This is a genomic window from Nocardia sp. NPDC004151 (assembly GCF_042874235.1).
Classification (GTDB): domain Bacteria; phylum Actinomycetota; class Actinomycetes; order Mycobacteriales; family Mycobacteriaceae; genus Nocardia.
The window spans coordinates 620,056-675,405 of sequence record NZ_JBIAMR010000003.1; the positions used below are offsets into that span (position 1 = coordinate 620,056).

Below are 55,350 nucleotides of genomic sequence, written 5' to 3' on the forward strand. Positions count from 1 at the left end.
GACCTGCAGGGCAACGACGCCACGCTCGCAACGGCTTTCGCCATCCACGGCGTCACCTGGGCCAAGAACCTCATCTCCATCGGCGCGCTGGCCGGTCTGACCACCGTCGTCATGGTGCTGTTCCTGGGCCAGACCCGCGTGCTGTTCGCCATGGCCCGCGACGGCCTGATGCCGCGCAAGCTCGCCCACACCGGCTCCAAGGGCACCCCGGTCCGGATCACCGCCATCGTCGGCGTCGTCTGCGCCGTGCTGGCCGGTTTCGTCGACTTCGGCACGCTCGAGGAAATGGTCAATATCGGCACACTGTTCGCGTTCGTGCTGGTGTCGGTCGGCGTGGTCGTGCTGCGCCGTTCCCGCCCCGACCTGCCGCGCGGGTTCCGGGTGCCGCTGGTGCCGCTCATCCCGATCCTGTCGGTGCTGGCCTGTGCGTGGCTGATGTTCAACCTGTCGGTGGAGACCTGGCTGCGGTTCGTCATCTGGATGGCGATCGGCATGGTCGTGTACTTCGCCTACGGGCGCCGGCACTCGCTGCTGAACGGCCGGGAAGCCAAAACCGGTAGCTGATCGGGCGCTCAGGTTCGGTGCTGGTGGTGTGTCGTCCCGGATTCACCTCCCGGAATGCGGTTCAATTGCTCTCGAATAGTGAGAGTTGTGCCACAAGTTCCGCCCATCAGCACCGCTTCAGCATCCCGAGAGGAACCGATCGTGAGCATGCTCCTCGCCGTGCATGACGCTTACACCTCGGTTGTCGCGCAGATCGGCAACCCCACCCCGGAGACGCCGCCGGTGGCGGACAAGCTGATGAAGCTGGTCCGCTACTTCACCTGGTTCACCATGCTGTCCGGCGTCACCGCCATCACCTACGGCGGCGGCCGGTTCGCCTGGGAGAAGTGGAGCGGCGGTGGGCTCGAGTCACCGAAGATGGTGGCCGGGGCCATGATCGGCGGCGCGACCGCCACCAGTGCCGGCACGATCATGAACGCCGTGATCGGCAGCTGACGGAAAACCACCGAACGGGTGCGCCGGAAACCCGGCGCACCCGTTCGTGTTTCGAGAACTAGCCCTGCGCCAGCATCTTGTTCATCTTATCGATCTCCTGCTGCTGGGCGGAGACGATCGCCTGCGCCATGGCCTTGGAGTCCGCGTTGGAGCCCTGCGCCAGTTCGGTGTTCGCCATGGTGATCGCGCCCTTGTGGTGCTCGATCATCATCTGCATCCACAGCTTGTCGAACTCGGGGCCGGACAGGCTCTCCAGCTTCGCCATCTGATCCTTCGTCATCATGCCGTCCATGCCCGCGTGGCCGCCCATATCGGCGGACGGGGCGGGCTTGCCGAAACTCCGCAGCAGCGTGGTGATCTGCTGCATCTCCGGGGTCTGCGCCGCCTCCACCGCCTTGGCCAGGGTCAGTAGCTCCTGGTTCTGCGAGCGGGTCGGCACCAGCTTCGCCATCTCCACGGCCTGCGCGTGATGCGGGTACATCATCTGCAGGAAGGTCACATCGGCGTCGTTGAAGTCACTGCGGGTCGCCGCCTGCGCCGAGGTGCTGGTCTGGCCGTGATCCATGCCGGGCATGGTCCCGTGATCCATGGCCGCGGTCGTGGTGGTGGCCTTCGAGCCGTCGCTGTCATTGCTGCCGCAGCCCGCCGCGACGAGCGCGGTGGCGGCGGTGGCGGCGATCAGGACGAACTTGATACGGGTGCTGAACATGGTTGAACTCCTTGGGGTTTGGTGAATGATCCGGATCCGGGCATGCCGAAGTCCGCGTCCGCGCGAGGTAACGCGGCGCGGCGGGCCCATCAGATCCGCAGAATCGCCAGGTCGGCCAGGGAGAGAACCGTCCACGGAGGTGGACGGGCGGGGAATCCGCGCGGGTGGCGCGGGGTCGAGACGAGCGTGTCGCGGCGGCCGGGACCGGCCCAGGCCAGCAGTGCCAGCCCCAGGCCGAGCAGCAAGGCCGTCAGGACGAACAGGCAGCCGTGCATACCGGCGTGACCATCACCGCAGTCGCCGCCGCAGCCCGGTGCGGACATGGACTGATCCATGGCCGCCAGCACGGCGATCGGTGCGGCTTCCAGCAGCGCGTCGGGCAGGGAAATCGGCTGGTCGTGCGAATCGGCCATCGCTGCCGGTGCGCTCATGGCGGGATCGGAGTCGTGGCGCATGCCGTCGTGGCTCATGCCGAACACGAGGGCGTGCATGGCCACCAATCCGGCCAGCAGTGCGAGCAGCCCGAAGGCCCGGATGAACCGGGTGCCGGGGGACCGTTGCGCGACCACCCGGACATTCTACGCACGCGGGTCATACCCCCTCGCGGTATCTCCGCCGGGACGCGCCGGTCTCGCCGCCGCGAGGATCGGCGGGCCGGCCGGTAGCCTGGCGGCCGTGTCACAGCGCGAACTGGTCATTCTCGGAACGGCCAGCCAAGTACCGACCAAACAGCGCAACCACAACGGCTACCTGCTGCGCTGGGACCGCGAGGGGCTGCTGTTCGACCCGGGGGAGGGCACCCAGCGGCAGATGAGCTTCGCGGGCGTGGCCGCCAGCGGCATCACCCGCATCTGCGTCACCCACTTCCACGGCGACCACTGCTTCGGTCTACCCGGCGTACTCGGCCGCATCAGCCTCGACGGGGCGCTGCACCCGGTGGACGTCTACTTCCCCGCCTCGGGCGAGGTCTTCTACGAGCGGCTCGTCGACTCCTCCGCCCACAACCGCCAGGTCGAACTGCATCCGCACCCGATCGCCGACAACGGCGCACTCCCCCCACCGGGAGCCGATTTCACCCTGCGAGCCGCCCGGCTCTCGCACCCGGTGGAGGCGTTCGGCTACCGCCTCGACGAGCCCGACAGCCTCCGCTTCATCCCCGAACGACTGCGCGAACTAGGCCTGTCAGGTCCGGTGGTCGGCGAACTACAGCGGCGCGGTGCGGTCGAGATCGGCGGCCGCACCGTCACTCTCGACGAGGTGAGCGAGGCCCGCCCGGGCCAGAGCTTCGCCTTCATCATGGACACCCGCCTGTGCGACGGTGTGTACGACCTGGCCCAGGGCGTCGACATGCTCGTCATCGAGGCCACCTTCATCGACGCCGACGAGAAGCTCGCCGTCGAATACGGCCACCTCACCGCGGGCCAAGCCGCCCGGGTCGCCGCCCGTGCCGGCGTCCGCACCCTCGTTCTCACCCACTACTCCCAGCGCTACCGCACCCTCGACCAGCATCTCGCCGACGCCCGAGCCCATTTCGACGGCGAGATCGTGGTGGCCGAGGACCTCATGCGCATCCCGGTGCCGCCCCGCCGCTGAGGGTGCGAAGTTTCGCGGCGCCCCCGCCGCCGGGGCGGGCGCGGGCATGATGGTCGGCATGGACGCGCACAAGGAGCTCATCGCACTCGCCGACCGGTACTGGGACGCCATGCTGGAGTCCGCGCCCAGTGAGGCGACCCTGTTGGGGGACAGGCGATTCGATGATCGGATCGAGGATCTGTCGGCAGGGGCGGAGGAGCGGTTGCTCGGCACCTGGCGGGGGCTGCTGGCCGATGTGGACGCGTTGGACGCGGCGGGGATGAGTGCGGAGGACCGCACCACGCGGAGTCTGCTGCGGACCGAATTGGCGTCGGCGGTCTCGTATCTGGAGTGGCGGCCGGTGGAGATGGCCTCGGATCAGATGACCGGGGTGCACTCGGCCATGTTGACCATGGCGCCGCAGGTGAACGCGCCCGCGCCGGAGAATGCGCGCAATCTGGTGTTGCGGTATCGGCAGTTCGGCACGCTGATGGGGCAGGCCGTGGAGCGGTTCCGGGCCGGGCTCGCCGCGGGGCGGACGCCCGCGCAGATCACCATCGAGCGTTCGATCAATCAGCTCGACGGGTACCTGTCCGCCGATCTGGCCGATGATCCGTTCGTCACCCTCGCGGGTCCGGCGGACTGGGATGGTGAAAGTGCTTGGCGCGCAGAGCTGACCGAGGTCGCGCGCGATGTCATCCGTCCCGCGTTCGCCGCCTACCGGGAGGCGCTCGACACCGAACTCCGGCCGGTCGCCCGCCCCGACGAGCGGCCCGGCCTGTGCTGGCTCGGCGACGACGGCGCGGACATCTACCGCCGCCTGCTGCAACGGCACACCACGCTGCCCGACCTCGGTGCGGACGAGATCCACCAGCTGGGCCTGGACGAATTGGCCGGGCTGCGGGCGGAATACGAGGAGATCGGCGGGCGCGAACTCGGTCTCACCGACCAGACCGCCATCTTCGCCCGCCTGCGCGAGGACACGGCGTTGCGCTACACCGACGCCGCGGACATCATGTCCGACGCCCGCGCCTGCCTGGCCGCCGCCGAGGCCGAGATGCCCCGCTGGTTCGGCCGCCTGCCGCGCCAATCCTGCGATATCCTGCCCGTTCCCGACTTCCTCGCCGCCGACGCGCCCGCGGCCTACTACTTCCCCCCGGCCGCCGACGGTTCCCGCCCCGGCGCGTACTACGTCAACCTGCGCGAGCCCGGCACCCGCAATCGCTACGAGACCGCGGCCGTCGCCTACCACGAGGCCATTCCGGGCCACCACCTCCAGCTCACCATCGCCAACGAGCTCGACCACCTCCCGGCTTTCCAGCGAATGTCGTTCTCCAACACCGCCTTCGTCGAAGGCTGGGCGCTCTACACCGAACGCCTCGCCGACGAAATGGGCCTCTACCCCGACGATCTCGCCCGTATCGGCATGCTGGCCGCCGACTCCTGGCGCTCCTGCCGCCTGGTGGTGGACACCGGCCTGCACGCCAAGGGCTGGACCCGCCAGCAGGCCATCGACTTCATGGTCGCCAACGCCCCCGTCGGCGTCGAGGAGATCCGCGTCGAGATCGACCGCTACATCGCCATGCCCGGCCAGGCGGTCGCCTACAAGGTCGGTCAGCTCGAGATCCGCCGCCAGCGCGCGCAGGTCGCCGAGCGCCTGGGAACCGCCTTCGACATCAAGGCCTTCCACGACAAGGTTCTCGGCGCGGGCTCGGTCAGCCTGCCGGTCCTGCGAGATCTGGCGGCCGAGCTCTAGCCGAGCCGGGTGACCGGCTGGAGACCCCAGAAACAGGGGCGTGTAGAGACCTGTACTTCAGATCAGGATTCGCGGTGGGAACGGAGCGTCGTCGAAGAGAAAGGGTTCCCACTGTGGGTTCTCCCAGTGCGCACCGAGGCCGCCGAATCGGCTGGGGTACGGCGGGATTCACCGCCGCGATGGCCATGATCACGGCGGGTGCGCCCACCGCATCGGCCGAGATCCTGGCGTTTCGCATCATCGGCGCCGAAAACTATTACACCGGAACCGCGTACACCGTCACCGCAAGCCTGAACTACAGCGACGCGGACAAATGGGTGAGCTTCTACGACAACGGCCGGTGCGTTACGGGCACGGAATCGGCGCACGTCGGCGACAGCGAGATGCGGCCATGGGCCAGCATCACGTGGGTCCCGGCGACGGCCGGACATCACGTCCTGTCCGTCGAGTACGCCGGGCAGAAGATGACGGTCGCTGTCGACGTCCAATCCGCACCCGCGGGCAGCACCCCGGCCACGCCGCCCGCGACATCCCCGTGCGGACTGGCAGGTCAGCTCACCTCGGGCAGCGCTGGATGGTCGTGGGGCAGCGCCAGACTGTTCTGACCCCGCGGGAATAGCGGCCCGGGCGCTGCGTTCGACTCGTTGGTGAGTCGGGTCGTGGAGAAGGGGTTGCCGGTGACGGCTACGGATGTGAAGTCGTCGATCGGATTGCGGTCGGAGCGGGGGCCGATCCTGGCCGCGTTGATGTTGTCGACGTCGCTGGTGGCGCTGGACTCCACGGTGATCGCGACCGCGGTGCTCACCATCACCGACCAGCTCGGCGGATTCGCGCAGTTCCCTTGGCTGTTCAGCATCTATCTGCTGGCGCAGGCGGTGACCGTGCCGATCTACGGCAAGCTCGCCGACATGGTGGGGCGGAAACCGGTGATGCTGTTCGGAATCGGGGTGTTCGCGCTCGGGTCGCTGCTGTGCGGGCTCGCCACCAGCATGCTCGGGCTCATTGTCTTCCGTGCGGTGCAGGGCATCGGGGCGGGCGCGGTCAGCCCGATCGCGATGACCATCGCCGGTGACGTCTACACCGTGCAGGAACGCGCCAAGGTGCAGGCGTACCTGGCCAGCGTGTGGGCGACCTCCTCGGTGGTGGGTCCGCTGCTGGGCGGGGTGTTCTCCGAATACGTCAGCTGGCGGTGGATCTTCCTCGTCAACCTGCCGCTGGCCGCGCTGGCCGGCTGGATGATCCAGCGCAAGTTCACCGAAAGCGCTCCGCGGCAGAGCCATCGGATCGACTACCTGGGAGCGGGGCTGCTGACCGTCGGTGCGGGCGCGCTGATTCTGGCGCTGCTCGAGGGCGGGCAGGCATGGGCCTGGGATTCGGCCGCCAGCCTGGCGCTGTTCGGCGGCGGCGCGGTGACGCTGGTGGCGTTCGCGCTGGTGGAGCGGCGGGCCGCGAATCCGATTCTGCCGCTGTGGATTTTCACCCGCCGCGTGGTGGTGGCCAGCAGCCTGGTCTCGCTGCTGGTCGGCGCGATCCTGCTGGGGCTCACCTCGTATGTGCCGACCTTCGCGCAGGGCGTGCTGGGAAGTGGCGCGATGATCGCCGGACTCACCGTGGGCGCGCTCACGCTCGGCTGGCCGCTGGCGGCGTCCCAGGCCGGGAAGGTCTACCTGCGCATAGGGTTCCGATCGACCGCCATGATCGGCACCGTCCTCGCCACCGTGGGCGCGGCGTCACTGCTGCTGGTGGGCACAGGCTCGAGCCTGGCCCAGGTGGCGATCGGCTGCTTCATCGTCGGGATGGGCATGGGCCTGGTCGCCACCCCGACCCTGATCGCGGCGCAGTCGCAGAGCGAATGGTCCGAGCGCGGCGTGGTGACCGCCACCAATATGTTCGCCCGCTCGCTGGGCAGCGCGGTCGGGGTGGCCGTGTTCGGCGCGGTGGTCAACGCGCGCCTGGGGAACGCCGATCATCCGGCCGCGGCCGATCTCGCGCCCGCGGTGCATCTGGTCTTCGTCGGCGTGGCCCTGATGGCGGCGGTCATGATCGCGGCGGCCGCGTTCATGCCGCGGGGTGAGGGGAGCGCGGCGGAAATCCATTCGGCGTGAACGGGAATTGCGCGCCGCTCATTCCATTTCGGAAAAAGACCACCGGTGGTGCCGAATGGAATGGTCCGGCAATGATCTAGCACACTGTAGGTGTGGTTGAGGTCGAGGACGTATTGCGCCGGTTGCGCCGGTATCCGGATGTCGAAGCGGTGAACCTGTACGCGGTCGATGCCGCTGACCGGCTCATGCTGGATGTCGCCGCCGATTCGCTGGCCGCCGTCGGCGACCAGCGGGTGGCGGTGATCGACGACGGCTACGGCGCGTTGACGCTCGGCGCGATCGCCGCGCACGACCTGCGTGGTGTGCGCGTGCATCAGGATTTGCTGACCGGAGAATTGGCGCTCGCCAACAATGCCCGAATTGTCGGACTATCCGATCGCTATTCCACCGAGGAATTGGGCCCGGACCTCCTCACGGATGTACGCGTTGTGCTGTGGCGGTTGCCGCGGGCCCTGTCCGGCCTGGCCGAGACCGCCGACGCCATCGCGCGTTTCGCGCTGCCCGAGGTGGAGGTCTTCGCCGGCGGCCGCGACAAGTACCTGACCCCGGCCATGAACGAGGTGCTCGCCGAATCCTTCGGCTCGGTGCGCGCCAGCCGCGGCCGCCAGAAGTCCCGCATCCTGCTCGCGGCCGAGCCCAAACCCGTTGGCGAACCCCGTTTTCCGGTGCGCAACCGCCTCGACGAACAGGACTTGGAGGTGGTCGCGCACGGCGCGGCCTTCTCCGGCCCGCGCCTGGACATCGGCACCCGCTTCCTGCTCGACCACCTGCGCCGGATGAAGCCCGACGCCCGCGACGCCATCGACCTGGGTTGTGGCACCGGCATTCTCGCGGTCGCCCTGGCCAAGGCCCGCCCCGGCATCCGGGTAACAGCGACCGACCAGTCCGCCGCCGCCATCGCCTCCACCCGCGCCACCGTCGCCGCCAACGATGTCGCCGACCGGGTCACCGTGCTGCGCGACGACGCCATGTCCAGCGCCCCCGACAACAGCGCCGACCTGGTGCTGTGCAATCCGCCGTTCCACATCGGCGCGGCCGTGCACACCGGTTCGGCCATCAAGATGTTCCAGCAGACCGGCCGCGTCCTGCGGCCCGGCGGCGAACTCTGGACCGTCTACAACACGCACCTGAACTACCGCAGCGTCATGGAGCGCATGGTCGGCAGAACCGATGTGATGGGCCGCAATCGCAAGTTCACTGTGACCCGGTCGGTGTGCGGTCTGCGCGACGCCGAACAATAGGGTTCATGGGACGAATCGATCTTCGAATCTTCACCGAACCCCAGCAGGGCGCGTCCTACGACACCCTGCGCACGGTCGCCAAGGCCGCCGAGGACCTCGGCTACGACGCCTTCTTCCGCTCCGACCACTATCTGAAGATGGGCGACGCGGACGGCCTGCCCGGCCCCACCGACGCCTGGATCACCCTGGCCGGGCTGGCCCGCGAGACCAGCCGCATCCGGCTGGGCACCCTGGTCACCTCGGCGACCTTCCGGCACCCGGGCGTGCTGGCCATCGAGGTGGCCCAGGTCGACGCCATGTCCGGCGGCCGCGTCGAATTCGGTTTCGGCGCGGGCTGGTTCGAGGCCGAACACGCCGCCTACGGCATCCCGTTCCCGGCCGAGAAGTTCCCGCGCTTCGAGGAGCAGCTGGCCATCGTCACCGGCCTGTGGTCGACGCCGGTGGGGGAGACCTTCTCCTTCGCGGGCGAGCACTACACGCTCACCGATTCCCCAGCGTTGCCCAAGCCCGCGCAGGACCGCGTCCCGGTCATCATCGGCGGTATGGGCGCCAAGCGGACCCCGCGCCTGGCCGCGCGGTACGCGACCGAGTTCAATGTGCCGTTCCAGTCCGCCGAGGCCAGCGCCGAGCAGTTCGATCGGGTCCGCATAGCGGCCAAGGACATCGGCCGCGATCCCGCGGACATCACCTTCTCCAACGCCCTGGTCGCCTGTGTCGGCGCGACCGATGCGGAGGTGGCGCGGCGCGCGGCCGCCATCGGGCGCGAGGTGGACGAGCTGCGGGCCAACGGCCTGGCGGGCAGCCCGGACGAAGTGGTCGACAAGCTCGGCCGCTACGCGGAGATCGCCGGGACGCGCCGGGTCTACCTGCAGCTGCTGGACCTGTCGGATCTGGACCACCTGGAGCTGATCGCCACTCGTGTGATGGGTCAACTGACCTGATCCTTCGGTAAAGCTGAGGTAAAGTCCGTTCAGTCCGATCTGTGGGGTTCGGGAACTCCGGGCCCCCATCACGCGTTGGACGAGTAGCTTCACTGGCCACGACCGACGTGAGCCGCGACTCCAGAAAGGGACGCACGGAAATGCGCTCCACATCCAACCCGGTCTTCCGGAACTTGCAGCCGCAGCAGGGCGGCTATGCCGGCTTCGGCTCGGCGCCTGGAGCCGGACAGTTCCCCAGCAACCCCTACGGTCAGCAGCCGCCGCAGTACCCGGGCGGGTACCAGCAGCCCTACCAGCCGGCCGTGCCCACCACCCGTCCGATGACCATCGACGATGTCGTCCAGAAGACCGGCATCACCCTCGGCGTGGTCACCCTGACGGCGATCCTGTCCTACGCGCTCACTTCGGCCAACCACGGCCTCGCCATGCTGTTCCTGCTGGTCGGCGGTCTCGGCGGCTTCGCGCTCGCCATGATCATGACCTTCGGCCGCAAGCAGGACAACCCGGCGCTGGTGCTCAGCTACGCGGCGCTGGAAGGCCTGCTGCTGGGCTCGTTCTCGTTCCTGTTCACCAATGTCGAGATCGGCGGCGTCGGCGGCTCGGGCCTGATCGCGCAGGCGGTGCTCGGCACCTTCGGCGTGTTCTTCGGCATGCTCGTGGTCTACAAGACCGGCGCGATCCGCGTCACCCCGCGCTTCACCCGCATGATCGTCGGCGCCATGATCGGCATCCTGGTGCTCATGCTCGGCAACCTGGTCGCCGGTTTCTTCACCTCGGGCGGCTTCGGCCTGCGTGACGGCGGCCCGCTGGCCATCGTCTTCAGCCTCGTGGTCATCGGTGTCGCGGCCTTCAGCTTCCTGCTGGACTTCGACGCCGCCGACCAGCTCATCCGGGCCCAGGCTCCGGAGAAGGCGGCCTGGGGCGTGGCGTTCGGCCTGACCGTCACCCTGGTCTGGCTGTACCTCGAGATCCTGCGCCTGCTGAGCTACTTCCAGGACCGGTAATCCGGAAGGGCTGACGGACAGCTGAATACGCGAGTGGGCGGGCATCGGGAATCCGGTGCCCGCCCACTGCTGTGTAGCCAAGCCTGAGAACAGCTTCACTCGTTGGTCACCACCTCCTTCAGCACGTCGGTGGCGACGTGATCCGCGCCGCAGTAGTCGGCCAGGATCGCGATGCTGGAGCAGTTCCGCACGCGCAGCGGCAGGATCGCCTGATAGGCGTCCGACTCGTACCAGGCGAGAACGGACTGGTGGTCAGGGAATTCGATGACGATGGCGATCGCGGTGGCCGGGCCCTCGATGACCCGCTGGGTGCCGCCGTGGACGATGAACTTGCCGCCGAACGGTTCCAGCGTGGAGTCGATGCGCTCCAGGTATTCCACGATCTCGGCGTTGAGGTCCACGTCCCACAGATTGGCGATGGCGTAACCGGGCATTTCGAGCTCCTCGATCGGATTGCTGTGCTGCCCTTGATGTTTCCGCCTACGCGGAACGAAGTCGATTACCTGCCAGGTAATACCGCGGGCCCGGCCCCGGGAAACGAAACGGGCCGCCCGACCGTGAGGTCGAGCGGCCCGCGTCAGTGCCGAGTTATCAGCTCAGGCGCTCGATGATCATCGCCATACCCTGGCCGCCACCGACGCACATGGTCTCCAGACCGAACTGCTTGTCGTGGGTCTGCAGGTTGTTGATGAGGGTCGCGGTGATGCGGGCGCCGGTCATACCGAACGGGTGGCCGAGGGCGATGGCGCCACCGGACACGTTCAGCTTGTCCTCGTCCATGTTCAGCTCGCGGGCCGAACCCAGGACCTGAACGGCGAAGGCCTCGTTGATCTCGTACAGGTCGAGGTCGTTGATGGTCATGTTCGCGTTCTTCAGGGTGTTGCGCACGGCCTCGATCGGGCCCAGACCCATGACCTCGGGCGACAGGCCGGAGACGCCGGTGGCCACGACGCGGGCCAGCGGGGTCAGGCCCAGCGCCTTGGCCTTGGTGTCGGACATGACGACCAGCGCCGCCGCACCGTCGTTCAGCGGACAGGCGTTACCGGCGGTGATGGTGCCGTTCTCGCGGAAGACCGGCTTCAGCTGCGAGATCTTCTCGTACGAGGTGCCGGCGCGCGGGCCGTCGTCGGTGGTGACGACGGTGCCGTCGGGCAGGGTCACCGGGGTGATCTCACGCTCGAAGAAGCCGGCCTTGATGGCCTCTTCGGCGCGGTTCTGCGAACGCACGCCCCAGTGGTCCTGGTCCTCGCGGGAGATGCCGGTGAAGGTGGCGACGTTCTCGGCGGTCTCACCCATGGCGATGTAGACGTCCGGGAGCAGGCCCTCGGCGCGCGGGTCGGTCCAGGTGGCGTTGGAGGCCTTGGTCGCCTGGGTGCGGGCCTCGGCGTCGGCGAAGCGCGGGTTGTGGCTGTCCGGCCAGCCGTCCGCGGTGCCCTTCGGGAAGTTGGAGACGGTCTCGACACCGGCCGAGATGAACACGTCGCCCTCGCCCGCCTTGATGGCGTGGAACGCCATGCGGGTGGTCATCAGCGAGGAGGAGCAGTAGCGGTTGACGGTGACGCCCGGCAGGGAGTCGTAGCCGAGCTGCACGGCGACCGAGCGCGCGATGTTGAAACCGGCGTAACCGGCGGGCTGGCCGCAGCCCAGCAGCAGGTCGTTGACATCGTTGACGTCGAGGCCCGGCACCTTGTCCAGGGCGGCCTGCACCATCTGCGCGGCCAGATCGTCCGGTCGCATGCTCACCAGAGAACCCTTGCCGGCGCGGCCGATCGGCGAGCGGGCGTACGAAACGATGACGGCCTCAGCCATGAGGACTCCTTTTTTGCTGGGGTGATCCTCTTCGAATTTACGACGGGTGTGTTTCGTGTCCTACATCCGGTATGCCGGTATCCCATCCACTGGTCTGTGGGAAATCGCACTCGCTCGGTTCTCGTGCCGCGCTGCCTGCGGCAGCGCGGCACGAGTCGAGAAGAGGTAGGGCACGTTCGCGTTCAGGAGGGGACATCAAAAGCGCTGTGGGACGGGATGTTCGCCATGTCGGTGTAGACGGTCACGACGATGTGGCCGGGTCCGGTGTCCTGGAACAACGCGTAGTGCTCGCTGCCGTAGAAGCCCGCGAGGACGGGAACTCGATATTCGCCGGCGGCGCCGGTGTTCATGTTGCGCCAGGCGACGGTGGCGGTGGTCTCACACATCGGAGCGAAGGAGAACTCGCCCGGATCGAACCCGGCGACCGGCAGCGCCTGCACGCTCAAGATCGCCCGGCCGGGCCACTGCGGGCTCGTGTCGGCCCAGGATCGGATCGGGCCGCCGCACAGCATCGCATCGTGGTACATGCTCGGGACCTGCGGAAACTCGATGGTTGCGGCGGTGGCGGGAGCGGCGGAGATGATCATGGTCGTGCTGCCGAGAACGGTCAGCAGGGAGGCGGCGGCCAAGCTCGTCGGCATCCTCATGGGGCGATGGTAATTTCCGGCAAGCGTGATATCGCCGACGTGCGCGAAGGCCCGCATCTCCTTTCTGCAACGATGATGGGTATGCGCATCGCTAACCATGTCGTCGATCTGATCGGAAACACCCCGCTCGTCCGGTTGAACTCCGTGGTGGGGCCGAACTCGGGACTGGTGGCGGCGAAGGTCGAGTACCTCAACCCGGGCGGCAGCTCGAAGGACCGCATCGCCGTCAAGATGATCGACGCCGCCGAGAAGGCCGGGCTGCTGAAGCCCGGCGGCACGATCGTCGAACCGACCTCCGGCAATACCGGTGTGGGCCTGGCCCTGGTCGCGCAGCAGCGCGGCTACAAGACCGTGTTCGTCTGCCCGGACAAGGTCAGCGAGGACAAGCGCAACGTGCTGCGCGCCTACGGCGCCGAGGTCGTGGTCTGCCCGACCGCGGTCGCGCCGGAGGACCCGGACAGCTACTACAACGTCTCCGACCGCCTGGTGCGGGAGATTCCGGGCGCCTGGAAGCCGGACCAGTACTCCAACCCGGGCGGCCCGGAATCGCACTACGAGACCACCGGTCCCGAGATCTGGCGCGACACCGAGGGCAAGATCACCCACTTCGTGGCGGGCGTCGGCACCGGCGGCACCATCACCGGCACCGGCCGCTACCTCAAGGAGATCTCCGGCGGCAAGGTCAAGATCGTCGGCGCGGACCCGGAGGGCTCGGTCTACTCCGGCGGCACGGGTCGCCCGTATCTGGTCGAGGGTGTCGGTGAGGACTTCTGGCCGACCGCCTACGACCCGGCCATCCCGGACGAGATCATCGCCGTCTCCGACGCCGACTCCTTCGAGATGACCCGTCGCCTCGCTCGCGAAGAGGGCCTGCTGGTCGGCGGCTCCTGCGGCATGGCGGTCGTCGCGGCGCTCAAGGTCGCCGAGCGCGACCCGGACGCCGTCGTGGTCGTGCTGCTGCCGGACGGCGGCCGCGGCTACCTGTCGAAGATCTTCAACGACCAGTGGATGAGCTCCTACGGCTTCCTGCGCTCGCGCCTGGACGGCACCACCGGCGGCGAGGTGCACGTGGGCGATGTGCTGCGCGGCAAGTCCGGCGAGCTGCCGGACCTGGTGCACACCCACCCGCAGGAGACGCTCCGCGACGCCATCGAGATCCTGCGCGAGTACGGCGTCTCGCAGATGCCGGTCGTCGGCGCGGAGCCGCCGGTGATGGCGGGTGAGGTGGCGGGCTCGGTCACCGAGCGCGATCTGCTCTCGGCCGTGTTCGAGGGCCGCGCCAAGCTCACCGACCCGGTCTCCATGCACATGAGCCCGGCCTTCCCGCTGATCGGTGCGGGCGAGCTGGTCTCGGCCGCGACCAAGCTGCTCGAGAGCACCGACGCCCTGATGGTGGTCGATGACGGCAAGCCGGTCGGCGTCATCACCCGCCACGACCTGCTGGGCTTCCTGAGCACCGACGCTCTCGTCTAGCCGACCGCGAAGTTCTCACCGCCCGCCGGAACCGTGAAAGTTCCGGCGGGCGGTTCGCTGTCCGGGCCCTCCCCGCCCATATCGGTCGATCGGCCTATCACCGGCGGCCGGCTCAGCCGGGCAGCAGCCCGTGGTTCCGTGGCGAAGACCGCGGCCCCGGTCCGCGTGCGGCGGCCTCGCTGGGTTCGGGTCGGCCGATGCGGGCGCGGTTCGGTCATGGCGGCGAACACGTCGGCGGCCGCCGGCAGCGCCGCGGTGGACAGGTCGTGGACGCGCACGCCGCGGTGGTAGGCCGCTGCCGTCGATCCGTTCGTGATGCCCGGCGGCGACCTCGGCCAGGTCGGTCGGGCAGAGGCGGCGGCGCAGCACCCGTTCGGTCCAATAGCTGTGCAGCCGAACTCTTTCCGGGCTGCCCGGGCCGAGCGGGCAGGGATGATCCCAGATCGAACTCGAGACGGCAGCGCGGCCGAGGTCGTGCAGCAGGGCGGCGGCGCCAAGGCCCGCCCGATCGACAGCGGTCAGGCCATCGAGTTCTCCTGCGGCGAAGGTGATTTCGGACATCTGAGCCGAATGTTTCAGCAGATAGCGGTCTTTCGGATCCACCACGATCGACATGGACCGGCACAGATGATCCCGGTTCGGCGACCGGATCGCGCCGGGCAGCCCGGGCTAGTCGCTCACCACCGCGTCAGCGGGGCCGGTTGGTCCGGCACGCCCCACGCGGCGTCCGGTTCGGCGGCGAACGCCGCCACCGGGACGGGATTCAGGTGCCCGCCCCGACGGCCCCCGAGCAGCGCGGCGTGGAAGGCCACCCGCCCGTCGGCCTCGTCCAGGCGTAGCCGGGCGGCGACCGTGTCGGCCAAGCAGGAGGGCCGCCAGACCCTTCTCGAACGGCATTCCGGTGGCCGGATCGGTGGGGCTGGACAGGGCTCGTCACCTCGGTGACCTGGATAAATGATGTGCTCCGACCTCATCCGCGCGGTGCATCGTTGCGGGGTCTTTATCGGCCGTGAGAGTTGTGACGTGTGTGATTTGAGGTAACTACTGTGATTTGCTGGACCGTTACCAAAGGCATCCGAAAAGCCGGTGAAACGCCGCGAAATATGCCAAATGTCGGTATATCGCGATCGGAGGGCGAAATTGTTCTGTGATCCGAAACACTTAATGGTTTTAATTGAATCACCAGGTCAGCGCTTGTATTGATGCAGGTCCAAGGCGTGCACCTGAACCTGATTCATCTCCTGTTCATCTTTGATTCAAGCTACGTTCACTATGCGCAATCAAGCTGTGACCTTGTCGGAAACAGACCGCAAGTCTGGATGGCGCAAGGAGATGTGAACACACATGCGGAACGTGATCACCACATCGGTGCGCTGAGGCTCACGGCCGGGAGGCCGTCACCCTCGCTGCCGCCCTCTAGGTAGGGCGCCAATTTCATTGACCCGTAACGGGTTTCACAACAGCATCCACAACAGCCCGCAGTGTGCAGGTGAGCGTCGGTAGACGCCCGCATGACCAAGCGCTGCCATTTCAGGCCCGCGAGCCCGAAACCGAACAGGAATCCAAATTCGCCATGCCCAAGAATGTTATGTCTGCTCTCAGTGACCCTGCCAAACGTAGCAAGGTAGTTGCCACCGCCCGGACGGCCGGTGCCGCCGCTCTCGCCCTCGGCGTGTTCGGCTCCATCTTCACCGCCGCCGGTGCCGCGAACGGCGACGTCGAGCCCGCTGCGCTGAAGCAGACCCTGGCCGCCGCCACCGCGCCCGCCGCCGCCGTCAAGTTCGCGTCGGCCGGCGAGCACCCGGCCGCGGCCGCGGCTCCGGCCCCGGCCCCCATGCCGGCCCCGGTGCCCGAGGTGGCCCCGGCGCCCGCTCCCGAGCCGGCTCCGGCCCCCGCGCCGCCGGTCTACGCCGACAACCTGGACGGCTGGATCCGCCAGGCGCTGGACATCATGGCCCAGCGCGGCATTCCGGGCAGCTACGACGGCATCTTCCGCAACATCATCCGGGAGTCCAGCGGCAACCCGCAGGCGATCAATCTGTACGACTCGAACGCCGCCATGGGCATCCCGTCCAAGGGCCTGCTGCAGGTGATCGACCCGACCTTCGCCGCCTACCACGTCGACGGCACCCCGTTCGACGTCTGGGATCCGGTCGCCAACATCGTGGCCGCCTGCAACTACGCGGCGCACCGCTACGGCTCGATGGACAACGTCAACAGCGCGTACTGATCCACCGCCCCGGCGCTCGACGACACCACGATGGCCCGCCCGATGAGGGGCGGGCCATTCGTCCTATTTGGGCGGCTGTCCGATCCGATTGGGCAACACTTTCGCAAACAGCCGGATCCGAGGATCGACTCGGCGTATAACGGCCCCGTGGAGCAGTTCCGGCACCCGGCCGGAACAGATAGCGAAGGGACGGGGTCATGCACACCTCGAGTTCGGCTATCGATATCCAGATCGGGCGAGGGCTCTCCGACGCGTGGAGTTCCATCGCCACCTGGGTGCCCAAATTCGTCGGGTTTCTGGTCATCCTGCTCATCGGCTGGTTCGTGGCGAAACTCGTGGCCCGGCTGGTGACCCGAATCCTGCATCGAGTCGGCTTCGATCGCCTGGTCGAACGCGGCGGCATCAAGCAGATGCTCGCCCGCGGCCGCTACGACGCCACCGGCATCATCGCCAAGCTGGCGTACTACGCGGTCCTGTTGATCACCCTGCAACTCGGCTTCGGCGTCTTCGGCCCGAATCCGGTGAGCACCATGCTGAACGCGGTCGTGGCCTGGCTGCCGCGACTTGCCGTGGGCATCATCATCGTCTGCGTCGCAGGCGCCATCGCCCGCGTCGTCCAGGACATGGTGTCGAACATGCTGAGCGGCCTCGACTACAGCCGCATGCTGGGACGTATTGCGGCCGTGTTCATCTGGGGCATCGGCATCATCGCCGCGCTCAATCAGATCGGTGTCGGCACCTCGGTCACCATGCCGATCCTCATCACCGTCCTGGCCACCGTGGGCGGCATCCTCGTCGTCGGCGTCGGCGGCGGTCTGATCCGGCCCATGCAGCAGCGCTGGTCGGGCTGGCTGGACGCCATCGAGGGCGAGATGCCCGAGGTGAAGGGCCACGCCCAGGCGTATCAGCGCGGCCGCGAGGACGCCGCGCGCCAGCGTCAGGCCCAGGAGGCCATGGCCGCGCAACGGGCCGCCATGGCGCAGCAGCCGACCATGGCGGGCCAGGGCATGGGCCAGATGCCTCCGGGCAAATGGGCCGAACCCGGCAGTGGTGCAACGGGTTACGGACAGCAGGGGTATCAGCAGGGCGGGTACGGGCAGGGCGGCGGTCAGATGCCTCCACAACAGCCTGGTCAGATGCCCCAGCAACAGCCCGGGCAGATGCCTCCGCCGCAGCCCGGGCAGATGCCTCAGCAACAGTCCGGTCAGATGCCGGCGCCCGGAACCGGCTGGATGCCGTCACCGCAGAGCGGTCAGATGCCGTCACCGCAGAGCGGTCAGATGCCATCGCAATCCGGCCGGACGCCCCAGAGCGATCAGCCGACGCCCCCGGCGCAGCGCCCCGATCGGAGCGAGCGGCTGCCGCGGAACGACGACCAGGATCGCGGCGACATGTAGCCGACGGTCTTCGGGATCAGGGAGCTCTCAGCGTGGAATCTCGTCGATTCCCCGCGCTGACGGCTCCCTGATCTCGTCTCGGGGTTCAGGAGGCCCGGGCGAGCGAGCAGACGGCGGCCAGGCGGAGATGCAGCCAGTCGGCGTCCTGCCAGTCCAGGGGAGAGCGCGGGAGGGCGGCCTGTTCGGCCTCACGGAGGTCCTCGAGGATGCCGCGGGCATATCCGGCGAGCAGCACGCTGACCGGGACCAGGCTGGAGTTGTCCACACCCAGGTCGAGGATGTCGCGGATGGCGGCGGCGTGCTGGTCGATGACCGCGCTGACGCCGGGGAAGACCGCGGAGGCTTCCAGGGCGGGGGCTCCGTGGGTGCGCTGCAGTCGATTCAGGGTCTTACGCGCCGAGACGACGAGCAAAGCGGAGCCGGGCACAAACACCCGGCGATGCTAGCAACCCACCCGCGGCGCGCGGATCGAGTGTGATATATCACGCATTCATCCGGAAGTCCCGCTCAGCGGAAGGCTTTCGAGCCGGTCAGCGCCTCGCCCAGCACCAGCTGGTGCACCTCCGCGGTGCCCTCGTAGGTGAGCACCGATTCCAGGTTGTTGGCGTGCCGCAGCACCGGGTACTCGAGGGTGATGCCGTTCGCACCCAGGATGGTCCGGCATTCGCGCGCGATCCCGATGGCCTCACGGGTGCTGTTCAGCTTGCCCGCGCTGATCTGCTCATTGGTGATCGCGTGCCGGTCCTTGAGCCGTCCGAGGTGCACGGCCAGCAGTTCGCCCTTGCCGAGTTCGAGCGCCATGTCGGCGAGCTTGGCCTGGGTGAGCTGGTAGGCGGCGAGGGGCTTGTCGAAAACCTCCCGGGTTCGTGAGTATTCGATCGCGGCGGACAGGCAGTCGCGGGCCGCGCCGAGCGCGCCGAAGATGATCCCGAACCGAGCCTCCGACAGGCAGCCCAGCGGCGCCGCCAGCCCCCGCGCCTCGGGCAGCTGGGCGTCGGCGGGCAGCCGGACGCCGTCGAGAGCGAGTTCCGCGGTGATCGAAGCCCGCAGGGACAGTTTGTGTTTCATCTCGCGGGCGCTGAATCCCGGTGTGTCCGTGGGCACCACGAACCCGCGGATCACATCCCGCTCGTCCTCGCGCGACTGCGCCCATACGATGGCGATATCGGCCACCGATCCGTTGGTGATCCACATCTTCGAGCCGTCGAGGATCCAGTCGTCCCCGTCGCGTCGCGCCCGCGTCCGCATGCCGCCCGGATTGGATCCGAAGTCGGGTTCGGTGAGCCCGAAGCAACCGATCACCCGCCCGGCCGCCATCTCCGGCAGCCACCGCAGCTTCTGCTCCTCGGACCCGTACTTGTGGATGGCGGTCATGGCCAGCGACCCCTGCACCGACACCATGCTGCGCACCCCGGAGTCGACGGCCTCCAACTCCAGGCAGGCCAGCCCGTACGCCGTCGCCGAGGTGCCCGCGCACCCGTACCCCTCCAGATGCATCCCCAGCAGCCCCAGCTTGCCCAGTTCCGGAGCCAGTTCCCGCGCCGGGAAGGTCCCCGCCTCGAACCATTCGGTCACCCGTGGCCGCAACCGTTCCGCCGCGAACGCGCGCACCGTCTCGCGGATGGCGCGTTCCTCGTCACTGAGCAGGGAGTCGATGGCGAACAGCTCGTCTACGGTGACCATGCGCCCACGATAGGACCGCCCGCGCGACGCCCACAACGCCGCGCCGATACCGACCCGGGGGCGGGGCGGACCGGCCGCGTCCTTAGGCTGTTCGCATGAGCGATCAGCTGGGTTTCTCCACACGGGCGGTGCACGCCGGGTTCGATCCGGACCCTCAGACCGGTGCGGTGAACGTGCCGATCTACGCGAGTTCGACCTTCGCCCAGGACGGGGTCGGCGGCATGCGCGGCGGCTACGAGTACGCGCGCACCGGCAACCCGACCCGGACCGCGCTGGAGGCCAATCTGGCCGCGCTCGAATCCGGCTCCTACGGGCGGGCTTTCGCCTCCGGTATGGCGGCCACCGACTGCGCGATCCGGGCCAACCTGCGCCCCGGCGACCACATGGTGATCCCGAACGACGCCTACGGCGGCACCTTCCGGCTCATCGACAAGGTCTTCACCCAGTGGGGCATCGAGTACTCGGTCGCACCGGTCTCGGATGTGGACGCGGTGGCCGCGGCGATGCGCCCCAATACCAAGCTGGTGTGGGTGGAGACGCCCACCAACCCGCTGCTGAACGTCGGTGACATCGCGGCGCTGGCCGAGGTCGCCCACGCGGGCGGCGCGAAGCTGGTCGTGGACAACACCTTCGCCTCCCCGTACCTGCAGCAGCCGCTGCTGCTGGGCGCGGACATCGTGCTGCACTCGACCACCAAGTACCTGGGCGGTCACTCCGACGTGGTCGGCGGCGCGCTCATCACCAACGACCAGGAGCTGGACACCAAGTTCGCGTTCCTGCAGAACGGCGCCGGCGCGGTCCCCGGCCCGATGGACGCCTTCCTCACCCTGCGCGGCATCAAGACCCTGGCCCTGCGCATGGACCGGCACTGCGACAACGCCGAGACCATCGCCGAGTTCCTGGCCAACCACCCCAAGATCGCCCAGGTCATCTACCCCGGCCTGCCCGAGCACCCGGGCCACACGGTGGCGCAGAAGCAGATGCGCCGCTTCGGCGGCATGATCTCGGTGCGCGTGCACGGCGGCAAGGAAGCGGCGCTGGACTTCTGCTCCAAGACCAAGGTCTTCACCCTGGCCGAGTCCCTCGGCGGCGTGGAATCGCTGATCGAGCACCCGGGCGCGATGACCCACGCCTCGACCGAGGGCTCCGCCCTCGAGGTCCCCGCCGACCTGGTCCGCCTCTCGGTCGGCATCGAGGACATCAGCGACCTCCTCTCCGACATCGAGCAGGCGCTGGCCTAACTCTCAGGGGCTCTCGGGGACTTCGCCTCCGAACCTCCAGGGACGCCGGGGGCCCAAGCCCCCGAACCCACCAGCACAAAGAAGCGCCGCACCGGATTCCGGTGCGGCGCTTCTCTTGCATTTCGGCCGATAACAGCATTTGTCAGCTGTGGTACGGCTCCGCGGAGACCAGGGTCACCTTCATGGTCTTGCCGTTGGGCAGGGTGTATTCGCGGGTGTCGCCGACCTTGGCGTCGATGAGGGCGCCGCCCAACGGGGAGTTGGGGGAGTAGGTCTCGAGGTCGGCGCTGCCGAGGCCCTCTTCGCGGGTGGCGATGAGGAACGTTTCGGTGTCGGACTCGTCGCCGTCGTAGTAGACCTTGACGACCGAGCCGGGCAGGGCGACGCCGGACTTGGTGGGCGCGACGCCGACCTTGGCGTTGTTCAGCAGTTCCTGCAGCTGGCGGATACGCGCCTCCTGCTGGCCCTGCTCTTCACGCGCCGCGTGGTAACCGCCGTTCTCCTTGAGGTCGCCCTCTTCACGGCGCTCGTTGATTTCGGCCGCGATGACGGGACGGTTGGCGATGAGCGCGCCGAGTTCGCTCGTGAGCCTCTCGTGCGACTCCGGGGTCAGCCAAGTCACGGTCTCAGTCATCTCGATCACTCCCTAGTAGTTGTCCCCGGCAAGCCGGGATTCCCTGATGCCCGCTACTGAAACCCATCCGGAGATGGGCACACAGCAGCCCTGGACAGCCAGAGCGATCCCTGGGGAGAGTCCCGACAGCGCCGGCCGTCAATGCAGCAAACACGGCTCCGAACGCCGGAACCGTGTATCGCGTCATTTTAGCACGATTTGAAAATGCGCAGGTAGAAGCGTCAATGCGGGTCGCATACCCGACTTTTCACCCGGCGCGCAGATAGGCCGGCACATGCTCGGTGCAGCCGTACACATTGGCCGCGCCGGCCCGGCGGGCGGTCTTGATCGTGGTGTCCATGCGGACGGTGCCGGCGTCGGAGCCGGGAACCAGGATCTCGCGGCGGCCGACCTCGTCGGTGTCGCCGTCCATGGCGCGCACGATGCAGGCGACCGCGGTGCCGGGATCCTTGCGGGTCACCTTGAACTCGATGGTGACGGTGGAGTCGTCGACGACGGTGTAGCCGAGGCGTTCCGGTTCGATGTCCTGCGGTCCGTAGGTGCGGAAGCCCAGGTAGGCGACCACGAGTCCGCCGACGAGGACGATCGGTCCGAGGGCCCAGGGCAGCCAGCGGCGGTTCTTCCGCGGCTTTATCCCGTACCTGTCGGCCGGTCTTTCGCTCATGTCGGGGACGCTCCCGGGGGGTAGGTCGGAACAAACAACGATCGGATGGAACTATAGGGAATGGATATCCGATGCCTGTGTCCGGACTCGGCACGTGCCGGTTGATGCAGCGCGACGCTACGAGGTGAAAACGTGATCGGTGAGGTGAACGAGAAGTGAGTGGTCTTCGCCTCATGGCGGTGCACGCCCATCCCGACGACGAATCCAGCAAGGGCGCGGCCACCACCGCGCGCTACGCTGCCGAAGGCAACGAGGTGCTGGTCGTCACCCTCACCGGCGGGGAGCGCGGCGACATTCTGAACCCCGCCATGGACACCCCCGGCGTCAAGGACCGCATCACCGAGGTCCGCCGCGAGGAGATGGCCGCCGCCGCCGAGGCGCTGGGCGTCCGCCAGACCTGGCTGGGTTTCGTGGATTCCGGTCTGCCGGAAGGTGATCCGCTGCCGCCGCTGCCCGAGGGTTGCTTCGCGCTGGTGCCGCTGGCGGAGGCCGCCGAGGCGCTGGTGCGGGTGGTGCGCGAGTTCCGGCCGCACGTCATCACCACCTATGACGAGATGGGCGGCTACCCGCACCCGGACCACATCATGTGCCACCAGGTGTCGGTCGCGGCCTTCGAGGCCGCCGGCGATCCGGAGCGGTTCCCCGACGCGGGTGAGCCCTGGACGCCGCTGAAGCTGTACTACGACCACGGCTTCAGCCTGGCCCGGCTCGAGGTCTTCGCCGCCGAGTACGAGCGCATCGGCGAACCGTTCCCCATGCAGGAGTGGATGGACCGGATGCGCAAGTACGCCGCCGAGCGCGGCGACATCATGGCCCGGGTGACCACCCAGGTCGAGTGCGCCAAGTACTTCCCGGCGCGGGACGACGCGCTGCGCGCCCACGCCACCCAGATCGACCCCAACGGCGCCTTCTTCGCGGTGCCGACGGAGATGCAGCAGCGGCTGTGGCCGACCGAGGAGTTCGAGCTGGCCAAGACCCGCGTCAAGACCGCGATCCCGGAGACCGACCTGTTCGCGGGCATCGACGACGCCGACACCGAGGACGACGCCCGATGATGCTCACCCTGCTCGCCCAGACCAACAATTCGCCCACCGGCCCGGAGTTCGGCAAGGCGTCCCCGCTGGGCCTGGTGATCGTGCTGGTGTTGCTGGCGGGCACCATCCTGCTCATCCGGAACATGAACAAGCACATCAAGAACCTGCCCTCCGAGTTCTCCCCGGAGCACCCGGAGGCGGATCAGGAAGCCGACGAGGGCACCGAGCACGGGATCGCGGCGCAGGAGGACGACGACGCGTCGCCGCGCAACGAGTCCAAGCCGGAAGCCACCAACGGCACGGCCTGATCCGACGATGTGCAGCGCCCCCGGTCGACGGACCGGGGGCGCTGTCGTTTCCCGGCGCCCGGAACAATTCCGGTCACGCTGCCGTTTTCGCTCCGGAGAGCGAAACAGCCGGAGTGGAAAGGGAAATCGCGATGCCGAGCCCGGAGATGCGCGAGTTCATCGAACAGTTCGAGCAGAGCCGGGCGGCCCGGCCCGATGCCCCGCTGTCCCTGGCGGAACTCCGGGCCGGTTTCCTGCCCGCGGGCCGGAAGTACGAGGTTCCCGATGATGTTCGGGTGAGCGCGGTGTCGGCGGCGGGCGTCCCCGCGTACTGGCTGGACGCGCCGGACACCTCGCCGGACCGGGTGTTGGTGTATGTGCACGGTGGCGGTTTCACGCTGGGCTCGCTCGACAGTCACGGCGAGCTGGCGGCGCGGCTGGGCCGGGCGGCCGGGGCGCGGGTGCTGTTCCCGGAGTACCGGCTGACGCCCGAGTATCCGTATCCGGCGCCGGTCGAGGACATCCGCGCGCTGTGGCGCTGGGTGCGCGAGGACCAGGGCGTCGCCGCGAGTTCCATTGTGCTGGCGGGTGATTCGTCGGGCGGCAATCTGGTGGCGGCGCTGCTGCTGGAGTTGCGCGATGCCGGGGCGGAGCTGCCCGCGGCGGCGGTGCTGCTCTCGCCCGCGTTGGACATGAGCGGATCCGGGGTCTCCATGACCGAGCGTGACGGGCAGGACGCGATCTTCACGCCGGGCATGCTGCGCGGGATCTTCGCGACCTATCTGGACGGCGCGGATCCGCGGATTCCTTCGGCCTCACCGCTTTTCGGGGATCTGACCGGGTTGCCTCCGGTGCTGATCCAGGCCGGGACGGCCGAACTGCTGCTCAGCGATGCCGAGGGCTTCGCGGCCGCCGCGCGTGAGGCGGGCGTGGAGGTGGCGTTGACACTGGGGGAGGGTCTGCCGCACGTCTACGTGATCATGCGGGATACCCCGGAAGCGGCCGCGGCCACCGAAGAGATCGCGGCCTTCGTGCGCAAGCGCCTGGGCTGAGCCGGTCCCGGTCCGAAGTCGCGCGATTACTCCAGGGTCGGCTGGTCGTAGCGGGTGAATCCGCCCTTGCCGTCGGTGTCCACGCCGAGGAATCGCCCGGCGTGGAAGGGATTGTTGGCGAGCAGCTGGACCACCGTGTTGTCGGGATCGAAGAGGTCGAGGACCGCGCCGTACTCGCCGCGGTCGAAGACCTCGCCGCGGGTGTAGTCGAGTTCGTCGGCGCGGGCGGCGAACGCGTGCAGGTCGTCGACGGAGTCGACTTCCAGCGCGAAGACGTCGAAGCCGCCGAGATCCGGTTGCCCGGCGCAGTATTCGCGTTCGCGCAGCGCGATGCCGAATCCGCTGGGATGCATGAGCTGCGCGCCGCGCAGTTCGCCCTCTTCGCGGAATTCCCCGGCCAGGCGCAGGTCGAGTAGGTCGGTGTACCAGGCGACGCTGCGCGCCAGGTCGCTGACCGGCAGCTTGACGTGGCGGATGCGGACGAGTCCGGCCATGGGTGGCTCCTGATTCGGTGCGCGCGGTGTCGTCGGGCGGGAACCCCGCAAGGATGCCACTTCCCGGCCGCCGTGGCGTGTAATGGCGCCGGACCGGCGGAATGATGGCGGTTGCGCCGCCGAATCAGACCGCCGGGTCGGCGGTGAGGTGGAGGTAGGCGGTGTCGAGGGGGATGTCGACGGCGAACCAGGCCGCCGGACGGTCGTCGTCGCGCGGGCACCAGGCCGTGGCCACGCACAGGCGGGCGGCCTCGTCGGTGGCCAGGCCGGGCAGGTGCCATTCGATCCGGGCCGGATCCCGGTAGCGGACACCGTATTCGGTGTCGTGGTCGTCGGCGTGGATCTGGTGCGCCCAGCTGGCGGGCATGAGGCGCGCGTCCTCGGCCTGCAGGGCCAGCAGTTCCGAGTCCGGGCCGCCGATGCACACCATGAAGTGGTCGTTCTCGATGCTCACCGCCGCGAGGCACTCACCGGTGTCCGGGCCGCTGGTGGTCCCCGCGGGCAGATCGGTCAATTCGGCCGTGAACACCAGTCCCGGCACCGCGCTGTGCGCCTTCACCTGCCAGATCCCGGCCCACAGCGCGACCGGCGCGCCCCCGTCCCAGGCGGGCATCTCGATACTCCCGACCAGCAGGTCGACGGTGGCGTCCCGATGCCGCCATCGGTGTAGATGCGACCCGTTCGGCAAGCGCCACAGCGTGTTCGGACCGGCGGGCAGCAGCTCCGACCCGACGGTGACGCCGAACCCCACGATCCCGAGCGGGGTGTCGATCACGGCGGGACGGCGGTCTACCTGAGCGAGGCGGTCGGTGGGGAGCATGAACCCATCATGCAGGGTGCGTATCGGCGCCCGCTGACCGGTTGCACCCGTTAGTTTTTCGTAAAGGAAATTTCCGGGTGCCCGGCGCGGGATTAGCGTTTGTGATGTCGAACAGCTGCGGTTCGGGGGTGGGGTTGATGGCGGCGGATGTGATCGGCAAGTTCGCGCGGGTGACGGCCGCGATCACCCCCGACCACCTCGGCGAGGTGTTGATCGAGGTGCGGGCCGGGTCCGAACGGTTCCTGGCGCGCGCCGCCGACAGCGAGTCGACGATTCCCAAGCACGCTCAGGTGCTCGTGGTCGGCAGTCTGGGTGGCCGGACCGTCGAAGTCGTTCCCGTGAAATGAAGGTGCATCGTGGACATCCTGGTCATTGGTTTGGTCGGGTTGGTGTTCGTCGTTCTGTTGGCCGGAATCGGGTTGCTGCGGCTCGCGTGGCGCGTCGCCGAACCCGATGAGGCGCTGATCATCTCGGGCTTCCGGGCCGGATCGGGGCCGGGCGGGTCGGGGGAGAGCATGGGGTTCCGGATCGTCACCGGGCGCGGGTGCCTGGTCGCGCCGGGATTGACCAAGGTGCGGCGAATCTCGCTGGAGGCGCACGAATCCCAGATCGTGGTGCCGTGCGTGAGCCGGCAGAAGATCGGTCTGCATCTCACCGGCGTGGTCATGTACAAGGTCGGCGACGACTACACCTCGATCGCCAACGCGGCGCGGCGGTTCCTGGACCGGCCCACCGACGAGCTCGAGACCAAGGTGCAGAACGTGTTCATCGGTCATCTGCGCGCCATCGCGGGCTCGATGACCGTGGAGGACATGATCAGTGATCAGGACAAGTTCTCCGAGCAGGTGCGGGACCGCTGCTCGCACGAGATGGAGTCCTTCGGCCTGGTGATCGACTCGTTCCAGATCCAGTCCATCGCCAGCGAATCGAATTACATCGCCAATCTGGCCATTCCGCATCAGGCGGAGGTGGAGCAGCACGCCCGCATCGCGCGCGCCAATGCCGAACGCGAGGCCATCGCGCAGGAGCAGGCGGCGCAGGCGCAGGTGGCGCTGTCGATGCGCGACACCCAGATCAAGAAGGCCGGTTATCAGGCCGAGGTGGATCGGGCCACCAAGGACGCCCAGCAGCAGGGCCCGCTGGCCGAGGCGACCGCCCGGCAGGCTGTCGTCGAGGTGGCGACCAAGGTCGCGCAACTCGAGGCGCAGCAGAAGGAACAGCAGCTCCAGGTGGAGGTCCGCAAGCCGGCCGACGCCGAGGCCTACAAGCAGACCACCTTGGCCACCGCGGCGCGCGACGCCCGGATCAGCCAGGCCGAGGCGGACGCCGAGGAGACCCGGCTGCGCGCGGAAGCCGCTGCGGCGCAGACGAAGTTGCAGGCCCTCGCCGAAGCCGAATCGATCAAGGCGCGGGCGGCCGCGCAGGCCGAGGCGACCCGGCTCACCGGTCAGGCCGAGGCGGAAGCGATCAAGGCGCGCGGTCTCGCCGAGGCCGACGCCGTGCGCGCCCGGATGGCCGCCGAGGCGGCGGGCATCCAGCAGCGCGCCGAGGCGATGAGCAAGAACCAGGAGGCGGTGATCGCCCAGCAGATCGCCGAGCACCTGCCCGAGATCGTGGCCGCGGCGGCGAAGCCGTTCGAGCATGTCGGGCAGTTCACGGTGCTCAACGGGGCGCAGGGCGTGACCTCGGCGCTGGCCGAGATCATCCAGCAGGCCGGGACTCTCGCCTCCATGGCGCGGGAATCCCTGATGCCGGTGCTGGAGCCCGAGGCCGCGTCGCCCAACGGGGAGGTCGGCCTCAGCCGTTCGTGATCGAGTCGACGAGCGGGCCCGCCATCAGGCCGTACATCAGGCATAGGAAGGCTCCGTCGTCCGCGTCACCGAAGAACGCGATGACCAAATGGCTCGGTGGAAGAATCTCACCGAGCCATTGCCAATTCGGTCGCGGCCGTTCGGACGTCAGCCGGCAGCCGAGACCTCCTGGTCATGCCGGGCCGGGGACCGGAAGGTCGCCAGCGCGAGCGCCGCCGCGCCGACGGCGACGATTCCGGCGGCGACGAACGCGGCCGAGAACCCGTCGGTCAGGGCGCCGGTGTCACCGAGCCGGTCGGCGCCCGCGTTCGCCGCGATGGCGGTGACCGCGGCCAGGCCCAGGGCCGAACCGATCTGGTAGCCGGTGTTCACGATGCCCGAGGCGAGGCCGCCCTCCTGCGGCGGCGCGGCCGAAATCGCCGTCTGCAGAGTGGGAATGAAGGCCAGCGACATGCCCAGCGCCGCCACCAGCGAACCGGGCAGCACGTCGATCCAGAAGGTGCCGTCGGGGCGGATGAACGACAGCCACGCCAGTCCGGCGGCCAGGATGACCAGGCCGGCGACCGTCATGGTGCGAGCGCCGAAGCGCGCGAACAGTTTCGGCGAAATGGCGATCATGCCGACCATGATGAGCGCGGTCATGGGCAGCAGCGCCGCACCCGACGGGAACGCCGAATAGCCCAGGACCTGCTGTAGATACAGGTTCAGGAAGAACCACATCGGCACCCACGCCGCGCCCAGCAGCACCTGGGCGAGGTTGGCCGCGCCGAGGTCGGGTGCGCGGAAGATGCTCAGCGGCATGAGCGGTTCGCGGCGGCGGGCCTGGATCGCGATGAACGCGCCGAGCAGGGCGAGGGCCGCGGCCAGCACCACCCAGGTGGAGGTGGCGGACCAGTCCCCGCGCACCACGGCGAAGACGGCGGCGCCGAGGCCGAGGGTGGCGGTCGCCGCGCCGAGCAGATCCACCGACGCGTGCGGGGCCATCGCGCCATCGGGCACCAGGGCCGGTGCGGCCAGCAACGCTACCAGTGCGATCGGGATATTGATGTAGAAAACCCAAGGCCACGAGGCATATTGGGTGATCAGGCCACCGAGGAACACTCCGGCGGTCCCGCCGGCGGGCGCCGCGGCTCCGTAGACGGCGAAGGCCTTGGTCAGCTCGCCGGGATTGCCGCCGAACAGCATCATCAGCAGGGTCAGGGCGGAGGGTGCGATAAGGGCCGCGCCCGCGCCCTGGACACCGCGTCCGATCAGCTCCACCGCGGCGTTTCCGGCGAGGCCGGCGACCAGCGAGCCGACCGCGAGGATGCCCCATCCGGTCTGGAAGATCCGCCGTGTGCCGACGATGTCGGACAATTTGCCGCCGAGCAGCAGCAGGCCGCCGAAGACGACCACGTAGGCATTGAAGACCCAGGACAGGTTCTCCTGCGAGAAGCCCAGCGCGTCCTGCATTTCCGGCAGTGCGACGCCGATGATCGAGGTGTCCATGATGACGATGAACTGGGCGAGGGCGATGAGCCCCAAGGCGATCCAGCGCCGCGACGAGGGCGGCGCGGAGGTGTGGGTGGACATAGGAATCACTCCCTGGCAGAGGTTTCGGGGCCGGGGTGGCCACGGGCAGTTCCAACCCGTCCATTGGTACCCCCATGGGGTATGCGAAAACAGCCTGGAGCACTGTGACACTTCTCATACCTATTGGGGGTATAGGTATTGACACGTGTTCTGGCCAGCGTGAAAACGTCCTTGGCTCCGGAACTTTCGCGAGATTCGCACGGGGACACGCCCCGGACATGGTTGACATCGCCCCGGTGTCGGCTGTGAGGATTGGCCGATGATGAAACGAACGATCAATAGCTTGACCGCCGTTGCCATCCTCGGAGCGGGCGTCGCGGTCACCGCCGCACCGGCCGGCGCCGAACCCAACGGCAGCCCCTGTCAGCTGGGCTGGTCGAACACCGAACCGCGCTCCTGCGCGCAGAGCAGCTTCAACATGAGCCCGGTCTTCACCCTCGGCAACGGGGTGTGCGCGGGCATGTTCTCCACCGGCGGTACGGCTTTCGACGGCCCGCTCTACCAGTACTCCGAGGCGCCCGGCACCTCGCACTCGGTGATCCTGCGCATCAGTCAGGGCTTCTCGCCGCTCGGCAACTGGGCCGCGCAACTGCTGGCCTGCGATGTCAACGCCATCGTCGACTGGAACAACGCCGACACCGGCCAGCAGGGCAGTGTCACCCGCTTCATCGCGGCGGGACAGAGCAGCACCTATCCGGCCATCTTCCCGGTCAACACCGGTCCCGGCCGGGTCCACCTGACCATCCGCACCGACCGCGCCAATATCCCGGCGAATATCGACATCGTCGTGCCCTAGGACCCTCCGGGTACGCGAACAGGCTCCCACCCGAATTCCGGATTCGAGTGGGAGCCTTCGTCATCGGGCCGTCGGACGGCCGGAGATCCGTTCAGCGAGCCGGAGCGGCGGCGGGTTCGGACAAGAACTGGTGCAAGCCCTGCGCGACGGCGGCGTCGCCCTGCACGGTCGGGTGACCGGGCTGTCCGTACCAGTCCGGGCCCGGGGTGAAGATTCCGTTCAGCCAGGGATCGGGAGAGCACAGGCCGTGGCCCGCGGTGACCGCGGCGGCGTCGAAGTACTCCACGCCGAGCGCGGCGGCGGCGTCGCGCGGGGCCCGGCGGATGCTGTCGAAGACGTCGGTGACCGCGCCCGCGTGCGGCAGGCCGACCGGGACGCCCAGGACGCCCATGCAGATCGCGTCGCTGCCGGGGGTGTGCAGTTCCTGGTAGCCGACCAGGACGATGCGCGCGTTCGGCGCGTAGTAGCGGATGTAGGTGATGATGTCGCGCAGGTGGTCGACGTAGTCCTGACCGGTGAGCAGCGTGGGCGGATTGGCGTTGGTGGCCGCATCGGCCGTGCTGCATCCGCGCAGTACGTCGAGCAGGCACGGCACCAGCTCGTTCTGGGCCACATGGTCGGCGCCCCAGGCGTCGTTCAAACCGAACTGGAGCAGCACCGCCTTGGTCCGCGGTCCGAACGCGCCGTTGGCGGCCGCCTGCCGCGCCTCGGTCAAGGCCGTCCAGAAACGGTCCTCACCGTGGCGCCACATGTACGCGCCGACGCAGGACACGTCCTCGACATCCTTGGTCGCCGACAATCCCATCCGGTCCGCCAGCTGGGTCGGCCAGGATGTGGGCAGATGCGGGCAGGCCACGCCGGTCGGCTGCGGCTGCATGGTGGACCAGGTGGCATTGGCGGTGTTCGAATCGCCCATGACCACCAGCGACTTGCCTTGCGCCTGCGCCGGATCGGTGTCCGCCCCGGCGACCGGCGCGGTGAGGCCGCTCAATAACGCCGCCCCTCCGAAGACCATTGCGACGGCGGAAAGAAAGCGGCTCATGGTCCTCGGCATTTCGTACGGTCAGCGTGCTATGTCCGGTATGGGGTCGCCAGATCCTAGCGTGTCGGTCGCGGCGGTCACGGTCAAACCGAGCATCTGGAGTAGATACGCGCAGTCGTCGGCATCGAGCGCGTGGCCCGCGACGGTGTGGGCCGCCAGGGCGTTCCGCTCCTCTTCGGCGGCCCGCTCCGCCTCCCGCGCGGCGCCGAAGCCGCTCTGCTCGTGCTGGAGGGTGGTCTGTCGTGCAGGGCCCATCGGAATACATCCCGCCATTGGCGCCGGGTCACCGAATCCGACTGACCCGGGCCGACAACTACTCACCCCACCCTACGGGCTCACGGCTGCTCGCCCGGTCCGCTCGCGCCGAAATGCTCGATGAGCAGCCGGGCCACCGAGTCGGGCGCTTCGTCGGGGATCCAATGCGATACGTGCGGAAGCACTTCGACTCGGAACGGGCCGTCGGCGAAACGGTGCGTCAGTTCGATGCCGCTGTCGAGGACCGCGGTGTCGCCGTCGCTCCACACCTGGAGCGTCGGCACATCGACTCGGCCGCGCAGGAAGCGCGGCGAGGAGAACAGCATGCCGCGATACCAATGCAGCCCGCCGCGGGCGATCACACGATCGCGTACCCGCGCGGCATCGCGTTCGCTGACCTGCGCGGTCTGGCCCGTTCGGCGCAGCAACTTCTCGAAAAACCCGGTGCGGAGCAAGATTTCGGGGATCACCGGCAGCTGGAAGAAGTACATGTACCAGGAAGCCGGCCCTTGGCGGGTGGTGAGAATGGCCTGAGCGAACGCGCCCGGATGCGGTACCGACAATGCGGCCAGCGACCGCAGCCGCTCGGACCCCGAGATCGCCGCGGCCCAGGCCGCGGCCGCACCCCAATCGTGCCCGACGACGTGCACGGGACGCCCGATCTGGTCGAGCATCGACAGCACGTCCGCCGCCAGCTCGTCGAGCCGATACTGCCAGCGCCAGCGCGGGGCCGCGGTGCGGCTCGCGCCGCGCAGGTCCGGCGCGAAGGTTCGGAAGCCGGCCTGATTGAGAAGCTCCGCCACCTCATGCCAGCTGCGCGAGTCCTGCGGCCAGCCGTGCAGCAGCAGGACCGGGTCGCCGGTGATCGGCCCGGAATCGATCACCGGGAACACCAGGTCGTCACGTCGAAAAGCGGTGAATCGCCCCGCGGATCCATCGGTCGCCATTGACCTGCACCTTTCGTCGTCGCTGCGTTGCAGAACAGCGTGTCACAAGTCCAATGTTTCCGCTACTGGTAGTTACATATAAACGTGGTCCCATCCCGGGGAGAGCGATGCTCCCCCCGGGATGGGACCGGCCCGCTAGTCGGGGGTGACGATGGCGAAATCGGGGTTGGGCTGGTCGAACAGGGCCGTCAGCTTGACGAAGCTCTGGGCGTCGCCGTCGATGGTGATGGCGCCGGACTGCAGCGCGGCGTTCAGATCCTGACCCGCGAGCAGGACGCCGATCAAGGTGGCACGGGTGAGGGTGAAGGTCACCTCGGCGGGCGGCAGCTTGTCGCCGTCGCGGCGGTCGAAGTGGATAAGCACGCCGTTGCGCAGTTCGAGGCGGTGGGTGCGCTTCTCATCGGTGAAAACCCAGTCGCTGATCGCCTTTTCGTGCCAGGCCTTCGGACCGTCCAAGCGCAGGGACAGGGCGTCGAAGACCTGGTCGATGGTCAAGGCCGCCATCATGGTCGGCGAGTTGGTCTGGGTGGGCGTGCCGATATTGCCGTTGCGCAGCTCGTAGGCGCCCATCAGGAAGAAATTGCGCCAGGTGGCGTTCTCGGCGCCGTAGCCGAGCTGCTCATAGGTGGTGGCCAGCAATGTCTTCGCCGCCTCGTTGGACGGGTCGGCGAAGATGACGTAGTTGACCACCTGGGCGACCCAGCGGTAGTCGCCGTTGTCGAAGGCCACCCGCGCCTTGCGCAGCGCCTCGTCCGCGCCGCCCATGAATTCCACGTGCCGGGTGGCGGATTCGACCGGCGGGTACTCCCACAGGTGTGCCGGATTGCCGTCGAACCAGCCCATGTAGCGCTGGTAGATGGCCTTCACATTGTGGCTGACCGAACCGTAGTAGCCGTGCGAGTGCCAGGACCCGGCGATGGCGGGCGGCAGTTCGATGGTCTCGGCGATCTCACTGCCGACATAGCCCTGGTTCAACCGGCGCAGCGTCTGGTCGTGCAGGTAGGCGTACAGGTCCCGTTGCTGCGCAAGGTATTCCACCAGGCGCTCGGTGTCCCAGGTCGGCCAGTGGTGGGAGGCGAACACGACATCGGACTCGTAGCCGAACAGATTGATCGACTCGGTCAGGTACTGCGACCACACGTGCGGGTCGCGCACCAGCGCGCCGCGCAGGGTCAGCAGGTTGTGCAGCGTGTGGGTGGCGTTCTCCGCCATGCACAGTGCGCGGTGGTCGGGGAAGTAGAAGTTCATCTCCGACGGCGCTTCGGTGCCGGGCGTGATCTGGAAGACGATGCGCACCCCGTCGACGGTCATCTCCTGACCGGTCTCGGTGATGTCGTGGGTCGGCGCGATGAGCGTGACGGTGCCGATCGAGGTCGTCTGCCCGAGGCCCGCGCCCACCTGGCCCTTGGGTCCGCGGGGCAGGGCCGCGCCGTACATGTAGGCGGCCCGGCGGCCCATGGCGGTTCCGGCGTAGACGTTCTCGGCCACCGCGTGTTCGAGGAATCCCGCGGGGGCGATGACCGGGCAGCGGCCCGCGTCCACGTCCTCCTGGGTGGTCACGCCCAGCGCGCCGCCGAAGTGGTCGACGTGGGAGTGCGTGTAGATCAACGCGGTCACCGGCTTGTCGCCGCGGTGGGCGCGGTACAGCTCGAGCCCGGCCCGCGCGGTCTCGGCGGAGATGAGCGGGTCGATCACGATCACGCCCGTCTTGCCTTCGATCAGGGTCATGTTGGACAGGTCGAGTCCGCGGATCTGATGGATCCCCTCGGTCACCTCGTACAGGCCCTGACGGATGTTCAGCCCGGACTGCCGCCACAGGCTGGGGTGCACCGACGCCGGGCACGCCCCGTTCAGGAACCCGTAGGAGTCGTTGTCCCACACCACGTTCCCGCCGGCGCCCTTGACCACGCCGGGCTCGAGCGCGGCGATGAATCCACGGTCCGCGTCCTGCTGATCGGTGGTGTCACCGAACGGCAGCCCGGCGGCGGCCCGCTGTTGCTGATCGAGAATGTACTGACTGGGGTCGGACTGCGTGCTCACTCCATGCCTCCTGTTCCACCGGGGTTCCGGCGATCGACATTTCTCTGCTGGGAGACCGGGTCGGTCGGACCCATAGCCAGGTGACGGCGAGCATGACCACCAGCGCCGGTTTGCCCAGCACCAGCGCCACCGTGCCCAGCAGCACGACCTTGTTCGCGAGATACAGCGGCACCATGATCAGCAGGTGCGCCGCCCAGAAGCCGAACCAGGCCAGGGACACCTTGTGGTGCAAGCGAATCCGCTCCTGCGGGTCGGCCGCGTACGTGCGTTCCAATCCGAGTTCGCGGCAGGCCCGATGGCTGAGCGGGCGGCCGCTGAGCAGGGTGATCCCGAAAGCCGCCGTGCACACCGCGCAGATGATGAGGTCCGGCAGGTAGAATCCGCGCCCCTCACCGGTGATGCCCACGAACAGCGAGAACACCACGACCGCGGCCAGCGAAGCCGACACCACCTTCACCGAATCGCCTTTCATCAAGCGATACAGCGAGATCAGTCCGGCGACCCCGAGCGCGACCAGCACCCCGATCTTGGCGTTCACCACGGTGTACCCGGCGAGGAACCCGATCGCGGGGGCCGCTCCGTCGAGCAGATGTTGCGGTCCGCCCAGCGCCCGGAACCTTCCCCACATCTCGGCCGCGGTGGACCGGCTCTGTGCGGGGTCCCGCATGTCCACTCCCGTCACCAGTGTCATGGCTATCTCCCAGCTACTAGAGGCTTTCATGGATCGAGCCGCGGATGTGGACGGCTCGCGATATCGATTCGGCTTACATCGAGCCCCAGGACTGCAGGAGGTAGGTGGCGTTCGCCGCCGGCTGGGCGACCTCGGTGGCGAGATCCAGCGTCGCGGAGCCGAGGTTGATGATCGGGAAATCCATGGTCAGAGCCTTCCGTTGATTTCTTATTTCAGTCTGACTGCAATAAGCGCCGCGCACGGCAGGCCATGCTTCTATGACCTGGTAGACCGATCGCGGCACATGGGATCCACGTCACCGCATTCCGGGTCTCGGGCGCTTCGAGCGGTGTCAGGGGTGACCGCGAGGGCTCCGCCGAGTTCGGTGAGGAGCAGGATCGGCGCCCAGATCGGGGCGGTGAGCGCTATCAGGGCGACGCGAGAACTGTTCGATTGCCACCCGCCCTGTTCGGATGAGTTCCTGACGCGAACCTTCCGCGGGCCGAGCCTGTCTGCCGAGTATTTGGGGCAGACTGGGACGGTTGCGCTTGCCGTTGCGCCCCAGACCGGGAGGACCCGCGATGCAACTCGGACTCGATGAATGGATCGCCGGTGGAATCAGCGGGCACGACATCTTCCACCGGCAGGACGGACCGGTCGACGGCCGTCCGGTCACCCTGCTGCACGGCTTCCCCACCTCGTCGCACGATTGGGCCCCGATCGTGCCGCCGCTGGTCGAATCCGGTTGCCGGGTAACCACACTCGACCTGCTCGGGTTCGGGGCCAGTGCGAAACCGGTGCGACACGATTACCGGATCACCGAGCAGGCGTCGATCGTGGAGGCGCTGTGGCAGCGGCTCGGGATCGGGTCGACCGCGCTGGTGGCGCACGATTACGGGGTATCGGTCGCGCAGGAACTGCTGCACCGCGACGCGAGCCGAATCACCGCGGCCGCCTTCCTCAACGGCGGGCTGTATCCGGACCTGCACCGGCCCACTCGGGTACAGAAGCTGCTGCACAGTCCGCTCGGCGCCGTCGTCCAGCACCTGGCCACCGAACGGATGTACCGGAAGTCCCTGCGGGAGATCCTCGGTCGTCCGGTGAATGATGAACTGCTGCACGACATGTGGCTGGCCACGACCATGGGTGAGGGCAAACGCGTCCAGCATCGACTGCTGCACTACATCGACGAGCGCCGCGAGCACGCGGACCGGTGGCGCACAGCGCTCGAGCAGTACCCCGGACCGATGCTGTTCGTCTGGGGTCCCGCCGACCCGGTCAGCGGAGGCCACGTCCTGCCCCGGCTGCGCGAGCGGCTGCCGCACGCGACGATCACCGTGCTCGACGAACCACCGGCCACCGGGCACTACCCGCAACTGGAGAATCCCGACGCCGTGGCGGCGGCCCTGACCGAATTCCTGAGTACCGGCGGTTCCGGGTCCTAGCATCGGCTACCTCCGCCCCGGCCGCACTGCACGACCTGATCCGGCTCGGTGCGGTCCCGCCGCGCGGCGCTACTAGGTGTTGCTGACTACCACTACTATGCGATACGGTCTAGTGGTAGTCATTACCACTGAATAGCGTGGTCCGATGAAAGGAGGCGGCTACGGACAACTTGACCGAGATGCTGAAAGGGACGCTCGAAGGGTGCGTCCTCGAGATCATCGGCAACGAGGAGACCTACGGCTACGCCATTACGCGCCGGCTGAATGAACTCGGTTTCGTGGACGTCATCGAAGGGACGGTGTACGCCATCCTGGTGCGGTTGGAGAAGAACGGCCTGGTCGACGTCGCCAAGCGCCCTTCCGAAGTCGGTCCGCCGCGAAAGTTCTACGCGCTCAACGACGCCGGACGTCAAGAACTCATGACCTTCTGGCGAAAGTGGGAGTACGTCTCGGCGCGCATCAACGAGCTCAAGGGGAGTGCACGATGAAATTCTGGGAGAAGGTCACAGGCGGTGATCTCACCAGGGCATACAAGTCCTTCGACGCTCGGGCCCAAGCGCTGCCGGCCGAGTATCGAGCGGCGTGGGACGAGATCAAGATCCAGCTCTCCCCGTACTCGGACTTCACGGGCCGCAGCCTGATGCCGATCCTCGACGGCGCCCTGGGACTGCTCGAAGAGACGGCGGCCGATGGTCAGAGCGTGCATGAGGCGGTCGGCGACGACATCAAGGGCTTCTGCGCGGCGATCGCCGGCGGGGAAGGAGCCACGGGCTTTCGCGACAAGTGGCGCGAGCAGCTGAACCACAACGTCGCCAAGAAACTCGGCCGGCTAGGAGGATAACGTGGGCATCCGCGACATCATCGAAGGTAAGCGGGAGTGGCGAGCGCAGGTGGCGCGGGTCAAGGCGCTCCCACCGGACTACCAGATCGTCTACAAGGAGATTCAGAAGTACTTCTTCAGGGTCGGGCCGGTCGAACTGGTCGGCGGCAGTCTGCTCTCGGGAATCCTCGATTTCTTCGAGGAAGGCGCCGCGGCCGGCACCGGAGTCATCGAACTCATCGGCTCCGACGTCGCGGCATTCTGTGATGACCTGATCAAGGATTCGCGAACCTACGCCGACCTCTACCAGGAGTCCGTAGGCAAGGAAGACGCCAACTGAGTATTGTGACGAAGCCGCCGCGGCCCCTCCGGGTTCGCGGCGGTTTCGTCCTCCGGCGATATGTCACGCACCCGTACGGACGCGGCCGTCAGCATCCCGTAAAGATGTGCGCCGGTCGGGGATTCGGCGCGGATCATGGATCTTCGGAAGCGAAGTCGGCCGAGGAACGAGGTGATCGGAATGTCGTTCGGCAGCGTGGCGGCCGTCATGGCATCGGAGACGGTTCCGACCTACTCCGGCCCCGCCGTGGCCATCGGGACCGCGATCCTGCTGTTCGCTCTCGCCGCACTGGCGGCCTGGGTTTTGTTCGCCGAGCATCACCACAGGTGAGCCCGGCCCGGCAAGTGGCTCCAGGGCCGGGCCGAGTCGGTGAGTGGGAACGATGGGCGATAACGAAACGGACAAGTCGGTAGCAAAGAGGTGGCAAATCACCGCCTCGGTAGCCTAGCGTCGGTCCTCGTCGCACTCTGTCCGAGCTCGTCATCATCGTTCTCGATTCGTAGGAGCTGATGAGATGCTTGCAGGAATCGCCCGTTCAGCGGTGGTCGCCGCGGTAGCCGTCCCGTTCGTCGCCTTGGCGGCGGCCGCGCCCGCGTCCGCGAGTGAGACCACGGTATCGACCGTGGACCGCCCCGTGGCGCTGCAGAACGTGGATGCCCCCTACATCTGGGTGAACATCTGCGTCCACATCCCGACGCCGGGATCGGCCACCCTGAACTGGTGCTTCCCGTAGCCGAACGGACTGTCCCCGAACGAGATTCGACACCTCCGCGCCGTGCGGTCGTTCCGTCGTGCGGTGCGGTCATTCAACGGAGAGGAGCAGCTATGCAGGCCGGCTTCCGTGTCGCCGCGTTCGGCGTCACCGCTCTCGCGTGGATTCTGCCCGCTACTGGTCCGCTACACGCGGATCCCGCTGCGTGCACCGTCCCCGCCGACACCACGAACCAGTACCTGATCCTGTACGGCGGCTCACGCCCCGTCCCCGCCGCCGCCAACGGCGAATCCATGGCCATCGTTCGGTTCCCCAGTCAGGGCTCCCTGCAATACCTGGTGGCCGGAACCGGGGTCTGGCACGACAGCACCTATACCTACACCTCACCGGAGCCCGGCGTCGCCGTCATCGACGCCACCGAGCCCGCCGCCTCGGGTCCCGTCACCTACTCCGTCACGCTGCGGTGCCGGACCAACGAATCCGGCTCCTACTCGTACACCGGCCCGGGCGCGGACGCTCCGAGCGCCGACAACGCCGCTCCCAGCGCGAGCAACGCCACCTACCGGTTCAGTCGCAGCGCGATCTGACGACTGTCACAACGCATCACGGCATCCGGGTGTGGCTCATTCGCAGCGGAACCCTGTGTCGGTGCGGTGGATGCGGGAAAAGAACTCCCACGCCGCCTGTGCGGCGTTCGGGCCACGGGCGTCGGTGAACTCGGCGGCGTCGGGATCGGCCGAACCGCCCGACCAGTAGTGCGCCATACCGTGGATCGTCCACAATTGGAGTGTGGGGCAGTCCGATTCGTGCTGTCGCCAGGACTCGACGGTGTAGGAAAGACCCTCGGGCCTGTCGGCGACACCCTCGGCGATGCCGGTCGGCCGCGGGGGAATCCGCTGCGGGGCCTCCTGCGCGGCGAGCACCAGATTGTCGGTCTGTCGCCACTGCTCGATGACCTCGCGCCCGCATTCGTACGGCACCGCGAGGTCGGCATCACCGTGGAATCCGATGACCGGGAGCACCCGGCGATACCCGGTCTCGGCGGAGAATGCCTGTGCGGCCAGTTGTTCCGTGGAAACGGTCGGCAGATACGGGCCCACGCAGCCGAGCGCGCCATGATCGAACGCCGCACCCGAGTGCACGCCGATGGCGGCGAACAGGTCCGGGAAATACGCGCCCAGCAGCGTGGTCTCGTAGGCCCCGGAGGACATCCCCACCGCGTAGACCCGACCGGAATCGACGTGGTAGCGATCGATGGCGAGCCGGGTCATCGCCGCGATCGCGGCGGCATCTCCGGAAGCCCGGCTCTCGGACGCGGGCGCGAGCAGCCCCGACCAGCATCGCTGTTGCAGCAGATGGAGCGGGCTGCCGTCGACATAGAGGACCACGAACCCGTCGCGGCGAGCGATCGGATCCAGGAGATTGGCGCGCCGCTGCTGTTCGGCGGTGGTCTTGCACCCGTGGATCATCACCACCAGCGCGGGGTTCGCGGGCAGGTCACCGGGCACGAAAGCCTCGTAGCTGTACGTCAGTACACCGGAGGTGTAGGTGCCGGTATCGATCCGGCCGGTGTCGTCGGGCCCGGCGGTCGATGGGGCCGCGGTGGCGATCAGCAGGCCGGTCAGGAGAACGATCAGGGACAGTCGGATGGTGCCGTGATGGTCGAATACGCGCATGGTTCCCCGGCTTTCACCGATCTGGTCGCACACGGTCTCGATCGCGATTCCGCGGGCGAGGTTGCCCGAGAATTGTCCCGCAGGATCCGCGCGAACCAGTGGGGATTGCGGTAGGTGACCGGCTGGTCGGTTCAGACGAGGTTGATGTCGTCGAGCAGACGAGCGCCGAGCTCGGTGTCGCCGGTGAGCGAGACGTCGCAGTCACGCCAGGCGGCGCGGGTCGTGCCCCAGAGGGGGAATTCGTCGGCGCGACCGGTGATTTGGGCAGTAGTGCCCTCCCCCTCGCCGCGTCGCACGCGGATGGGGCCGCCCTGGTCGGTGTCGATGCGCCAGGTGCCGCCGCCGGGGCCGGTGAAGGTCATGGCGACGGGGGCGTCGAGCCAGGCCAGGCGGTCGCGGTGCGACTGCTCCAGCAGGCTGGTCAACCAGGCCAGGATCGAGGCCACCCGCCGCTCGTCGGTCGGCGGGCGCGGACGGTCCAGCGCCGCGGCGATGTCGTGGCGCAGGTGGGTGTGCCAGTCGAAGAGGAACATCGCCGGGAAGAGGCGCGTCGGATAGCGGCCGAGCTCGCCGACTCGCAGCCGGACACCGCCGAGACCGGGTGCGGTCATGACGGTCAGGGCGGCCGTGCCGACTCGGGTCCAGGTCGCGAAGCCTTCGAGGACTCGCGTCGGTGACCGCCGGCGCGAGGCCGCCACGGCCCGCTCGTTGAGGCTCTCCACGTCCTTGGTGGCCATGAACGCGAGCGCGGCCGGGGTGACGACCGTACGCAGGTCGGCGGCCATATGCGCGACAACGTCTTTCACACTCCAGCCCGCGGCCAGGCTGTCGGCGTGCCATTCGGCAGCGGTGAGGTCGGCGCAGTAGTCGAGCACGGCCTGTCGCTCGATGCGCAGCGCCGAGAGATGGTCAGCGGTCGCGCTCACCCTTGGATCGTATCGGGTGCGGCCAGCATCTCCAGGGTGGATCGCGGTCTCTTCTTGCCGCGTGTGGGAGGCTGGGGATAGGTACCGATTGTGCTGTCCATCGGGTACGCCGGCTGCCATTGGCGCCATGTGATGGTTTGAGGTTGCTAGCTTCGTTTCCGCAGGTGGAACCCATAAATTGGGTGGTCGTATCGAATGTCAGTCGGCGTGACAGGCGAGATCGGTCGCAGGCAGCCCGCCGTCGCGGAGATAGGTTTCGACGGCCTGGCTCACGCAGCTACTCGGGACGGTGAATGCTCCGTGCACGATGACGTCCTGAAGCGTCACCAACCGTGACGCGGTCATGGCTCGGTGCAGGCCGACGCCTTCTTGGTATGCCGCGACCGGATCGCCTGTGGCCTGCACGATGAGCACAGGAGTGGCGTTGTGCACGTCGGTGCGTGGTTCTACGGGCGCGGGCCAGAAAGCACAGGGGGAGATGTTGTTCACCAGTGGCCCGAATACCGGCTGTTCGACGCGACTGAATTCGACATTGCGCCAGTACCATCCGGGGTCGCGCTGCGCTTCGACGTCACCGCACACCACCGCGGTCGAGGATTCCACGGATGCGATCGCGTCATCGGCTGTTGGGGTCAACAATTCTCTCAGGGTCTGCTCGAGGTCGGCGCTGGGCTCGGCCGGCTGTCCTGCGGCGGCGGCCATGAGCTGCCGAAGAGCGTTCGCCGCGTCGTCGAACCGGCGGGAGTCGTGCAGGTAGCCGAACAACACCGACGGTAGCCAATGATCATCGACGTTGTAGGCGCCGACCCGGATCGGTTGCCGGGCCGCCTGTTCGATCAGGTCGGACACCGCCGCGCGAACATCGGAACGAGTAGCGCCCAGCCGATACTGCTCGGCTCGGGCGGCGATCCAGTCCGCCAATGCGTCGAGTGCTGCCTCCAACGGCGCTCCCTGATCTTGGATCATTACGTCATTGCCGTAGCGCGCCGGATCGACCGCGCTGTCGAGCACCATCCGGTCGGTGCGCTCGGGAAACATCTGTGTGTAGACGGCTCCCAGATAGGTACCGTAGGACATCCCGAAATAGTTGATTCGGTCTTCGCCGAGCAGCATGCGAATGAGGTCGATGTCCCGTGCTGTATTGCGAGTCGTGATGTGGGGTAACAGACCGTTGTCGGCGGCGAGGCAGCGCGCCGCCAAATCGGCTTGGGTAGCAGCGGATTCACCGAAATTGCCCAAACCCGCTCCCGCCGACTGGAACGAGTCGCCGATCGGCCATCCGCAGTGGACCGGCGTTGATCGACCCACACCGCGAGGGTCCATGCCGATCAGGTCATAAAGCCCCCAAGGGTAGGACGGCGCGGCGCGGGCGAGTCGTACCGGCAAATCCAGGCCGCGGCCGCCGGGCCCTCCCGGATTCGACAGCAAGATCCCTCGCCTGTGGCTCGGATCAGTCGCCCGTATTCGGGATATCGCGACGGAAATAGTGCGTCCTTGCGGCTCGGCATAGTTGAGCGGCACCGTCACCTGCGCGCATTGCGCGCCGGCTCGATCCAACAGATCGCTTTCGCACGAACCCCATTCCAACTGTTGCTGGGTGAAGCGGTTCAGCGCAGTAGAGACGGGCAGTTCTGTCGGTACGGTTCTGGCAATACCGACTCCTGCTACGGATCCGATCACAACTACCGCCACGGTGGCGGCGATCAACCCCGAGATTCCCGCTGCTCGCAGCAATCGGGCGCGAAATAGGTTGTCTTCCAGCATAATTCCTGAAGCTATCCAGAACCGCGAAACGCTACAATCGGGGTTTCCCCCTATATTCGGATGCACCGTCATTGCTGAATTCAATCCAAATGTGTTCGTGCACAAAGGTTTTACCGATGTCAGGGTGCCCATACCGGGCCTGGCTGGACCGTGACGTTCTGGATTCGACAGCTCGAGCTCGCTCGCGAGCGCTTCCAGCAGCTCGACCTGCTGCTCCGGGCGGGAGGGGTGAGATGGAGCGGGCTACCCGTTTGATGGAGTGCCGGTTCATAGCGCGCCGATGAACAGGGGGATGGTGCGTCCGTGCGGCCGCCGAGGCGCCGGATTCGTCGAGCACATCGCCGCGATGCGGGCATGTTGGGCATCCGACCGAACAGGTCGACATCGTCGCCGCTCATCTCGACGACGCCCGCTCCGGCGGCGCGCGGGGCCGCATCGGCCCGGGTTTCGACGCGTTCGGTCCGGCCGAGCGGGGCCCTTGTGCTCCCGGTGGGGTGTGGAAGGCTGGGGTCATGAACCGACTGGGGACCGCGACGTCGCCCTACCTGCGACAGCATGCCGGGAATCCGGTGCATTGGCGGGAGTGGGACGCGGAGGCGCTGGCCGAGGCGGCCTCGCGGGACGTGCCGATCCTGCTGTCCATCGGATACGCCAGCTGCCACTGGTGCCATGTGATGGCGCACGAGTCGTTCGAGGACGAGGCCACCGCCGAGCTCATGAACGAGACCTTCGTGTGCATCAAGGTGGATCGGGAGGAACGGCCCGATCTGGACGCGGTGTACATGAACGCGACCGTAGCCATGACGGGGCAGGGCGGGTGGCCGATGACGTGCTTCCTGACGCCGGAGGGGGAGCCGTTCTACTGCGGGACCTACTACCCGAAGACACCGCGGCACGGGATGCCGTCGTTCGCGCAGGTGCTGACCGCGGTGGGGGAGACGTGGCGGAATCGGCGGGACGAGGTGAATACCGCGGCGGCGCAGGTGGGAGAGGCGCTGCGGCAGCAGACGGCGGGGCTGCCGGACACCGGGGTCGGGATCAGCGCCGACCTGGTGCAGCACGCGGTCTCGGCCGTATCGAAGGATGTGGACGCGCAGCACGGTGGGTTCGGGGGCGCGCCCAAGTTCCCGCCGTCGGCGTTGCTGGAGGGGTTGCTGCGGCATTATGAGCTGACCGGGGATCTCGGTGTGCTGCAGTCTGTTTCGTTCACCTGTGAATCGATGGCCCGAGGCGGGATCTACGACCAGCTGCGGGGTGGGTTCGCGCGGTACTCGGTGGACGCGGCGTGGGTGGTGCCGCACTTCGAGAAGATGCTGTACGACAACGCCCAGCTGGTGCGGGTGTACGCGCACCTGGCCCGGCGCGGGCTCGACGCGCCCGGGAGTGAGCGCGGCGGAGAGTCCTTGGCGCTGCGGGTGACTCGCGAGACCGTGCAGTTCCTCATGACCGATCTGGGGACCGGGCAGGGGGCCTTCGCGTCCGCCCTGGACGCCGACACCCACCTCGAACCGGGGCAGCCCGGGGTTGAGGGAGCCACCTATGTCTGGACGCCCGCGGAACTCAACGGGGTGCTCGGGGCGCTCGACGGAGCCTGGGCCGCGGAGATCTTCGGTGTCACGACGGCCGGTACGTTCGAGCACGGCACCTCGGTGCTGACGCGCTACACCGACCCGAAGCCGGTGGACCACGAGCGGTTCGAGGCCATCCGGGCGGCCATGTCCGCGGCGCGGGAACTGCGGCCGCAACCCGAGCGGGACGACAAGGTGGTCACCGCCTGGAACGGGATGGCCATCGTCGCGCTCGCGGAAGCCGGTGCCGCACACGGGCATCCGGAGTGGATCGCGGCGGCTGTCCGGTGTGCGCGGTTCCTGCTGGACACCCACGTGACCGACGGCCGGGTCTGCCGCGCCTCGCTGGGCGGCGTGCCCGGCGCGGCGGCGGGCGTGCTCGAGGACTACGCCTGGCTCGCGCTGGGACTGCTCGCGCTGCACCAGACCGCCGCGGGGGACTGGCTCGCCGAGGCGCGACGCGTACTCGACGCGGCCATCAGGCACTTCGCCGACGTGGACACCCCGGGCAGCTGGTTCGACACCGCCGACGACGCCGAAACCCTGCTGACCCGGCCCCGCGACCCCCTGGACGGCGCAACCCCGTCGGGCACTTCGGTTCTCGCCGAGGCCCTGCTCACGGCCTCCGCGCTCACCGACCCGGATCAGGCCGCCCGATACCGGCAGCTCGCCGACGAAACCCTCGCGCGGGGAGCGGTTCTGCTGGCCCGCGCGCCCCGCTCGGCGGGACACTGGCTGGCTGTGGCCGAGGCCGCCCTGCGCGGGCCCATTCAGGTGGCGATCTCCGCGGGCCCGGACGGCGAATCCGGCGGGGCCGCAACGCTGGCCGCCGCTGCCCGCGCCGCCGCTCCGGGCGGCTCGGTCATCGTCTCCGGCGACGCCGACTCCCAGCCCTTGCTGGCCGACCGCCCGCCGGTGCGTGACACCTCCGCCGCCTACATCTGCCGCGGTTCGGTCTGCGACCTCCCGGTCACCACGGTCGAAGACGTCCGCGCCGGTCTGCTTCCGCCGCAATCGGCCTGACGGTCCGCCGGCGGTCCTCCCGCGCCCGCGCATTCCGAGTCGGAAGGCGGGCGCGGGTCCGGAGTGTCAGGCCACGCGAGATGGCATGGCCTGGAACCGGTTTCCCGCCAGCACGGCGGCTGGAACGGCGACCAGGACCGCGAGGATATGCGCGGCGCGAAAAAGCCCGATCAGCACTGATGCCGGGGTCCAGCCGGTGAACAGCGCACCCGTGGAATCAGCCTCGAGCAGCGCGCTCAGCGGCTCCGCCGCCAGCGAAGCCAACCCGACGGTGCCCAGCCCCACCACGAGAACTCCTCGCGCCCAATGACTTCCGAACAACATGCGGGCCGCGAGCCAGAACACCGTCAGATAGATCGCCGCCCGAATCCCCAGCCCGAGCGCGACACCCGGCAGCCCGACCCCGGGATCCTCGAGCACCCGCGCGGCCCGCAACAGCGTCTCCGCCACTCCGGCGACCAAGGCCACCACCACCGCCCGATATGCGAGCACCGCCCGCGCGGGCCGCTCCCACCCCGCCGCCGACTTCCGCTCGAACGCGCCGATCTCCTCCATGCACCCACTGTCCGACCCCCGGCCTCGCCCGGAATCACCCTGGAGTACGAGGCTCCCCCGATCCCGCAGTACGACAGTTGGATTCGAGCACTCGGCCGATCCTCCCGGCCCTGCCGCGGAGCCGGCGGCACGTGCCGCCGGGTTCTCGACGGATGCGGCTGGGCTGCCTGCGCGTCGCCGAGCCGCGTTTCACCGCGGGATCCGGGTGGGCCGGAAGCCGCATGCGGCCGAGCCTCGAGCGCCGGGTGCTACGGACGCGTTGACTGTGCACCGGTGCGGCTGTCGCGTCGATGAGGGTCGCCTGGCATAGCCAACGCGCATATTCCGTTGCCTGGAGGGACTGGGCGGTCTTACAGTCCGGGGCGTGTTGAGGTCATCTGTTTCAGCGATGTATTTCCAGGTCCCGCCGAGTTCGCACACCACGTTCGCGCGGATTGAATGATCAGCGATCGGCGGGTTCCGGGGGTTGGGGTGCGGCCGGTAGAGGGGCGTCCTGCGGGACGGTGCCGTTGTGGTGGATCGACGCGGGGGACGCGGGCACGGCGGCCGGTACATCGGTCCAGCCCGGAGTGGGTTCCTTGCGGCCGCGGAGGTGGAGAGTGTCGTGCAGGATCCACTGTGTGCGCTCGGCGTCGGAGGCGGCTTCTATGACCGCCTGAGAGGCGAGAATCCGGCGGGGGACCAGCTTCGCCTCGGTGGTCAGGCGGGCGGCCTCGTTGACCGCGTCGCCGATCACCGTGAATTCCAAACGGGTGTCGGTGCCGACGTCCCCGGCGAAGACACAGCCGCGGGCGATGCCGATGCCGACGTCGAGTTCGCCGAGCGCGGCCACCTCGTCGCGAATCCGGCGGGCCGCCTTCAAAGCGGGGGTGGCGTTGTCGTCGAGGGCGATGGGCGCGCCGAAGATGCACAGCGCCGCATCGCCTTCGAACTTGTTGACCAGACCGTGGTTGTCCTCGGTCGCCGCCACCACGATGGTCAGCAGCCGGTTGAGCTTGGCCACGAAGTCGTGCGGGGCGAGCTCGGTGGCCAGTGCCACCGAACCGGTGACGTCCACGAACAGGGCCGTCGCCTCCCGCATGTCGCCGGTGAGGCTGGGGCTGCCGGACAGCGCCCGCTCCGCCACCTCGTCACCCACGTGCCGCCCGAAGACGGTCCGCATGCGCTCGCGCTCACTGAGATTGGCGGCCAGTTCGTTCACCGAATGCTCGAGCCGCCCGATCTCGCTGGTGCTGTTGATGGTCACGCGCGCCTCGAGATCGCCGTGCGCGATCCGGTCGAGCGCGTCGCGCAGGGTGTGCATGGGCGTGGCCACCGCGCGCGCGAGAGCCGTGGTCGCCACCACACCCGCGGACAGCCCGACGATGGCCAGATAGATGCCGGTCCGGATGCGACCGGCGGCGTCCGTGGACGGATCCGCGAGCACGGTGATCAGCATGAGCAGCGGCACCGCGCCCGCCACCGCGAAGGTGACCACGACGCGCGCCAGCACGGTATTGCTCCAGTGCGCGGTCTCGTCGAGCACCTCGGCCACCACCGGAATGGTCGGCCGGATCAGCCGATCCACGATCAGATAGGTGAGCGCCGCCGACTCCAGCCCGCCGAGGGTGAACATCGACAGCACCACCGGGAAACTGCGGTCCTCGGTGGCGTGGGCGAAGATGGCGGCCGCCACGATCACGCCCGGCAGCCAGATGGCCAGCGCCCGGATGGTGATCGCGAGCGGCAGCCGCAGCAGTCGCCGGGCCTCGTGTTCGCTGGGCGGCCGGTGCTGGTCCAGCCAGCCGAAGTAATGCCGCCGGTCGCGCACCGCGAGCACGATGCCCGCGAGGGCGCCGATGGCCGGATAGATGGACACCCCGATGAAGGTGGAGATCCAGTTCGAACCGAGCCGGCTCAGGAAGCCGCTCAGGAACAGTTCGGTGGTGATCACCGCCAGGCCGCCGAGGTTGCACGCCATGACGACAGCAGACAGACCCCCCGGCGCCCGCAGCGCCCACAGGATGAGTCTGCTGGTCACGTCGCAGACTCTAGGGAACTTTCGGCCGAGATTGCACCTTTGTGGGGAATTACTCGATCAGCTCAGCAGTACCAGCCAGACCGCGACATAGTGGCACAGCGCCGCGATCACCGTTGCGGCGTGGAAGAACTCGTGATGTCCGAACACCTCCGGCCACGGATCGGGCCAGCGCGCGGCGTACAGGATCCCGCCCACGCTGTAGGCGATGCCGCCCGCGAGCAGCAGAATCACCGGCGTCCAGCCGACATTGCCGATGAGCGTCCCGGCCACCGGGACTATGGCCCACCCGAGCAACAGATACAGCGGCACCCCGACCCAGCGAGGGGCGGTGGGCCACAGCATCTTCAGCGCCACCCCGGCCAGCGCGCCCGCCCAGACAATGGCGAGCAGGACGTTTCCGGCGGTCCCGCGCACCCCCAACAGCGCGAACGGCGTGTAGCTGCCCGCGATGAACAGGAAGATCATCGAATGGTCGGCCCGCTTCATCCACATGCGGGCGCGCGCGGTCTTCCAGTTCACCCGGTGATAGGTGGCGCTGATCCCGAACACCCCGCACACGGTGATGCCGTAGACCAGCGTCGACCACGCGGCTTTCCCGGACACCGTGCTCGCCACCGACACCAGCACGATCACCGCGATGGCGGCGACGCCGACGGCCCAGGCATGGATCCAGCCGCGTAGGCGGGGCTTGATCAGGGTCAGTTCATCGCGGACGGTTTCGATGAGACCCACCGGTTCGACGGGCTGCACTGCCTCGGCCATAAGTTTCCTCCTCGGTAACCTACGGTACCGTAGGTTAGATCGTTCGCGCCCGTCGAGTGGGTGTCGTCACCGAAGGCCTCCCATGTTTCGCGGCTATGTCCCGGTCGCTCCGCCAACCGTTCCGGGGGCGTAGGGTTGCGGCCGTGAAGTTTGTGGGTCAGGTGCGTGGACTCCCATATCGCGTATACGAGGCACGGCTGGCCAGACAATTGGCGGGCAAACAACATCCGCGGCACGTCGCTGTGATGTGTGACGGCAACCGGCGCTGGGCCAGGGAGAACGGGTTCAGCGACATCTCGCACGGCCATCGGGTCGGTGCGCTGAAGATCGCTGAGCTGGTCGGCTGGTGTGGCGAGGCCGGCATCGAGATGGTGACCCTCTACCTGCTCTCCACGGAGAATCTGCGCCGCGATTCCGACGAGCTGGAGACCCTCTTCGAGGTCATCACCGACGTCGTCGACGAACTGTCTGCGCCGGAACAGGATTGGAGCGTCCGCATCGTGGGCGCTCTCGACCAGCTGCCCGCCGAGTTCGCGCGCCGGCTCAGCGAGGCGGCCAAGAGCACTGAGGGCCGCACCGGCGTGCATGTCAATGTGGCCATCGGCTACGGCGGGCGCCAGGAGATCGCCGACGCCGTCCGCTCCCTGGTCCGCCAGGAGATGGACGCGGGCGAGACCGGCGAGGATCTGGTGCAGTCGATCACCGTCGACGCCATCGGCCAGCACCTCTACACCTCCGGCCAGCCCGACCCGGATCTGGTCATCCGTACCTCCGGTGAGCAGCGCTTGTCCGGATTCCTGTTGTGGCAGAGCGCCTATTCGGAGATCTGGTTCACCGAGGCGTACTGGCCGGAATTCCGGCGCGTGGATTTCCTGCGGGCCCTGCGGGATTACGCGGCCCGGCACCGCCGCTTCGGCGTCTGACCACCGCTGTCATCTCGTCCTCCGGTGACTGTGTCACCGGAGGACGAAGCGAGCATGTGGTGGGTGATCCCGCAACAGTCGGTCAACGGTTCCATTGCAGTGCAACGGCTTCGGCGTTCGCGGGGCGGTCGCTGCCGTACCGTCTGGTGGTATGAGCGTGCCGGAGCGAAGCGGAGGCGGGAGCGAGCTGCGTGAGAACTCGAGCGGCCTGGCGGAATCCCAGGTCGTCGCGGTGCCGTACCTGAGCTACGAGGAATTCGGGCGGAGATTCCTCGAGTACGCCGCCTCACCGGAGCGGATCGCGGGGGCGTTCGGGAAACTCACCGGGGAGGCGTTCGAATTCGGGCCGATCGGCGCGGGACCGGGCAAACTGGCCAAACTCTCGGCGACCGTGCGGCTCGGGCAGCCCCGGCTCACTCGTGAAGTGGACGACATCATCTCGTTCGACCTGGTGATCCCGCTCAAGGTCGACCTGCTCATCGACCTCGCGGTGGACCGCTACCCGTTCCGGGTGGACGGCACCATCCACCTGCATCTGACGGTGCGCACCGCCGAACCGCTGCGGGTGCTCATCGAGATCGCCGACCCGCAGCCCAGCAATGTGCGGATCAATGTGGCCAGCGCCACCCGCCGTGGTGAGCTGCTGCGCATCATCGCCAGCGTGGATCACGAGATCCGCCGATTCGTGGCGCGCTACATCGCCACCGAGATCGACAAACCGCACATCCGGGCCGCCACCGATATCGACGTCGGCGCGCGGCTCGACGCTGCCTGGACGCTCTGACCTACAACCCTCCACGCACCGGATTCAGAGTTTCCGCAGCCGCAGCCGGTTGATGGTGTGGTCGGAGTCCTTGCGCAGCACCAGGGTCGCGCGCGGCCGGGTCGGCAGGATGTTCTCCACCAGGTTCGGCCGGTTGGTGTTGTGCCAGATCTCCTTGGCCTGGTTGGTGGCTTCCTGGTCGTTGAAGTTCGCGTAGTGGTGGAAGTGTGAGTTCGGGTCCTGGAACGCGGTCTTGCGCAGCGACAGGAAGCGCTGCACGTACCACTTCTCGATGTCCTCGATGCGGGCGTCGACGTAGACCGAGAAGTCGAACAGGTCCGACACCATCAGGCGCGGACCGGTCTGCAGCACGTTGAGGCCCTCGACGATGAGGATGTCGGGCTGGCGCACGCAGTGGTACTCGCCGGGCACGATGTCGTAGGCGATGTGCGAGTAGACGGGCGCGCACACCTCGGACGCACCGGATTTCACCTCGGTGACGAAACGCAGCAGCTTGCGCCGGTCGTAGGACTCCGGGAAGCCCTTGCGGTGCATGATGCCGCGACGGGTGAGTTCGGCTGTCGGGTACAGGAATCCATCGGTGGTGACCAGATCCACCCGCGGATGGTGGTCCCAGCGCGCCAGCAGCGCCTGCAGCACACGCGCGGTGGTGGACTTGCCGACGGCGACCGAGCCCGCCACGCCGATGACGAACGGCACCTGACGGTCGGGGTGGGTCTCGCCGAGGAAGGTGGCGGTGGCGGCGAACAGGCGCTGCCGGGCCGCGACCTGTAGGTGGATGAGTCGGGCCAGTGGGAGGTAGACCTCGGCGACCTCTTCGAGGTCGATCTGCTCCCCGAGACCGCGCAGGCCGACCAGTTCCTCTTCGGTCAGCACCAGGGGAGTCGCCTTGCGCAGGGTGCGCCACTGCTTGCGGTCGAATTCGACGTAGGGGCTGGGCTCGCTCATCCGTGCCATTACTCGTGTCCTTGCATTCGACACTCGTGTCCTCGAATCTGACACTCGCCTCGCGTCGCCAACACTCCACGCATAGCCGAATTGTGCTCGGCTCCAACATCGAGGTGAACACCAGGTGTTGCTACTGGCCGGTAACCAGAGTGGGATGGGCCACATCACAGGCCCCGGGCGTGTCGGGTGAGGCTGCGCGGCACCGGGATCCGGGCCGCTCGAGCGCTGAGAATCACCTAGGGTCGAGCTATGGCAGCGCATCCCCTGGTGACGGAGTACCTGCGGCTCGGATTGGCCTTCGACCGGTTGGAGGAGGGGTTCGTCGACGCCTACACCGGTGACCCGGCCCTGCGCCGCGAGGTCGAGAACGCGCCGAAGCCCGAACCGCGCGAGCTCGCGCACAAGGCCGCGGGCCTGCGCAAGGAATTGCCCGACGCGGGCCTGTCGGAGGAGCGCGTCGAATTCCTCGACGTCCACCTGCGGGCGCTGGAATGCTCCGGACGCAAGTTCGCGGGGGAGGACATCTCCTTCGTCGAGGAGGTGAGCGCCTACTTCGACGTCGACATCACCCCGGGCGACACCGAGGACTACCGCGAGGCGCACCGGCAGCTCGACGAGGTGCTGGCGGGCGACGGACCACTGCTGGACCGCATCTCCGCACACCGCCGCCAGGACGAGATTCCGCCCGAACGCCTGAAGGAATGCGTGGCCGCCTTCTCCGGCGCGCTACGCGAACTGGTCCGCGACCGCTACCCGCTGCCCGACAACGAGCACGTGGAATACGAAGTGGTGGGCGACAAGCCGTGGTCGGGCTTCAACTACTACCTGGGCAACTACCAATCCCGGGTGGCCATCAACTCCGACCTCAAGCAGCACCTGTCGCAGCTGCCCGGCCTGATCGCGCACGAGTCCTACCCGGGCCACCACACCGAGCACTGCCGCAAGGAGGCCGGACTGGTCGGCGCCGGGCAGGACGAGCAGACGCTGTTCGTGGTGAACACCCCGCAGTGCCTGATGGCGGAGGGGCTGGCCGATCTGGCGTTGAAGTCGATCGTGGGCCCGGGCTGGGGCCGCTGGGCGCAGGAGATCTACGCGGATCTCGGACTGCGTTTCGATGGTGAACGCGCCGAGCGGATTTCGACGGCGTCGGCGAACCTGCTGAGTGTGCGCCAGGATGCGGCGCTGTTGCTGCACGACCGCAAGCGTGATTCGACCGAGGTCGCGGAGTATCTGCAGCGCTGGAGTCTGGTCACGCCGGAGCGGGCCACGCAGTCGCTGCGCTTCCTGTCCTCACCGCTGTGGCGGGCCTACATCTCCACCTATGTGGAGGGCTATCGACTGTTGGGCGGCTGGCTGGATCGGGCGGGCGATGGCGCCGAGCGGTCCGAGCGTTTCCGCCGCTTGTTGGACGAACCCCTCACACCCGGCGCGATCCGCCGCATGTGAGGGGTACTCCCCGAAGGTCCGGAACGGATCAGGCGCCCCACGAGTTGCAGGACGCGCCACCGGAGGACATGGTGCACAGGGTCTTCAGCAGGGTGAACAGGATGTCGGTCGGTCCACCGGTCGCGATGTTGAACAGCATGTTATGCATCCTCGAAATCTGGGTAGGGACAAGGACACTGACCTCTCTGAGTCAGCCGTGCGTCACCTTACCCAGATTTGTTGCTCCGCCCTAGCCTGTATCTGTGATTCTGTCCACTCGAAGGACTGTTAACGCCGTTGGCTAGGATGGGAGGACCGCGACTGGCGCACTCGAGGTGGAAGTAACCACCGGGAAGCACCCCAAGTCCGGCACCGCGCGCCTGGGTGCCTGGCGATCCCCGAATCCCGATTCGGGGTACCCGGACGACGGAGGTGCGCCATGCACGATTCCCTGAACCCACTGACCGGCTCCGCGGCGGCGGCCAATACACTCGGCGGCGTGACGACCCAGACGAGCGCCTCTGTGAACAGCCAGTCCCTCGCCGAACTCGACCCCGAGGTCGCGGCCGCGATGGGCGGCGAACTCGCTCGCCAGCGCGACACCCTCGAGATGATCGCCTCGGAGAACTTCGTGCCGCGCGCGGTCCTGCAGGCGCAGGGCAGCGTGCTCACCAACAAGTACGCCGAGGGCTACCCGGGCCGCCGCTACTACGGCGGCTGCGAGAACGTCGACATCGTCGAGGATCTGGCCCGGGCCCGCGTCAAGGAACTCTTCGGCGCCGACTTCGCCAACGTCCAGCCGCACTCGGGCGCGCAGGCCAACGCCGCCGTCCTGTCCGCGCTGATGAACCCGGGCGAGAAGCTGCTCGGCCTGGACCTGGCCCACGGCGGCCACCTCACCCACGGCATGCGCCTGAACTTCTCGGGCAAGCTGTACGAGGTGCACGCCTACGGCGTGTCCAAGGAAGACCACCGCGTCGACATGGACGAGGTCCGCAAGATCGCCCGCGACACCCGCCCGAAGGTGATCGTCGCCGGCTGGTCGGCCTACCCGCGCCACCTGGACTTCGCCGCCTTCCGCGAGATCGCGGACGAGGTCGGCGCGTACCTGTGGGTCGACATGGCGCACTTCGCCGGTCTGGTCGCCGCCGGGCTGCACCCGTCGCCGGTCCCGCACGCCGACGTCGTGTCCTCGACCGTGCACAAGACCCTGGGCGGCCCCCGCTCCGGCCTGATCCTGGCCAAGCAGGAGTTCGCCAAGAAGCTGAACTCCTCGGTCTTCCCGGGTCAGCAGGGCGGCCCGCTCATGCACGCCATCGCCGCCAAGGCCGTGGCCTTCAAGATCGCCGGCAGCGCGGAGTTCGCGGAGCGGCAGGCCCGCACCATCTCCGGCGCCAAGATCCTCGCCGAGCGCCTGACCGCCACCGACGCCAAGGACAAGGGCATCACCGTCCTGACCGGCGGCACCGACGTGCACCTGGTGCTGGTCGACCTGCGCAACTCGCAGCTCGACGGCCAGCAGGGCGAGGACCTCCTGCACGAGATCGGAATCACCGTGAACCGCAACGCGGTTCCGTTCGACCCCCGCCCGCCGATGGTCACCTCCGGCCTGCGCATCGGCACCCCGGCCCTGGCCACCCGCGGCTTCGGCGACGAGCAGTTCACCGAGGTCGCCGAGATCATCGCCGCCGCGCTGACCGGCTCCGCCGACCTGGACTCCCTGCGTCAGCGCGTCTCCAAGCTGGCCCAGGACTTCCCGCTGTACGACGGCCTCGAGGACTGGCGTCTGCTGGGCTGACAGCCGCCGAACGGTCAAGCGCCCGCCGCGATCTCACGATCGCGGCGGGCGCCCGTCGTTTCAGAAGGTCCAGAACCTGCGCGGGCCGCCGGTGAGCTGGGGAGCGTCGGCGGAGACGGTGGCGATCAACTCCTTGGGATGCGGGTTGACCCAGTTGCGCTCCGTCGAACCGTCGCGGAACACGACCGTGGGCACGGTCTCGTTGCCGTCGGCCACCGAGCGGACGAACGCCGCCGCGTCGGGGTCCTGCCAGATGTCGATCTCGCGGTGAACGATGCCGTGCCGGTTGAGGACCCGGCGCATGCGCGAACAATAGGGGCAGCCGGGACGCCGGTAGACGATCAGCTCCGCAGTGGCATCAGCGCTCATTCTCGGAGTGTAGGACCCCGGCGACGGAACGGCCTATGCTGCAAGGGGATCGGAGGCGGGGATGACGACGACCGTGTTGCTGCTGGGATTGACGCCGGCCGTGGTGGACGGGGTGCGCGAGCGCGTCGACCTACCGGAGGTCGATATCCGCGCGGGCACCGGACTGGCCGATCTGCGGGACACGTTGGCGCGAACCCCGATCGACCACGTGATCATGGGTGCGGGCCTGGACCTCGAGGACCGGCTGCGCATCGTGCGCGCCGTCTTCGAATCCAGTGACCGCACCACCGTCCACATGAAGGACTTCGCCTCGGGGCCGCAGGGATTCGCGCCGTTCGTGCGTGCCGTGCTCACGGGGCTGCACGGCACGCCGCTCGGCGATTCCTGACTCGGAGGCCCGGGATTTCCGGCCTCAGGCGTGCTTGGTGAGGTAGTCCACGTACATCGGGCGCAGCACCTCGCCCAGTTTGCCCTCACCGGCGTGGAAGTAGTCGTCGAGCAGGGCCGCGGTATTCCAGATGTCGACTTCACCCTCGCCCTGTTTGCCCGCGGCGACCTCCGCGCCGG

60 protein-coding genes and 1 pseudogene (2 of these 61 cut by a window edge) are annotated in these 55,350 nt (G+C 68.1%); 32 read left to right on the forward strand and 29 right to left on the reverse strand.

What is annotated here, in order from left to right:
• Together ACFYTS_RS10190 and ACFYTS_RS10195 are read left to right on the forward strand one after the other, a co-directional pair.
• On the forward strand, positions 1–564 hold the 3' portion of the coding sequence (locus ACFYTS_RS10190) for an APC family permease (protein WP_387302646.1). The gene continues 894 nt to the left of window position 1, outside the view; 564 of the gene's 1,458 nt are visible here — the last part of the coding sequence; the start codon falls outside the window, past its left edge; it ends in the stop codon at positions 562–564.
• Positions 565–711: 147 nt separating this feature from the next.
• Entirely contained in the window at positions 712–999 is a 288-nt protein-coding gene (locus ACFYTS_RS10195) for a hypothetical protein (RefSeq protein ID WP_357092367.1), read from the forward strand.
• Between the two features lie 58 nt (positions 1,000–1,057).
• On the opposite strand, the gene ACFYTS_RS10200 is transcribed toward ACFYTS_RS10195, so the two are convergent.
• Positions 1,058–1,708, reverse strand: coding sequence for a DUF305 domain-containing protein (locus ACFYTS_RS10200; RefSeq protein ID WP_387302648.1), 651 nt, complete (start codon positions 1,706–1,708; stop codon positions 1,058–1,060).
• Positions 1,709–1,797: 89 nt separating this feature from the next.
• Positions 1,798–2,277, reverse strand: coding sequence for a DUF6153 family protein (locus ACFYTS_RS10205; protein ID WP_387302650.1), 480 nt, complete (start codon positions 2,275–2,277; stop codon positions 1,798–1,800).
• 106 nt (positions 2,278–2,383) lie between these two features.
• Here ACFYTS_RS10205 and ACFYTS_RS10210 point away from each other — a divergent pair, with 106 nt between their 5' ends.
• From ACFYTS_RS10210 to ACFYTS_RS10240, 7 genes are all read left to right on the forward strand, one after another.
• A complete protein-coding gene (locus tag ACFYTS_RS10210; RefSeq protein WP_387302652.1) occupies positions 2,384–3,301 on the forward strand; it encodes a ribonuclease Z in 918 nt (305 codons plus the stop codon).
• Between the two features lie 58 nt (positions 3,302–3,359).
• Positions 3,360–5,036, forward strand: coding sequence for a DUF885 domain-containing protein (locus ACFYTS_RS10215; RefSeq protein ID WP_387302654.1), 1,677 nt, complete (start codon positions 3,360–3,362; stop codon positions 5,034–5,036).
• Positions 5,037–5,149: 113 nt separating this feature from the next.
• Positions 5,150–5,641: a hypothetical protein gene (locus ACFYTS_RS10220; RefSeq protein WP_387302657.1), complete on the forward strand. Its 492-nt coding sequence runs from the start codon at positions 5,150–5,152 to the stop codon at positions 5,639–5,641.
• Positions 5,642–5,713: 72 nt separating this feature from the next.
• On the forward strand, positions 5,714–7,141 hold the full coding sequence (locus ACFYTS_RS10225; protein WP_357280199.1) for an MDR family MFS transporter: 1,428 nt from the start codon (positions 5,714–5,716) through the stop codon (positions 7,139–7,141).
• Between the two features lie 92 nt (positions 7,142–7,233).
• On the forward strand, positions 7,234–8,382 hold the full coding sequence (locus ACFYTS_RS10230; protein WP_387302660.1) for a class I SAM-dependent methyltransferase: 1,149 nt from the start codon (positions 7,234–7,236) through the stop codon (positions 8,380–8,382).
• 14 nt (positions 8,383–8,396) lie between these two features.
• Positions 8,397–9,323, forward strand: coding sequence for an LLM class F420-dependent oxidoreductase (locus tag ACFYTS_RS10235; protein WP_387302892.1), 927 nt, complete (start codon positions 8,397–8,399; stop codon positions 9,321–9,323).
• Positions 9,324–9,463: 140 nt separating this feature from the next.
• The gene (locus ACFYTS_RS10240; RefSeq protein ID WP_357091810.1) at positions 9,464–10,327 is read left to right on the forward strand and encodes a Bax inhibitor-1/YccA family protein; all 864 of its coding nucleotides are present in this window, start codon (positions 9,464–9,466) and stop codon (positions 10,325–10,327) included.
• Positions 10,328–10,422: 95 nt separating this feature from the next.
• Here ACFYTS_RS10240 and ACFYTS_RS10245 read toward each other — a convergent pair whose 3' ends face one another.
• The 3 genes from ACFYTS_RS10245 to ACFYTS_RS10255 all read right to left on the reverse strand — a co-directional run bounded on the left by ACFYTS_RS10245 (position 10,423) and on the right by ACFYTS_RS10255 (position 12,783).
• Positions 10,423–10,761, reverse strand: coding sequence for a DUF1330 domain-containing protein (locus ACFYTS_RS10245; RefSeq protein ID WP_357280195.1), 339 nt, complete (start codon positions 10,759–10,761; stop codon positions 10,423–10,425).
• Between the two features lie 157 nt (positions 10,762–10,918).
• Positions 10,919–12,136 (reverse strand): acetyl-CoA C-acetyltransferase, encoded by a 1,218-nt coding sequence (locus ACFYTS_RS10250; protein WP_357280193.1) that lies wholly within the window; start codon positions 12,134–12,136, stop codon positions 10,919–10,921.
• Positions 12,137–12,318: 182 nt separating this feature from the next.
• Positions 12,319–12,783 carry a hypothetical protein gene (locus tag ACFYTS_RS10255; RefSeq protein WP_357280191.1) on the reverse strand — a complete coding sequence of 155 codons (465 nt, stop codon included), beginning with the start codon at positions 12,781–12,783 and terminating at the stop codon, positions 12,319–12,321.
• 81 nt (positions 12,784–12,864) lie between these two features.
• Between ACFYTS_RS10255 and ACFYTS_RS10260 the strand changes: the two genes are divergently transcribed.
• Positions 12,865–14,256, forward strand: a complete 1,392-nt coding sequence (locus ACFYTS_RS10260) for a cystathionine beta-synthase (protein WP_357091799.1) — start codon at positions 12,865–12,867, stop codon at positions 14,254–14,256.
• Here the strand turns inward: ACFYTS_RS10260 and ACFYTS_RS10265 are convergent.
• The 3 genes and pseudogenes from ACFYTS_RS10265 to ACFYTS_RS10275 form a co-directional block, all read right to left on the reverse strand.
• The gene (locus ACFYTS_RS10265) at positions 14,253–14,534 is read right to left on the reverse strand and encodes a hypothetical protein (protein WP_357280885.1); all 282 of its coding nucleotides are present in this window, start codon (positions 14,532–14,534) and stop codon (positions 14,253–14,255) included. The two genes, ACFYTS_RS10260 and ACFYTS_RS10265, sit on opposite strands and share 4 nt — an antisense overlap.
• 13 nt (positions 14,535–14,547) lie before the next feature.
• Positions 14,548–14,871, reverse strand: a pseudogene (locus ACFYTS_RS10270) (HD-GYP domain-containing protein); the annotation flags it as partial.
• 62 nt (positions 14,872–14,933) lie between these two features.
• Positions 14,934–15,119, reverse strand: a complete 186-nt coding sequence (locus tag ACFYTS_RS10275) for a hypothetical protein (protein WP_387302666.1) — start codon at positions 15,117–15,119, stop codon at positions 14,934–14,936.
• Positions 15,120–15,844: 725 nt separating this feature from the next.
• Between ACFYTS_RS10275 and ACFYTS_RS10280 the strand changes: the two genes are divergently transcribed.
• Positions 15,845–16,486, forward strand: a complete 642-nt coding sequence (locus ACFYTS_RS10280; RefSeq protein ID WP_357280189.1) for a transglycosylase SLT domain-containing protein — start codon at positions 15,845–15,847, stop codon at positions 16,484–16,486.
• Between the two features lie 197 nt (positions 16,487–16,683).
• Entirely contained in the window at positions 16,684–17,883 is a 1,200-nt protein-coding gene (locus tag ACFYTS_RS10285) for a hypothetical protein (protein ID WP_387302669.1), read from the forward strand.
• An 85-nt stretch (positions 17,884–17,968) separates the two neighbouring features.
• On the opposite strand, the gene ACFYTS_RS10290 is transcribed toward ACFYTS_RS10285, so the two are convergent.
• Positions 17,969–18,316: a DUF6401 family natural product biosynthesis protein gene (locus tag ACFYTS_RS10290; RefSeq protein ID WP_357280185.1), complete on the reverse strand. Its 348-nt coding sequence runs from the start codon at positions 18,314–18,316 to the stop codon at positions 17,969–17,971.
• A gap of 74 nt (positions 18,317–18,390) precedes the next feature.
• The gene (locus ACFYTS_RS10295; protein WP_357280183.1) at positions 18,391–19,566 is read right to left on the reverse strand and encodes an acyl-CoA dehydrogenase family protein; all 1,176 of its coding nucleotides are present in this window, start codon (positions 19,564–19,566) and stop codon (positions 18,391–18,393) included.
• A gap of 95 nt (positions 19,567–19,661) precedes the next feature.
• Between ACFYTS_RS10295 and ACFYTS_RS10300 the strand changes: the two genes are divergently transcribed.
• Positions 19,662–20,807, forward strand: a complete 1,146-nt coding sequence (locus ACFYTS_RS10300) for a cystathionine gamma-synthase (RefSeq protein ID WP_357280181.1) — start codon at positions 19,662–19,664, stop codon at positions 20,805–20,807.
• Positions 20,808–20,949: 142 nt separating this feature from the next.
• Here ACFYTS_RS10300 and greA read toward each other — a convergent pair whose 3' ends face one another.
• Both greA and ACFYTS_RS10310 read right to left on the reverse strand, forming a co-directional pair.
• Positions 20,950–21,441, reverse strand: coding sequence for a transcription elongation factor GreA (greA, locus tag ACFYTS_RS10305; protein WP_357280179.1), 492 nt, complete (start codon positions 21,439–21,441; stop codon positions 20,950–20,952).
• Between the two features lie 247 nt (positions 21,442–21,688).
• Complete coding sequence (locus ACFYTS_RS10310) at positions 21,689–22,105, reverse strand: DUF4307 domain-containing protein (RefSeq protein ID WP_357280177.1); 417 nt, start codon at positions 22,103–22,105, stop codon at positions 21,689–21,691.
• A gap of 173 nt (positions 22,106–22,278) precedes the next feature.
• Between ACFYTS_RS10310 and mca the strand changes: the two genes are divergently transcribed.
• The 3 genes from mca (at position 22,279) to ACFYTS_RS10325 (ending at position 24,478) form a co-directional block, all read left to right on the forward strand.
• On the forward strand, positions 22,279–23,160 hold the full coding sequence (gene mca, locus ACFYTS_RS10315; RefSeq protein WP_387302894.1) for a mycothiol conjugate amidase Mca: 882 nt from the start codon (positions 22,279–22,281) through the stop codon (positions 23,158–23,160).
• A complete protein-coding gene (locus ACFYTS_RS10320; RefSeq protein WP_387302897.1) occupies positions 23,160–23,447 on the forward strand; it encodes a hypothetical protein in 288 nt (95 codons plus the stop codon). The genes mca and ACFYTS_RS10320 overlap by 1 nt, the downstream gene beginning before the upstream one ends.
• 131 nt (positions 23,448–23,578) lie before the next feature.
• Complete coding sequence (locus ACFYTS_RS10325; RefSeq protein WP_387302674.1) at positions 23,579–24,478, forward strand: alpha/beta hydrolase; 900 nt, start codon at positions 23,579–23,581, stop codon at positions 24,476–24,478.
• A 26-nt stretch (positions 24,479–24,504) separates the two neighbouring features.
• Here the strand turns inward: ACFYTS_RS10325 and ACFYTS_RS10330 are convergent, their stop codons facing one another.
• The gene (locus tag ACFYTS_RS10330; protein WP_357280173.1) at positions 24,505–24,972 is read right to left on the reverse strand and encodes a VOC family protein; all 468 of its coding nucleotides are present in this window, start codon (positions 24,970–24,972) and stop codon (positions 24,505–24,507) included.
• Between the two features lie 124 nt (positions 24,973–25,096).
• Positions 25,097–25,792 carry a hypothetical protein gene (locus tag ACFYTS_RS10335; RefSeq protein WP_387302677.1) on the reverse strand — a complete coding sequence of 232 codons (696 nt, stop codon included), beginning with the start codon at positions 25,790–25,792 and terminating at the stop codon, positions 25,097–25,099.
• Positions 25,793–25,896: 104 nt separating this feature from the next.
• Between ACFYTS_RS10335 and ACFYTS_RS10340 the strand changes: the two genes are divergently transcribed.
• Positions 25,897–26,139, forward strand: a complete 243-nt coding sequence (locus tag ACFYTS_RS10340; protein ID WP_387302680.1) for a hypothetical protein — start codon at positions 25,897–25,899, stop codon at positions 26,137–26,139.
• A gap of 9 nt (positions 26,140–26,148) precedes the next feature.
• Positions 26,149–27,603 carry an SPFH domain-containing protein gene (locus ACFYTS_RS10345; protein WP_357280169.1) on the forward strand — a complete coding sequence of 485 codons (1,455 nt, stop codon included), beginning with the start codon at positions 26,149–26,151 and terminating at the stop codon, positions 27,601–27,603.
• Between the two features lie 147 nt (positions 27,604–27,750).
• Here the strand turns inward: ACFYTS_RS10345 and ACFYTS_RS10350 are convergent, their stop codons facing one another.
• On the reverse strand, positions 27,751–29,175 hold the full coding sequence (locus ACFYTS_RS10350) for an MFS transporter (RefSeq protein ID WP_387302684.1): 1,425 nt from the start codon (positions 29,173–29,175) through the stop codon (positions 27,751–27,753).
• A gap of 283 nt (positions 29,176–29,458) precedes the next feature.
• Between ACFYTS_RS10350 and ACFYTS_RS10355 the strand changes: the two genes are divergently transcribed.
• Positions 29,459–29,971, forward strand: coding sequence for a hypothetical protein (locus ACFYTS_RS10355; RefSeq protein ID WP_387302687.1), 513 nt, complete (start codon positions 29,459–29,461; stop codon positions 29,969–29,971).
• A gap of 91 nt (positions 29,972–30,062) precedes the next feature.
• Here the strand turns inward: ACFYTS_RS10355 and ACFYTS_RS10360 are convergent, their stop codons facing one another.
• The 5 genes from ACFYTS_RS10360 to ACFYTS_RS10380 form a co-directional block, all read right to left on the reverse strand.
• Entirely contained in the window at positions 30,063–30,986 is a 924-nt protein-coding gene (locus tag ACFYTS_RS10360; RefSeq protein ID WP_387302690.1) for an SGNH/GDSL hydrolase family protein, read from the reverse strand.
• Between the two features lie 48 nt (positions 30,987–31,034).
• Entirely contained in the window at positions 31,035–31,268 is a 234-nt protein-coding gene (locus ACFYTS_RS10365) for a hypothetical protein (RefSeq protein WP_387302693.1), read from the reverse strand.
• Between the two features lie 80 nt (positions 31,269–31,348).
• Positions 31,349–32,215, reverse strand: coding sequence for an alpha/beta fold hydrolase (locus ACFYTS_RS10370; RefSeq protein WP_357280157.1), 867 nt, complete (start codon positions 32,213–32,215; stop codon positions 31,349–31,351).
• 135 nt (positions 32,216–32,350) lie between these two features.
• Complete coding sequence (locus ACFYTS_RS10375) at positions 32,351–34,255, reverse strand: alkyl/aryl-sulfatase (RefSeq protein WP_387302696.1); 1,905 nt, start codon at positions 34,253–34,255, stop codon at positions 32,351–32,353.
• The gene (locus ACFYTS_RS10380) at positions 34,179–34,946 is read right to left on the reverse strand and encodes a DUF3159 domain-containing protein (protein ID WP_387302699.1); all 768 of its coding nucleotides are present in this window, start codon (positions 34,944–34,946) and stop codon (positions 34,179–34,181) included. The genes ACFYTS_RS10375 and ACFYTS_RS10380 overlap by 77 nt, the downstream gene beginning before the upstream one ends.
• A 560-nt stretch (positions 34,947–35,506) precedes the next feature.
• Between ACFYTS_RS10380 and ACFYTS_RS10385 the strand changes: the two genes are divergently transcribed.
• The 7 genes from ACFYTS_RS10385 (at position 35,507) to ACFYTS_RS10415 (ending at position 38,829) form a co-directional block, all read left to right on the forward strand.
• On the forward strand, positions 35,507–36,370 hold the full coding sequence (locus ACFYTS_RS10385) for an alpha/beta fold hydrolase (RefSeq protein ID WP_387302702.1): 864 nt from the start codon (positions 35,507–35,509) through the stop codon (positions 36,368–36,370).
• 179 nt (positions 36,371–36,549) lie between these two features.
• Positions 36,550–36,858: a PadR family transcriptional regulator gene (locus tag ACFYTS_RS10390; RefSeq protein WP_357280149.1), complete on the forward strand. Its 309-nt coding sequence runs from the start codon at positions 36,550–36,552 to the stop codon at positions 36,856–36,858.
• Positions 36,855–37,211, forward strand: coding sequence for a DUF1048 domain-containing protein (locus tag ACFYTS_RS10395; protein ID WP_387302705.1), 357 nt, complete (start codon positions 36,855–36,857; stop codon positions 37,209–37,211). The genes ACFYTS_RS10390 and ACFYTS_RS10395 overlap by 4 nt, the downstream gene beginning before the upstream one ends.
• 1 nt (position 37,212) lies before the next feature.
• Positions 37,213–37,530 (forward strand): DUF1048 domain-containing protein, encoded by a 318-nt coding sequence (locus ACFYTS_RS10400; RefSeq protein WP_387302707.1) that lies wholly within the window; start codon positions 37,213–37,215, stop codon positions 37,528–37,530.
• Positions 37,531–37,710: 180 nt separating this feature from the next.
• Positions 37,711–37,860, forward strand: coding sequence for a hypothetical protein (locus ACFYTS_RS10405; protein ID WP_357280143.1), 150 nt, complete (start codon positions 37,711–37,713; stop codon positions 37,858–37,860).
• A 184-nt stretch (positions 37,861–38,044) separates the two neighbouring features.
• On the forward strand, positions 38,045–38,263 hold the full coding sequence (locus ACFYTS_RS10410) for a hypothetical protein (RefSeq protein ID WP_387302710.1): 219 nt from the start codon (positions 38,045–38,047) through the stop codon (positions 38,261–38,263).
• A gap of 92 nt (positions 38,264–38,355) precedes the next feature.
• Positions 38,356–38,829 carry a hypothetical protein gene (locus tag ACFYTS_RS10415; RefSeq protein ID WP_387302712.1) on the forward strand — a complete coding sequence of 158 codons (474 nt, stop codon included), beginning with the start codon at positions 38,356–38,358 and terminating at the stop codon, positions 38,827–38,829.
• A 36-nt stretch (positions 38,830–38,865) separates the two neighbouring features.
• Here ACFYTS_RS10415 and ACFYTS_RS10420 read toward each other — a convergent pair whose 3' ends face one another.
• From ACFYTS_RS10420 to ACFYTS_RS10430, 3 genes are all read right to left on the reverse strand, one after another.
• A complete protein-coding gene (locus tag ACFYTS_RS10420) occupies positions 38,866–39,918 on the reverse strand; it encodes an alpha/beta hydrolase family esterase (protein ID WP_387302713.1) in 1,053 nt (350 codons plus the stop codon).
• 131 nt (positions 39,919–40,049) lie between these two features.
• Positions 40,050–40,844, reverse strand: coding sequence for a maleylpyruvate isomerase family mycothiol-dependent enzyme (locus ACFYTS_RS10425; RefSeq protein ID WP_387302715.1), 795 nt, complete (start codon positions 40,842–40,844; stop codon positions 40,050–40,052).
• Positions 40,845–41,042: 198 nt separating this feature from the next.
• On the reverse strand, positions 41,043–42,608 hold the full coding sequence (locus ACFYTS_RS10430) for an alpha/beta hydrolase (RefSeq protein ID WP_387302718.1): 1,566 nt from the start codon (positions 42,606–42,608) through the stop codon (positions 41,043–41,045).
• A gap of 512 nt (positions 42,609–43,120) precedes the next feature.
• On the opposite strand from ACFYTS_RS10430, the gene ACFYTS_RS10435 reads away from it, so the two are divergent.
• The gene (locus ACFYTS_RS10435) at positions 43,121–45,199 is read left to right on the forward strand and encodes a thioredoxin domain-containing protein (RefSeq protein ID WP_387302721.1); all 2,079 of its coding nucleotides are present in this window, start codon (positions 43,121–43,123) and stop codon (positions 45,197–45,199) included.
• A 66-nt stretch (positions 45,200–45,265) separates the two neighbouring features.
• Here ACFYTS_RS10435 and ACFYTS_RS10440 read toward each other — a convergent pair whose 3' ends face one another.
• From ACFYTS_RS10440 to ACFYTS_RS10450, 3 genes are all read right to left on the reverse strand, one after another.
• Positions 45,266–45,754 carry a hypothetical protein gene (locus ACFYTS_RS10440; protein ID WP_387302725.1) on the reverse strand — a complete coding sequence of 163 codons (489 nt, stop codon included), beginning with the start codon at positions 45,752–45,754 and terminating at the stop codon, positions 45,266–45,268.
• A 442-nt stretch (positions 45,755–46,196) separates the two neighbouring features.
• Positions 46,197–47,774: a HAMP domain-containing protein gene (locus ACFYTS_RS10445; protein ID WP_357280128.1), complete on the reverse strand. Its 1,578-nt coding sequence runs from the start codon at positions 47,772–47,774 to the stop codon at positions 46,197–46,199.
• Positions 47,775–47,831: 57 nt separating this feature from the next.
• Complete coding sequence (locus ACFYTS_RS10450) at positions 47,832–48,536, reverse strand: hemolysin III family protein (RefSeq protein WP_357280126.1); 705 nt, start codon at positions 48,534–48,536, stop codon at positions 47,832–47,834.
• Between the two features lie 95 nt (positions 48,537–48,631).
• Between ACFYTS_RS10450 and ACFYTS_RS10455 the strand changes: the two genes are divergently transcribed.
• A complete protein-coding gene (locus ACFYTS_RS10455) occupies positions 48,632–49,459 on the forward strand; it encodes an isoprenyl transferase (RefSeq protein WP_387302729.1) in 828 nt (275 codons plus the stop codon).
• A gap of 151 nt (positions 49,460–49,610) precedes the next feature.
• Positions 49,611–50,243, forward strand: coding sequence for a hypothetical protein (locus ACFYTS_RS10460; protein WP_357280124.1), 633 nt, complete (start codon positions 49,611–49,613; stop codon positions 50,241–50,243).
• Between the two features lie 24 nt (positions 50,244–50,267).
• Here the strand turns inward: ACFYTS_RS10460 and coaA are convergent, their stop codons facing one another.
• Complete coding sequence (gene coaA / locus ACFYTS_RS10465; protein WP_357091711.1) at positions 50,268–51,200, reverse strand: type I pantothenate kinase; 933 nt, start codon at positions 51,198–51,200, stop codon at positions 50,268–50,270.
• 240 nt (positions 51,201–51,440) lie between these two features.
• On the opposite strand from coaA, the gene ACFYTS_RS10470 reads away from it, so the two are divergent.
• On the forward strand, positions 51,441–52,637 hold the full coding sequence (locus ACFYTS_RS10470; RefSeq protein ID WP_387302732.1) for a DUF885 domain-containing protein: 1,197 nt from the start codon (positions 51,441–51,443) through the stop codon (positions 52,635–52,637).
• A 478-nt stretch (positions 52,638–53,115) separates the two neighbouring features.
• Positions 53,116–54,414 carry a serine hydroxymethyltransferase gene (gene glyA, locus ACFYTS_RS10475; protein ID WP_357280120.1) on the forward strand — a complete coding sequence of 433 codons (1,299 nt, stop codon included), beginning with the start codon at positions 53,116–53,118 and terminating at the stop codon, positions 54,412–54,414.
• Positions 54,415–54,474: 60 nt separating this feature from the next.
• Here glyA and ACFYTS_RS10480 read toward each other — a convergent pair whose 3' ends face one another.
• A complete protein-coding gene (locus ACFYTS_RS10480) occupies positions 54,475–54,783 on the reverse strand; it encodes a glutaredoxin domain-containing protein (RefSeq protein WP_357280118.1) in 309 nt (102 codons plus the stop codon).
• Between the two features lie 61 nt (positions 54,784–54,844).
• Here ACFYTS_RS10480 and ACFYTS_RS10485 point away from each other — a divergent pair, with 61 nt between their 5' ends.
• Entirely contained in the window at positions 54,845–55,171 is a 327-nt protein-coding gene (locus tag ACFYTS_RS10485) for a hypothetical protein (RefSeq protein ID WP_357280116.1), read from the forward strand.
• A 24-nt stretch (positions 55,172–55,195) separates the two neighbouring features.
• On the opposite strand, the gene ACFYTS_RS10490 is transcribed toward ACFYTS_RS10485, so the two are convergent.
• Positions 55,196–55,350: the 3' portion of a hypothetical protein gene (locus ACFYTS_RS10490; protein ID WP_379093418.1), read on the reverse strand. It continues 118 nt past the right edge of the window; 155 of the gene's 273 nt are visible here — the last part of the coding sequence; its start codon lies beyond the right edge, outside the window; the stop codon is at positions 55,196–55,198.

Coding starts and splice junctions, on each gene's coding strand:
- ACFYTS_RS10390 (WP_357280149.1), top strand. CDS start 36,550: ATGCTGAAAGGGACGCTCGAAGGGTGCGTCCTCGAGATCATCGGCAAC.
- ACFYTS_RS10395 (WP_387302705.1), top strand. CDS start 36,855: ATGAAATTCTGGGAGAAGGTCACAGGCGGTGATCTCACCAGGGCATAC.
- ACFYTS_RS10335 (WP_387302677.1), bottom strand. CDS start 25,792: ATGCTCCCCACCGACCGCCTCGCTCAGGTAGACCGCCGTCCCGCCGTG.
- ACFYTS_RS10415 (WP_387302712.1), top strand. CDS start 38,356: ATGCAGGCCGGCTTCCGTGTCGCCGCGTTCGGCGTCACCGCTCTCGCG.
- ACFYTS_RS10365 (WP_387302693.1), bottom strand. CDS start 31,268: ATGGGCCCTGCACGACAGACCACCCTCCAGCACGAGCAGAGCGGCTTC.
- ACFYTS_RS10350 (WP_387302684.1), bottom strand. CDS start 29,175: ATGTCCACCCACACCTCCGCGCCGCCCTCGTCGCGGCGCTGGATCGCC.
- ACFYTS_RS10310 (WP_357280177.1), bottom strand. CDS start 22,105: ATGAGCGAAAGACCGGCCGACAGGTACGGGATAAAGCCGCGGAAGAAC.
- ACFYTS_RS10325 (WP_387302674.1), top strand. CDS start 23,579: ATGCCGAGCCCGGAGATGCGCGAGTTCATCGAACAGTTCGAGCAGAGC.
- ACFYTS_RS10420 (WP_387302713.1), bottom strand. CDS start 39,918: ATGCGCGTATTCGACCATCACGGCACCATCCGACTGTCCCTGATCGTT.
- ACFYTS_RS10360 (WP_387302690.1), bottom strand. CDS start 30,986: ATGGTCTTCGGAGGGGCGGCGTTATTGAGCGGCCTCACCGCGCCGGTC.
- ACFYTS_RS10215 (WP_387302654.1), top strand. CDS start 3,360: ATGGACGCGCACAAGGAGCTCATCGCACTCGCCGACCGGTACTGGGAC.
- mca (WP_387302894.1), top strand. CDS start 22,279: ATGGCGGTGCACGCCCATCCCGACGACGAATCCAGCAAGGGCGCGGCC.
- ACFYTS_RS10295 (WP_357280183.1), bottom strand. CDS start 19,566: ATGGTCACCGTAGACGAGCTGTTCGCCATCGACTCCCTGCTCAGTGAC.
- ACFYTS_RS10450 (WP_357280126.1), bottom strand. CDS start 48,536: ATGGCCGAGGCAGTGCAGCCCGTCGAACCGGTGGGTCTCATCGAAACC.
- ACFYTS_RS10435 (WP_387302721.1), top strand. CDS start 43,121: ATGAACCGACTGGGGACCGCGACGTCGCCCTACCTGCGACAGCATGCC.
- ACFYTS_RS10245 (WP_357280195.1), bottom strand. CDS start 10,761: ATGCCCGGTTACGCCATCGCCAATCTGTGGGACGTGGACCTCAACGCC.
- ACFYTS_RS10260 (WP_357091799.1), top strand. CDS start 12,865: ATGCGCATCGCTAACCATGTCGTCGATCTGATCGGAAACACCCCGCTC.
- ACFYTS_RS10370 (WP_357280157.1), bottom strand. CDS start 32,215: ATGGCGACCGATGGATCCGCGGGGCGATTCACCGCTTTTCGACGTGAC.
- ACFYTS_RS10430 (WP_387302718.1), bottom strand. CDS start 42,608: ATGCTGGAAGACAACCTATTTCGCGCCCGATTGCTGCGAGCAGCGGGA.
- ACFYTS_RS10440 (WP_387302725.1), bottom strand. CDS start 45,754: ATGGAGGAGATCGGCGCGTTCGAGCGGAAGTCGGCGGCGGGGTGGGAG.
- ACFYTS_RS10285 (WP_387302669.1), top strand. CDS start 16,684: ATGCACACCTCGAGTTCGGCTATCGATATCCAGATCGGGCGAGGGCTC.
- ACFYTS_RS10250 (WP_357280193.1), bottom strand. CDS start 12,136: ATGGCTGAGGCCGTCATCGTTTCGTACGCCCGCTCGCCGATCGGCCGC.
- ACFYTS_RS10200 (WP_387302648.1), bottom strand. CDS start 1,708: ATGTTCAGCACCCGTATCAAGTTCGTCCTGATCGCCGCCACCGCCGCC.
- ACFYTS_RS10380 (WP_387302699.1), bottom strand. CDS start 34,946: ATGACACTGGTGACGGGAGTGGACATGCGGGACCCCGCACAGAGCCGG.
- ACFYTS_RS10405 (WP_357280143.1), top strand. CDS start 37,711: ATGTCGTTCGGCAGCGTGGCGGCCGTCATGGCATCGGAGACGGTTCCG.
- ACFYTS_RS10385 (WP_387302702.1), top strand. CDS start 35,507: ATGCAACTCGGACTCGATGAATGGATCGCCGGTGGAATCAGCGGGCAC.
- ACFYTS_RS10485 (WP_357280116.1), top strand. CDS start 54,845: ATGACGACGACCGTGTTGCTGCTGGGATTGACGCCGGCCGTGGTGGAC.
- ACFYTS_RS10240 (WP_357091810.1), top strand. CDS start 9,464: ATGCGCTCCACATCCAACCCGGTCTTCCGGAACTTGCAGCCGCAGCAG.
- ACFYTS_RS10410 (WP_387302710.1), top strand. CDS start 38,045: ATGCTTGCAGGAATCGCCCGTTCAGCGGTGGTCGCCGCGGTAGCCGTC.
- ACFYTS_RS10300 (WP_357280181.1), top strand. CDS start 19,662: ATGAGCGATCAGCTGGGTTTCTCCACACGGGCGGTGCACGCCGGGTTC.
- ACFYTS_RS10330 (WP_357280173.1), bottom strand. CDS start 24,972: ATGGCCGGACTCGTCCGCATCCGCCACGTCAAGCTGCCGGTCAGCGAC.
- ACFYTS_RS10460 (WP_357280124.1), top strand. CDS start 49,611: ATGAGCGTGCCGGAGCGAAGCGGAGGCGGGAGCGAGCTGCGTGAGAAC.
- ACFYTS_RS10455 (WP_387302729.1), top strand. CDS start 48,632: ATGTCCCGGTCGCTCCGCCAACCGTTCCGGGGGCGTAGGGTTGCGGCC.
- ACFYTS_RS10320 (WP_387302897.1), top strand. CDS start 23,160: ATGCTCACCCTGCTCGCCCAGACCAACAATTCGCCCACCGGCCCGGAG.
- ACFYTS_RS10255 (WP_357280191.1), bottom strand. CDS start 12,783: ATGAGGATGCCGACGAGCTTGGCCGCCGCCTCCCTGCTGACCGTTCTC.
- ACFYTS_RS10470 (WP_387302732.1), top strand. CDS start 51,441: ATGGCAGCGCATCCCCTGGTGACGGAGTACCTGCGGCTCGGATTGGCC.
- ACFYTS_RS10340 (WP_387302680.1), top strand. CDS start 25,897: ATGTCGAACAGCTGCGGTTCGGGGGTGGGGTTGATGGCGGCGGATGTG.
- coaA (WP_357091711.1), bottom strand. CDS start 51,200: ATGGCACGGATGAGCGAGCCCAGCCCCTACGTCGAATTCGACCGCAAG.
- greA (WP_357280179.1), bottom strand. CDS start 21,441: ATGACTGAGACCGTGACTTGGCTGACCCCGGAGTCGCACGAGAGGCTC.
- ACFYTS_RS10480 (WP_357280118.1), bottom strand. CDS start 54,783: ATGAGCGCTGATGCCACTGCGGAGCTGATCGTCTACCGGCGTCCCGGC.
- ACFYTS_RS10195 (WP_357092367.1), top strand. CDS start 712: ATGCTCCTCGCCGTGCATGACGCTTACACCTCGGTTGTCGCGCAGATC.
- ACFYTS_RS10280 (WP_357280189.1), top strand. CDS start 15,845: ATGTCTGCTCTCAGTGACCCTGCCAAACGTAGCAAGGTAGTTGCCACC.